Below are 57,671 nucleotides of genomic sequence, written 5' to 3'. Positions count from 1 at the left end.
AGATTGTATAATATTTGATGAATCTACTGCTATGTTAGATCCATCGGGCAGAAAGGAAGTAATGAAAACAATAAAAGAAATAAATAGTAAATATAATATGACAGTAATTTTAATTACACACTATATGGAAGAAGCAGTAGAGGCACATAGAATAATCGTTATGGATGAGGGAAAAATTATAATGGAGGGTACTCCTAAAGATATATTTAGTCAGGTACGTAGAATGAAAGACATTGGACTTGATGTACCTCAAATGACAGAACTGGCTTATGAACTTAAAGTCAATGGAGTAAATATTAAATCGGATATATTAACTATAGATGAGATGGTGAGTGAATTATGTCGATTAAAATAGAAAATTTAACTCATATATATATGAAAAATTCGCCTTTTGAGAATAAAGCATTGGATAACGTGAATATTGAAATTAGGGATGGAGAATTTGTTGCTCTTATAGGACACACAGGCTCTGGAAAGTCAACACTCATACAACATATAAATGGACTGTTGAAACCGCACTCAGGAAAAATAATAGTGGATGGGGTAGATATAACTGAAAAGAAGATTAATTTAAACTTTATAAGAAAAAAAATTGGACTTGTGTTTCAATATCCAGAATATCAATTATTTGAGGAAACTATAGAAAAAGACATTGCTTTTGGTCCCAGAAATTTGGGATTAAGTGATGATGATATAAATAAAAGAGTAAAAAGAGCCATGGACATAGTTGGCTTGAAATACGAGGAATATAAAGGTAGGTCTCCCTTTGAATTAAGTGGAGGGCAAAAGAGAAGAGTTGCCATAGCAGGAGTAGTTGCTATGGAACCTAAAGTTCTTATATTAGATGAACCTACGGCAGGTCTTGATCCTAAAGGTAGAGATGATATTTTGGGAAAAATAAAAGATTTACAGAAGGAATATAAATTAACTATAATATTGGTATCTCACAGTATGGAAGATGTAGCTAAACTTGCAGATAGGATAATTGTAATGCATGATGGAAAGTGTATACTTGATGGGGCTCCTTCAGAAATTTTCAAAAAAATCGATATCTTAGAAAGTGTAGGACTTGCAGTGCCTCAGGTAACTTACATGGTAAAAAAACTTAAGGATAAGGGAATAAATATATCAGAAGATATATTTACTATAGAACAGGCAAAACAAGAAATACTTAGACTATTAAATAAAGGTTAGGAGAGCTAGCAAATGATTAAGGATATTACAATAGGCCAATATGTACCTGGCGATTCTTTTATTCATAAATTAGATCCAAGAGCTAAGATACTAATATCTTTAATGTATATTGTGGATTTATTTATAGTAAATAGTTTCAAAGGGTATATATTTATAGTAGTATTTACATTAATTTCAATACTTGTATCTAAAGTGCAATTTACATATATATATAAAGGTCTTAAACCAATATTTGTATTGGTTCTTATAACTGCAGTATTGAATATATTTATGACTGGAGGAGCTAGTCCACCTTTATTTAAGTGGAAATTTTTAGTTGTACATAAAGAAGGACTTATTATGGCTGCATTTATGGCATTAAGACTTGTGTTTTTAATTATAGGCACATCACTATTAACCCTAACTACGTCTCCTATTGAATTGACAGATGGAATAGAAAAACTCTTGAATCCCTTAAGAAAAATAGGAGTACCTGCTCATGAGTTAGCTATGATGATGACCATAGCATTAAGATTTATACCTACTTTGATGGATGAAACAGATAAGATAATGAAAGCACAAATAGCAAGGGGAGCTGATTTAGAGTCTGGAAATCTCATACAAAAAGCTAAAGGTTTAGTTCCTATTTTAGTTCCACTTTTTATAAGTTCTTTCAGACGGGCAGATGAACTAGCCATGGCAATGGAAGCCAGGTGTTATAGGGGAGGAGAAGGAAGAACCAGAATGAAAGAACTGAAATTAAGCAGCAAAGATTTTATAGCGTCTCTATGCACCCTGATTTTAGTGGGTATTTCTATATTAAGTAGAATATGGTGGGGATAATGAAAAATGTAAAGCTGATTATAGAATATGATGGAACAAATTATTCTGGATGGCAGAGGCAGGATAATGCTATTACTATTCAACAAAAGCTAGAAGAGGCAATTGAAATAGTTACAGGTAATTTTTCAGGAGCCATTGGTTCCAGCAGGACAGACGCAGGAGTTCATGCTAGGGGATTTGTCTGTAACTTTTTTACTAATAGTAGGATACCTTCTTCGAATTTTAAAATGGTGTTAAATGCAGCATTGCCTGAGGATATAGTTATACTGGATTCCACAGAAGTAGATAGCAGTTTCCATGCTAGATTTGATAGTATAGGTAAAAAATATAGCTATACTATAATAACGGGGAACAATCCACCAGTTATTGGACGACAATATGTTTATTATTTTAGAAGAAAACTGAATGTAGAAAAAATGAGAGATTCGTGTAAGTATTTTATAGGAACTTACGATTTTTCTGCGTTTAAAAAGAAGGGAAGTTCAGCCAAATCTTCTGTTAGGACTATAAAGGAACTAACAGTTTCAAAGGAAGAAAATTTAGTTAGATTTAATGTAATGGGAGATGGCTTCTTGTATAATATGGTGAGAATAATAGTAGGTACTCTTTTGGAAGTGGGAGTAGAGAAATTCAAGCCAGAATATGTAAGTGATATTTTAGCATCTAAAGACAGAGCAAAAGCGGGAAAGCCCGTGCCAGCTAAAGGTCTCTGCCTGGAAAAAGTGTTTTATTAGATTGACACGCCAGGAGCATTGTATTATAATATAAATGTTTGTATTTTGAGTATAAAGGATTCATTAGCCCCGGATCTTTATATAGAGAATAAGTATATTCAAGTTTTATAAATCTCATTTTGTAGAATTAAAGATAAGAGAGGAGTTGAAAACCGTTAACTATGTAACGGGAAAGCCATGAAATCATATATAGCAAAAGCTGATCAAATTGAAAGAAAATGGTATGTTGTTGATGTTGCCGGAAAGCCCCTTGGAAGAGTGGCAAGTCAGGTTGCTTCAATATTAAGAGGTAAACATAAGCCTATATTTACACCACATGTAGATACAGGAGATTTTGTAATAGTAATAAATTCTGAAAAGGTACTTTTGACTGGTAAAAAATTAGATCAAAAAATGTTGAGACATCATTCATTGTATCCAGGTGGATTAAAAGAAACTCCATATAGAGAGGCATTAGCAAAAAAACCAGAGTTTGTATTTGAAGAAGCGGTAAGAAGAATGCTTCCAAAGGGAGTTTTGGGAAGAAAAATGTTGAAGAAATTAAAAGTATATAAAGGTGCTGAACATAGTAATGAAGCTCAAAAACCAGAAATATTAGAATTAAAATATTAGGTTAAAGCTGAAAGGAGGATAAAAAATGGCTAAAGTTCAATATTTGGGTACGGGAAGAAGAAAAAAATCAATAGCAAGAGTTAGACTTGTGCCAGGTGAAGGCAAGGTAACTGTAAATAAAAGGAATATAGAAGAGTATTTTGGATTAGAAACTTTAAGGGTTATAGTTAATCAACCATTAGTATTAACTTCAACTAATGGAAAATTTGATGTATTGGTAAATGTTCATGGAGGAGGATTTACCGGTCAGGCTGGAGCTATAAGACATGGAATATCAAGAGCTCTTTTAAAAGCAGATGAAAACTTAAGATTGGAACTTAAAAAGGCAGGATTCTTAACAAGAGATCCAAGGATGAAAGAAAGAAAGAAATATGGACTTAAAAAAGCAAGAAGGGCTCCACAGTTCTCAAAGAGATAATAAAAACATATTACGAAACTGGCAGCGTCCTATGGAAGGATAGTTTATCTAAGAAATTCAAGCTAAAACAATAAGAGAGATTGTAATTTAGATTTTGTTGATTTAAGTTATGGTCTCTATTTTTTTAGGTACATATAAAAATACATAAATTGTATTAATAACTTTTAAATGCTTAGGTAAAAATATATATTAAAGCTCAAATAATTATAAGGAGTGAGGTTTGTTGAATACAAAAAATATGAATTTCGTATTTGCTGTGTTGCTAACGTTAATATTTATTTTTACCTTAGATATTATATATATGCCTTTTGGAATAAGTAGTAATATTGTTAAAGCATCACAGAAGGATGATATTATAATACTTCTAGATCCCGGACATGGAGGCATAGATAGTGGAGCTGTATCAAAAGATGGAATAATGGAAAAAGAAATAAATTTAAAAATAAGTAATAAGCTCAAGGACAAGTTATCTAAAAGGGGATATAAGGTATTTATGACCCGTTATGAGGATCAGGGACTTTATACAGATGAAGGCAAAATAAGAAAGAAAAAAGTGGAAGATTTAAACAATAGATGCAAACTAAAAGAAGATTCTAAATGCCATATGTTTATAAGTATACATCTGAATATGTTCCCTCAATCTAAATACTATGGAGCTCAGGTGTGGTATTCTAAAAATGAAAATAGTAAAAAGTTAGCAGGTATTCTTCAGAAAAATTTAGTCAGCGATTTAGATAAGAATAATAACAGAAAAGAAAAGGCAGCGTTTGATTCCTATAAAGTACTTCGTTGTAAGGATAACATGCCTTCTATATTAGTGGAATGTGGATTTTTATCCAACACTGAAGAAAAAGACAAATTAATGAAAGATGAATATCAAGATAAAATAGCAGAATGTATAGTAAGGTCCATTAATGAATACTATTCTTCAAATTGAAATCTATAGATATTTAGTTATATTAAAGACTGCAGTACTTAAGCATAGGTAACTGCAGTTGTTAAATCATCTTCAAATAAATAGCTGGAGGCACACTGGTACATTAGGATAAAAAAATATTAATGATATTATTATATCTAAAACAATAGTTGAAATGAAATATTTGATTCAAAAACTCTTGAATTTCAACAGTATGGAAAGAATATTGATATTTGTATTGCACTATGCTAACATTTAGGTAAAGAAAAGGATTCGTATATTAGTTCGTTAGTTTTGAGGTGAGTAAGATAAATATAGACGTTAAAATAAATAAAGATAGTGACGTTCCACTGTATTTACAGGTTAAAAAGCAGATAATAGATTTATTAAAAAATAATATTTTAAAAGTTGGAGATAAAATGCCTACAGAAAGAGAATTATCTGAAAGATTGAGGGTAAGTAGAAATACTATAAGCACGGCTTATAATGAGTTAGAGCAGGATGGCATTTTAAGATCCTATCAGGGAAGGGGAACTTTTGTTGAGGGAGAAGTGAATCCGTGGAAAATCCAAAACATGAAGCAAAAAATAATGAAATTTATAGACCTTGGATTTGAAGAGGCTGTTGAAACAGGAATGGATGCAGAGGAGTTCTTGGAGATTGTAATTCAAAGAGTAAGAGAAAAAAAAGAATTTATGAGTAAGATAACTGCTGTATATGTAGAATGTAATATTGAACAAGCTAAAATATTTGCTGAACAACTTATGGAAAGTACAAATATGAATGTAATTCCTATTACCATTAAGGATATAGAAAATGGACATAATGAGATTAATGAGATTATAGAAAGGAGTCAGGTCATAATAACTACATTTAATCATGTTAATGAAGTAGTTATTATGACAAAGAGGTTTCAAAAAGAAATAATAGGTGTTGAAATAAATGTGGATTTGGAAACTATAGTTAAAATTGCAAGATACCCCAAAGCCACTAAATTTGCATTTATATGTATATCTAATGAATTTATGTTTAAAGCAAGAGGGGCATTGGAGAAGGCTGGACTTCATAATATAAACATACAATTTACTAATACCATGGATAATCAGGAACTTATAAAGATAATAAATGGTTCAGACGTATTAGTAGTATCACCGGGGAGATATGAAAATGTTGAATTGTATAATGTACATAAGAAGCAAATAATGAAATTTCTATATAATTTAGACAATAACTCCATAAAAGTTCTAAAATCTAAAATAGTTGAACTTAAATATAATAAATGATTAGTTATAATATGTTGTATTCCGATAACAAGGATAATGTAAATATTAGTTGTTTGAATTTAATATAAAGTGTAGTAAGTTGAAAATATAGAGGGGATATATATGGAACTTAGAAACAAAAAGTGGTCGGAAGAAGATTTTTTTAAAATTAGAAAACAAGTATTAAGTTATAAAACTGCAGATAAGAAAGTTGATTTTAAACATACTATAGAATTTTTGAAAAGAATACCGGAAAACAAGAATTTTTCTAACAAACTTATGATAGCAAAAGAACAGGGAATAACTTTAGTACAACTTGCAGTGTCAGATACGTCAGAGGAATATGTTAGTTTATTGAAAGATTTACAAGACCAAAGCAGTGAAGATTTAATCTTAACCAACATACATAACCATGGAATACAACATGAAATTAACAAAAAAGATAAATTTTCTGTATTAAATTATTCAGTTGAAGAATATAGAGAAATATATGAATCTATTAATTTGCCTCTTGAAGCTACGTATAGTACTCCTGATTCTAGGCTTTTAGTAGAAATGATTCATGCATGTGGATTCACTTCTAGCCAGGGGGGAGGAATATCTCATAATATACCCTATGCAAAAGATGCATCTATAGAGAAATCAATTTTAGATTGGCAATACTGTGATAGATTGATTGGATTTTATCAGGAGCAGGGTATATCCATAAATAGAGAACCTTTTTGTGAATTCACCTATCATACTTTGATTCCTCCAAGTACTTTAAATGCCATATCTATAATAGAAGGATTGCTTTCAGCAGAACAGGGGGTTAAAAATATAACCGTGGCAGTAAGACAATGTGGTAATTTAATTCAAGATATAGCATCTATAAAAGCCCTGGAAGAACAAACAAATGAATATATGAAGGAATATGGATATGATGATGTGTGCATAACTACAGCATTTCACCAGTGTATGGTAGAACCTTATGAAGATGAGGCAAAAACTTTTGGAGTTATATCTATAGGGACAGTTACAGCAGTTTTAGCGGGGGTTACAAAGATTATAGTAAAATCACCTAAATCAACTAAAAAACTTAATAGTGCCATAATACGTGCTACAAAGATGCCATTGGATATTTTGGGTGGACAAAGGCTTGCTATGTCAAAGGAACTGGAAACAGAGATAGTTATAATTAAGGCAGAGGTAAAGTGTATATTAGATAAGGTATTTGAATTGGGGGAAGGAGATTTAGCTATAGGAGCTGTAAGAGCATTTGAAACTGGAGTTATAGATATTCCTCTTGCCCCTAGTAAGTATAATGCAGGCAAAATGACCTCTGCAAGAGATGATGCAGGGGCAATTAGGTATGTGAAATTTGGCAATATACCTTTAACCCAAGAATTAAAAAACTTTAATCGAAGAAAAACAAAGAATGGAATATAGAAAAGAAATTTTAAAATAGTTTAAGCAGTGTATTAGGGGGAATAGTGTTAAATTATGAGGGAAATACATGTGTTTGATATAGTAAAAGCTGTAAAAAAACTCTGTATAGATGCTAATTATTATCTTTCACAGGATGTGAAAAATAAGATAGAGGAATGTGCAGAGGAAGAAAATTGGCCTATAGCCAAAGATATTTTATATAAAATACTTAAAAATGTGGATATATGCAATAACGAAAGTCTGCCTATGTGCCAAGATACAGGAATGGCTTGTATATTTATAAAAATTGGACAGGATGTTCATATAACAGGTGGAAATATAGAACAGGCTGTGAATGAGGGAGTTAGGCAAGGATATATAGAGGGATACCTAAGAAAGTCTATAGTTAAAGATCCTCTAGATAGAATAAATACCGGAGATAACACTCCAGCAGTAATATACTATGAAATAGTTTCGGGAGATAAATTGAATATAACAGTGGCTCCTAAGGGGTTTGGCTCAGAAAATATGAGCCAAATTAAAATGTTAAAACCAGCAGATGGACTAGAGGGAGTTAAGGAATTTGTAATAAAAGTAGTAAAAGATGCTGGACCTAACCCCTGTCCTCCCATGGTTGTAGGAGTAGGTATAGGAGGAACTTTTGATAAAGCTGCTAACCTTGCCAAAAGGGCACTCATAAGACCTTTATCTCAGAGAAATAAAAATAAATTTTACGAAGATTTGGAAAAAGAACTTTTATGTAGGATAAATTCTCTTGGAATAGGACCCCAGGGATTTGGAGGTAAAACTACAGCCTTGGCAGTAAATATAGAAACTTACCCTACACATATAGCGGGATTACCGGTGGCAGTAAATATAAATTGTCATGTTACAAGACATAAAGAAATAGAATTATAATAATTATAAATATATAATATAAATTTCAAATAGTAATGATAGGAGTTGAAAAATCGTTTATTTAACGGTGTTTATAATGGAAAAGAGTATAATGTCTCCTTTAACAGAAGAAAAAATTAAAAATCTAAAAGCAGGGGATAGTGTTTTAATATCGGGAATTATATATACCGCTAGAGATGCTGCCCATAAAAGATTAATAAAATTACTAGAGGAAGGCAAGGAACTTCCTCTAGATATAAAAAATTCAATAATATACTATGCAGGACCTACACCTGCCAAAGAAGGTAATGTTATAGGTTCAGTGGGACCGACTACCAGTTATAGAATGGATTCTTTTACGCCTATGTTATTAGATAGAGGATTAAGGGGAATGATAGGAAAAGGACTTCGTTCAAAGGAGGTTATAGAATCTATAAAGAAGAACAAAGCGGTCTACTTTGCTGCTATAGGAGGTGCCGCAGCAATTATAGCAAAATGTGTAAAAAAGGTAGAAATAGTGGCTTATGAGGATTTAGATTCAGAAGCTATAAGAAAATTAGAAGTAAAAGACTTACCTGTAATTGTAGCAATAGATTCAAAAGGTAACAATTTATATGAATTAGGACAGAAAAATTATTTAGATGCTAGTATGTCTACATTGTAAAATTTAAATATTTATAAAATAGATTATCCTGTATTCAACAGGATAATCTATTTTATAAATATTTTTCAAGAAATTACAGTGGAATCTTAAAAAAATTCTGCCTATTTACGACATAAAGCTTGTGGAGATTCACCGAAAAAAGTATAATTATGAGTATACTACTAAGTTAAACATAAGAAAATTTATAAAAATGAATGTCCTGGATATTATAGAAGTCATTTTTTAAAAAATATAAAAAGGAGGTTATAGATATATAAGAATTATTAATTCTTATTATTATATTATGGGTATTGATTTAACTGTAGATAATTTTAATGCTAAGGATGACATAAATAAGGAGCAAAATGATAATAATAAAAATAAAGATGAATTAACTAGCAATATGGAATGTGAACTGATTAAATCCATATATGTAAATTGTATTTCAGAGAATTATAATGGAATAGATGCAATTATAGATAAAAAATATACTAGAGAAGATATTATTAAAGATAAAAAGCAAAGGGAATGTAGGAGAAAATGGCTTATAAAAGATTATTTGGCGCCTCTTCTTTCCATGAAGGTTAATTATCCAGGAGTTTGTAAAAATAATTATGTAAGTTTTAGGATAATGAAAATATTTGGTATTTTGGTAATTAATGAATTTAAAGATAAAATAATGTATAAAGATTTACAGGTAACCAGTGAAGGACCTGTATTAACTTTGGTTATCAATGATGATGTTTGTCATATAAAAAAAAGAGTTATTGAAATAGAAGAAAGCCATGTTTTAGGAAAATGTATTGATATGGAAGTATACAACAGTAGTGGAATTAGGTTAAGTAGAAAAAAGCTTGGGTTTGAACCAAAAAAGTGTTATATGTGCCATGGAGAAGTATATAATTGTATAAAGAATAAAACACATGACATTAATGAAATGAAAAAATGTATAAAGGATGAGCTGGAAAAGTATTTAAAAGATAATAAGCTCAACAATTAAATTAATTTTTTAAACAAATAATTTAGTCTTTCAGGTAGATTTCTCTGAAGGACTAAATTTGCAGCTATTTTAGGAGGAAAATTAAATGGCTTTTAGAGATAAAAGAGGTATAAGTTCAAAGCTATTTAGTAAAATGAATTTAAAGACTAAAGGTATAGTGTTTTGTATTTTATGTATTTTTGCAGTAGCTTTAATAATAAAAATTGCTTATGATAATAAATATAAAAATACTGGGCGAAATTTACAAAGCACTAGGGTTGAGGATTCAGTTATAAAAAAACAAAATAGTAGTAAAATTCAAGATGAACATAATAAAGAATTGGAACAAAAATATAAAGAAGCTGAACAATTTTTTAGTAATAAACAGTATGCAAATACTATAGCTAAGGCAGATGAAATGATTAATGAAGACAGCACATTTTATAAAGCTTATAATATAAAAGGAATAGCATTATGTTATAGTAATAACTATGAAGAAGGAATGAATAACATAGATAAGTCTCTTAAATTAAATCCTGATTTTGGGTATGCAAGATTTAATAAAGCTCTTGCCTATGAGCTTTATGGGAAATATGAAGAAGCACTAAATTGGTACGATAAAGCTTTAGAAGTAGAAAATTACATATGGAGTTATTATGGTAAAGCAAGTATATATGGAAGACGTGGAGATGTTTCAAATACGGTAAAGTTTTTAAGGATAGCTATAAATATGTCGTCAGATATTAAAAATATAGCTAAAGAAGAAGCGGATTTTAATCCAGTAAAAAATTCAAAGGAATTTCAAGATTTAGTCAAATAGCATGTCTGTTTTTATTTAATTTGTGTAATTATTTTGTGATTTATAGTAAATATTTCATTAACAATCAAATCTACACACATATTTGAGAATTTTTTTATTATAAAAAATTATTTCTAAATTAATATATTAAAAATTGTTTGTTTTAAATCCTAGATAGAATTTTGTTAAAATAACATAATCTCAGGAGGAAAGTAAATGAAGAAAGGTATATCGGCTTCTAAAGGCTATGCAATAGGCAGGATAATTATAAAAGAAGAAAGTAAAGTAGACATTCAAAAAATATATGTGACCAATGTATTAGAAGAAAAAGTTAGATTTGAAAAAGCATTGAGGCTATCTAAAGACCAACTTGAACATGTAAAAATTAAGACTAAAAACCAATTGGGAGAAGATAAAGCAGAAGTATTTGAAAGTCATATTATGCTTTTAGAGGATATAGAATTTGCGGGTGCTATAAAATTGAAAATAGAGAAAGAGCATATAAATGCAGAAAAAGCTCTTTATGATATAGTAAATCGGTATGTTGAGGCATTTCAGGTTATGGAAGATGAGTATATAAGAGAGAGGGCAAATGATATAAAGGATGTAGGTAACAGGATACTTGTCAATCTTATGGGAAGTAGAGTATCTTTAGGTAACTTCCTAGATAATACAGTGATTGCTGCACATGATTTAACACCGTCAGATACAGCACAGTTGGATAAAAATAAGGTAGTAGCATTTATTACAGACCTTGGTGGAAAAACTTCACATAGTGTTATCATGGCTAAGGCTTTTGAAATACCGGCAGTAGTGGGTATGAAAGATATAACCAGTTCCGTTAAAAATGGAGATTTAGTTATTGTAGATGGAGTGGAAGGTATAGTTATAGTAAATCCAAGTGAACATTTGATAGAAGAGTATAAAATTAAAAGAGAAAATTATAATAGGGAAAGAGAAAAGCTTAAAAGTTTAATAAATTTAAAGATAGTTACAAAGTCAGGAAAACGAATAAAGATTCTTGGAAATATAGGGAAGCCTGAAGATATAGAACATGTTTTAAAAAATGGAGGCGAGGGTGTAGGCCTTTTTAGAACTGAATTTTTATACATGGATAGGGATAATATGCCTGGGGAAGATGAACAATTTGAAGCCTATAAACATGTGCTTGAGAAGATGAAAAATAAATCTGTAGTTATAAGAACGCTGGATATAGGGGGGGACAAAAAATTACCATATTTTCCTATGGAGGAGGAGATGAATCCTTCATTAGGTTATAGATCCATTAGGATGTGTCTTCATAGAAAAGATATATTTAAAGTCCAATTAAGAGCTCTTTTAAGGGCATCGGTTTTTGGACATTTGAAAATAATATTTCCTATGATAAGTTCTGTAGAAGAATTTTTACAGGCTAAGAAAGTATTACAAGAATGTATGGGGCAACTCACTAGAGAAAAAAAAGAATTTAATAAAGATTTACAAACTGGAATAATGGTAGAGGTACCTGCTGCTGCAATAAATGCAGAAGAAATGGCTAAATATGCAGATTTTTTTAGTATTGGAACCAATGATTTAATACAATATACTTTAGCTGTAGATAGAATGAATGAAAAAGTGGCTTATCTTTATGATCCAATGCACCCAGCGGTATTAAGTCTTATAAAGACTACTATAGAGGCTGCCCATAAAAATGGCAAATTATGTAGTATGTGCGGAGAAATGGCATCAGATGAAAATGCCATTAAGTGTCTAGTACAATATGGACTAGACGAGTTTTCTATGAGTCCTCAATCTATATTGAAAATAAAACAACTTATTAAAAACTACTGATATAAAATAAGAATATCAGTAGTTTTTAGTATATAACTATTATGATATAATCTAATTAAGGTATGGAATAGTAACAATACCATTTTATATAAAGGGAGGATTGTATAGTGAAATTAAAAAAATTAAATTATTTAACATGTTTACTGTTGGTTGTTTTGGCTCTAGGATTTACATCTTGTTCTTCTAATAAGGACAGTTCTTCTACTAAGGTAAATAATAATGATAATAATGGTTCTTATAATACGGATAAGGAAAAAGTAAGTTCAAATGCTGTAACTGTTGATAATAAAGAGGATGAGAAAAGCAGTGAAAATACACAGTCTTCTTCTAAGGTTACCCGAAATACGGGTGGAATAAAATTCACAAAAAAAGAACTAGACGGTAACACTAAGATAACTTTTAATACTCCATGGAAAGATTCTGATACTGGAAACTATAGTGCTTGTATAGAAGGAAAGGGCAGTGAAGCGTTAGAAGAGGGAGTAGGAAAAATAATAATAAAAAATGGACAAAATCTTTATAGTTATGAAATAGAAAATAATAATGAAATATCACCTAAATATTTAGAATGGGCTGACGGACAAAATCTGTTAGTAGTTATAGGAGCATCCCAGGGAACATTAGCAAAAGGTGGAGATTTGTACATGCTTAATGTAAATACGGGAGAAATTACACTTTTAATAAAAACTACAAGTAAAAAGCAGCAAATAATGTCCGCAGAAAAAAATGGTAACAATATAAATTTAAAAGTAAATGTCTATGATGATGATGTATATAATGAATCTCATGTGGAAAATTGGGTCATTAATTCTTTTAATACAAATTTAAATGGCAAAATAGAAGTTAAAAACTCTGATGGGAAAGTGGTATATGAAATAAATGAATAAATCTCAGAAAATATATAATAAAGCTTTAAATAAATATAATAATGGATATATAGATTATGCTATAAAATTATGTGAGGAAAGCATATCCCTAGATATAAAAAATAAAGCATCAATTAACCTTAAGGGGCTTTTATTATATTTAAAAGGTGATTTGGATAAGGCACAAAAGCTTTGGAAAATGAATTATCAAATTAACGAAGATGAAGTTGCCCAAAAATATCTTGAGAGTTTAAAGAAGGATCATGAAAAGATTAAATTTTATAAAGAAGCTTTAATATTAACTGAACAATTTAAGATAGATGAAGCTCTAGTATTATTGGAAAAATGTGCTGAAAGTGATTTTAATTATATTAATGTAAATAACTATAGTGCAGTATGTTATATAAAAAAAGGTCAATATGCTAGAGCTTTGGAGAGGATACAAAATGTACTTAAGGTGGATATTAAAAATATTGAAGCTAAAGAAAATATGAGACTACTTGAAAATATGAATATAATAGGTAAAAAAAGTAATATAAAGAAAATATGCTATATTTCTTTAACTGGGCTTTTGGTGGTGATTTTTATATTTCTTGTTTTCAATATTAGTCATAAAGGAACTGTAAGCATTAAAAGTTTTTTTAACGCAGAAAATATAAAAACTAAAGGTTTAAATTCTCAAAATACTAAGAAAAAAGCTGGAAATATTAATGAAAAAATCAATCAAAATAAGGAAAATTATGAAAAATTAAAAGAAACTTTTCCTTCTGCAGATATACAAAATTATATAAAAAATAAAGATTATGATTCCATATATGTACAAGTTATAAAATGGAGAAACAAAAAATTGGAGGCTAGTGAAGAAAGTTTATTATCACAAGCTTCCCAGTTGTTAAATGTAGAAGGATGTGCTTATTTTTATAAATTGGGATGTAACTATTTAAATAACAAGGATTATAATGATGCAAGAACTTATTTAACAAAAGCCTATGAGTTTGGAATGGAAAATGAATTATATCCTCATATAGTTTATATGTTAGGAGCTTCTTTTGATTTCTCAGGAGATTCAAAAAGCACTATAAAATATTATACAGAATATGACCAAAAATTTTCTAGCGGCAGTTACGAAGAAACAGTGCTGTATAGGCTTGCTCTTATATATAAAGATTTAGATATGACGGCATCTAAAAATTATGCTAAAAGACTAGTAGAAACTTATCCTGAATCTATTTACAATAATTCACAAATAAATAATTTAATGAATTAAGGACTAAAAAAAGTTGACGTGAGAAATAATATAATATAGAATATAATTATAAGATATACCCCTGTGGGGTATAAGGAGGGTGAAAAATGGTAGAAGAAATAAAAGATATGAATTTTTCGGAGTCTGTTAAAGAATCGTCAACTCCTGTAGTGGTGGATTTTTGGGCTTCATGGTGTGGACCTTGCAAAATGCTTTCACCTGTAATGGAAGAGGTTTCAGATGAATTACAGGGAAAGGCTAAATTTTTTAAGATAAATGTAGATGAAAATCCTGTTACAGCAGCACAATTTAAAATTGGAAGTATTCCAACCGTAATGGTGTTTAAAGATGGAAGTGTAGTAGAACAATTTGTTGGGTTTAGGCCTAAAGATACAATAAAAGATGTTTTACAAAAACACATATAAATTAAACTTATATGTTGTGTCATTTTAATTTGTTGTAGTTTTATGTAAAAAATGTAATAGGGGGGTGAGGATACTTGGAACATAGGTATGATATTGCCATAGTAGGCAGCGGACCTGCGGGAATTTCTGCAGCTATTAATGCTAAGATAAGAAATAAAGATATTATTGTTTTTGGAAGTGAAGAACTCAGTGATAAATTGGTAAAGGCGCCTAAAGTTAATAATTACCTTGGGCTGCCAGACATGACAGGGCTGGGGCTGAAGGATAGCTTTAAAAGGCATTTAGATAATATGGGCATAGATATAACCCTTGAAAGAATAAATTCTATATATGCAATGGGAAAATATTTTGCACTTGCGGTTAATGAAAAAATGTATGAAGCAAATGCAGTTGTGCTAGCTACAGGTATAGAGTATACAAAGCCATTAAAAGGAGAAGAGGAATTTCTGGGCAGAGGAGTAGGATACTGTGCAACCTGTGATGCACCTCTTTACAAGGGCAAAATTGTTACTGTTATTGGATATAACAAAGAAGCAGAAAAAGAAGCTAACTACGTAAGTGAACTTGCCCAAAAAGTATATTATATACCCATATATAAGGAAAAATCTAATCTAAAAGAAAATATAGAGGTAATACAGGATAAAATTTTAGAGATATATGGAGCAGATAAAGCAGAAAAAGTTATTTTAAAAAATAGAGAAGTAACCACAGATGGGGTGTTTGTATTGAAAAACAGTATTGCACCAGATCAGCTTATGCCAGGACTTGTTCTAGAAAATGGACATATAAAAGTAGATATAGATATGAAGACCAATATAGAAGGGTGTTTTGCGGCAGGAGATTGTACTGGGAAACCATATCAATACATGAAGGCTGCAGGACAAGGACAAATAGCAGCACTTAATGCTGTTTCATACCTTGATGAAAAATAATAAATAGTAATTAAAAATTAAAACCTCGCTCATAGCGAGGTTTTAATTTTTAATCTACCATGAAAAACACATGGTTACCTATATATTTAATATTTCTCTTATTAATGTTTTTCATCCATTGAGATGTAGCTATCTTGGGGTTATAAAAGAAAGTAGATTTACCAGTAGGATCCACTCCTTTTAGTGCCTGAGATACTGCAGTATAACTATTTTTATTTGGAGTTACATTTATAGCTCCATTTTGTACACATGAAAAGGCTCCCTTTTGTTTTATTACACCCTGAACTGTCTTTGGAAATTCAGGGTATTTCAGCCTATTTAATATTACAGAAGCTACTGCTACCTGACCTTCAAAAGGCTCAGAATTACTTTCGGCGTAAACAACCTTAGCCATTAACTCCACATCCTCCTGAGTTATGTATATCTTTTGATTGGAGTAATTAAATACTTGCACAACTTCCTCTTGCTGATTAAGCAAATTAGGATTAGAATTGTTAAAATCCCCTGCACTTACTTTGCCAGAAGGCATTAGTAATAACAAAGGAAAAACTATAAAACAAAAAAATTTTTTCAAAATATATCCTCCTTGTTACCGACGGGGTTAGCTGACGGGTTCGGAAAAGGTATAACCTACGTACGTAAAGTACGATTCACCCCAAATAATACTGGTTTCCCCGTGTTTTTTTATAAAACTTAGGCTAATGATATTGTACCCACTTAGTAAGATAAAATACTAGAAAAAATATACTTTATTAAAATTTTATTAAAATAATTTATCATAGGGATATAAACGATATCAAATAGTATATAATTATTATAGATATTATTAACAGGATGGTGAAATTAGTGGAGTTATTGCAGCTAACGGTTAATTCAATAAAAAATATAAGTATAACTTCTGTTATGGATATATTAGTAGTAGCATATATACTTTATAAGGCATATATGCTTATAAAAGAAACCAGGGCAGAACAGCTTTTAAAAGGAATTGTACTTATAATATTTCTTATACCTATAAGCAGTTTTTTTCATTTGATTATGCTTAACTGGATACTTACAAAAACTTTGACTATAGGAGTTCTTTCTATTGTGATTATATTTCAACCGGAAATTCGTAGGGCACTTGAGCATTTGGGAAGAACTGCTTTTAATGATAAACATATATTAGCAGATGAAGAAGTGATGGAAAAGGTGATAACGGAAATTGGAATTTGTGTAGAAAATTTATCTCAAAGTAAGACCGGAGCTATTATTGTAATAGAGCAGGTTACGGGACTTGGAGATGTGATAAATACGGGAACAAAGTTAGATGCACTAGTATCATCTGCACTTTTAGAAAATATATTTGTAGTAAATACTCCACTACACGATGGGGCGGCTATAATAAGAAACAATAGAATAGTATCAGCGGGATGTTTCTTACCACTTACAAATAATAATGAATTAAATAAAAAATTGGGTACACGACATAGAGCTGCAATCGGAATATCAGAAAATTCTGATGCTTTGGTTATAGTAGTTTCAGAGGAAACAGGTATTATTTCTTTTGTTGCCAATGGAAAACTTATGAGAAATTATACGAAAGATAGATTAAAGAAGGTTCTTGCTGCTATAATGAAAAAAAGGTTTCAAAAAAAGGCTACATGGAGGGAGAGGGTGATTGAGTGGAAGAAAAAATTAAAGGACATCAAGTTTTAATTAAAATATGTTGTATTATTGCGGCATTCATTTTATGGTTATATATATTTAACGTACAAAATCCTACAATAGAGAGGAAAATTGTAGTACCTGTAAATATAATTAACGAGGATGTACTTGCTCAATCAAAACTTGTACAAATTGGAGAAAAAGAATTTAACATATCCCTTTTGGTAAAAGGAAGTGCCTCCGATGTATACTCAATTAAATCTGCTGATTTCCAATTGCAATCAGACTTGAGTTCCTATAGTATGAAAAAGGGAGAAAACAATATACCGGTATCAGTAAAAAAAAGTCCTGATAATATACATATAGTTAACAATGATAACTTATGGGTAAAATTGCAACTAGATGAACTAAAGCAAAAAAATATATCTATAAGAGTAGTATTGCAGGGAAAATCAAAGGAAGGATATTATGCCTTAGAGCCTATCCTAAAAACAGAACAGGCAGAAATTAGTGGTGCGGAAGATGTAGTAAGTAAAGTAAAAAGTGTTGTGGCAAAGTATGATTTGAAATCTGCCGGGAAAGATATAAATACTTCAATGCTTCTTCAGGCACAGGATATATCGGGAAATATAGTAAAAGATGTTACTATTAATCCATCCTCTGTTAATGTTACTATACCTGTGGGTAAAATTAAAACTGTACCCATAAGTATTAAATTTCAGAATAATATTGAAGATGCCAGTAAATTAATAACTACTGCTGAACCAGATAAGATAGATATAGCAGGAGAGGAAAGTGTTATAAGAAACATAAATGAATTAGATACAGAAGCTATTGACTTAAGTAAAATTCAAAATGAAGACACTCTTGAAGTAAAGCTTATAGTTCCTCAGGGTATAAAACTGGTGAACAATAATGGTGTGGTAAAGTTAAAAATAAATTCAGCTGAATTAAATAATACTAATAAAACCTCTCAGAAAGAAATGAATTTAAATATACAGGTTAAAAATTTAAATGACAGTTATACAGCTCAATTAAGTTCCAGTAGTGTATCTGTGGTAATTTCTGGCTCTGAAAGTGTTATAAATAGTCTAACTGAAAATGGTGTATCCTGTTATGTAGATGCAAGTTCATTCACTGAAGGAGAGCAGACTGCAAATGTAGTGGTATCTCTTCCAGAAGGAGTATCTTTGGTATCACAAGATCCACAAAATATTAAATTACAAATCAGTAAAAAGGCAGTGGAGGAACAAAATGTCAATAATAATGAATAATTTAAGTATAAATATAGACGAAGATCTTGAAAAATTAAAAATTAAAGTGGTAAAGAGACTAAAAGTAAGTAATAAACATATTAAGGAATTCAAAATACTTAAAGAGTCTATAGATGCCAGAAAAAAAAATAATATAAAGCTCAACTATTCTGTGGAAGTGGTTTGTGACGATGAAAATAAGATAGTGTCAAGGGCAAAAAATAAAGATGTGAAAATAAAAGAAGAAAATTTAACAGAAGATTTAATTTGTGGCACGAAAAAAATGGAAACCAGACCAATAGTTGTTGGCATGGGACCTGCAGGTATGTTTGCAGGTCTTTTGCTGGCTAAAAAAGGATATAGGCCTTTAATAATAGAAAGAGGGGAAAAAATTGAGCAAAGGATAACAACTGTAAATAAGTTTTGGGATACGGGAAAGTTGGATTTGGAATCTAATGTACAGTTTGGTGAGGGGGGGGCAGGCACTTTTTCTGATGGAAAGTTGACCACTAGAATAAAAGATAGAAGGTGCCAGTTTATTTTAGATACTTTTGTAAAATGTGGAGCACCAAAAGAAATCATATATAGTGGTAAACCACATATAGGAACGGATAACTTAAAAGTAGTAGTTAAAAATATAAGAAATAAAATACTGGAATTAGGAGGAGAAATATTATTTAAAAGTAGATTGGAAGATTTAGTAATAGCACATGGAAAACTAAAGGCTATAGTGGTAAATGGTAGTGAAATCTGCTGTGATAATCTAATATTGGCCATAGGGCATAGTTCAAGAGATACATATGAAATGCTTTATGAAAGAAATGTATTTATGGAACCTAAAGCATTTTCTATAGGTGTCAGGGTAGAGCACTCACAGCACATGATAGATATAAATCAATATGGGAAGTTTGCAGGTCATCCTAAATTAAGGGCAGCAGATTATAGATTAGTCTATAACAGTAGTGATGGAAGGGGAGTATATAGTTTTTGTATGTGTCCTGGAGGAGAAGTGGTAGCGGCATCATCAGAAGAAGGCAGACTTGTAACTAATGGTATGAGTTATTATAATAGGGAACTGAATAATGCAAATTCAGCAATAGTTGTAACTGTGGGAGAAAATGATTTTTGGGGCGATTCGCCTCTTAAAGGTGTAGAATTTCAAAGATATTATGAAAGTTTGGCTTACAATATTGGAGGAGGCAATTACATTGCACCAGTGCAGTTAATCAAAGATTTTTTAAGAGATAAAATATCTGATAAATTGGGAGAAGTAGAACCTACCTACAGACCAGGCTATGAATTTAGGGATTTAAGCAAATGTCTTCCTGAGAAGGTGGCCTCGGCATTAAAGGAAGGTTTCGTTGATTTTGAGAGGAAAATAAAAGGGTTTTCAGAGGGACATGGAATTATGACAGGAATTGAAACCAGAACCTCGGCACCAGTTAAAATAACCAGAAATGACAATTTGGAGAGTATTTCATTAGGGGGATTATACCCTTGTGGAGAAGGGGCAGGATTTGCGGGAGGTATAGTATCTGCAGCGGTGGATGGATTAAAAACAGCTGAGAGTATAATCAAAACCCATAGTTGTTGTACTAAATAATATAAATATGTTTTTATTGAAAGAATATATAGTTAAAAATATAACAAATATAAGTTACTTAAATTAAAATTAAAAAAATTATTTTAATTTAATGCTATTTTATCTTTCATTTATGTATAAAACATGGTATACTAGAGAAAATAGATTGTCTACATATTAACAATGTGAATAATTGATGATAGGAAATAAGGGTATAGAATATTAGAAATTATGAAGCTTAGTTTATAAAAAAATGCAAATTAACTGAAATTCCAAGGGAAATTATTGAAGACATGATTAAAATTTCCTATATTTACAATGTTATATAAGTTATATTTTAAAACTAAGTGGTGTGTAATAAAAGTAGATTGTCTACATATTAACAAATTGTATAATTTTAATAATACAATTTATAAAGAATTTGTGTGTTTTATTTCACATGAATTATTAAAATTAATTAGCTGTCTATATAATAAAAATTTTAATAAATAAGTCTTGCATAAGAATCCCATCAAACTGTTTTATTTTGTTTTGCAACAATAATATAACAGTCTGATGGGATTTTTATATTTTGTTTTACAGTATCATAATTAATGGCGTCTAAATTACATTGTACAAATATTTTTAATATAATATAATATAATATGGATGTTTTAAATTAAAGAAAATTAACTTTTAATAAGCGAGGTATTAATATGCATAGAATGTTTGGGACCGATGGGGTAAGAGGAATTGCAAATAAGGAGTTGACTCCAGAATTAGCATATAAATTAGGAAAAGCAGGGGCATATGTATTAACAGCTAAATGCCATAAACCTAAAATACTTGTAGGGATGGATACTAGAATATCCGGGGATATGCTTGAAAATGCCTTAGTATCAGGTATACTCTCTATAGGAGCAGAAGCTATTTGTGTTGGTATAATACCTACCCCGGCAGTGGCTTATTTAACGAGAAAGTATGGTGCAGATGCAGGAGTGGTTATATCAGCATCTCATAATCCAGTAGAATATAATGGAATAAAATTTTTTAATGGAAAAGGGTATAAGCTATCTGATGATTTAGAAGATAAAATACAGCATGTAATTGAAAGTAATTTTGAAGGTATATCCATGCCTATAGGGGGAAAAGTGGGCAGAAAAATAGAAGAAACAGGAGAGGCATTAAGAAATTATGTAGAATTTGCTAAATCAACTATAGATACAGATTTAAAAAATTTAAAGGTAGTTTTAGATTGCGCAAATGGTGCGTCCTATGTAACTTCTGTAAAGGCTTTTGAGGAATTAGGGGCAAAAGTAAAAGTTATAAACAATAAACCTGATGGAATAAATATAAATAGCAATTGTGGTTCAACGCATCCAGAGAACCTTATGAAAACTGTAGTAGAAGAAGGGTATGATATGGGACTTGCCTTTGATGGGGATGCAGATAGATGTTTAGCAGTAGATGAAACAGGAAATCTTATAAATGGAGATTTTATTATGGCTATAATAGCAAAGCATCTAAAAGATCAGGGAAAGCTATATAAAAATGTAGTGGTATCTACTGTAATGAGTAATCTTGGATTTGATATAGCATTGAAAGAAGAGGGAATACTCACGGTAAAAACTCAGGTTGGAGATAGGTATGTACTTGAAGAAATGAAAAAGGAAGGATACAAATTAGGAGGAGAACAGTCCGGGCATATAATTATGTTGGATTATAATACCACGGGAGATGGATTGATTACTGCCCTTCAAATAGCTTCTATAGTTAAAGAGAGTGGCAAAAAGTTATCTGAGATTGCTTCAATGATGAAAAATTTCCCTCAAGTATTAGTAAATGCCAAAGTTCCAAATAGTAAAAAGAATATATATGAAGAAGATAAGGAAATAGTATTAAAAATTAAAGAAATAGAAAAAAAGTTAGATGGATGCGGAAGAGTACTAATAAGACCTTCGGGAACAGAGCCTTTAGTTAGAGTTATGTTAGAGGGAGAAGTGCAAAGTGAAATAGATAAAATTGCCCATAATCTGGCTAAATTAATTGAAATGAAAGTGAATTAATAATTTTTAAATATATAAATGCATTGTCATGAAATTTGACGATGTGTTTTTTTATTAAGGAATTAATTTTAATTCTTAATTTTTGATTAAATTTATATAATAAAAAAGGTTAATTGTAAATTTATTAATAATTTATCCGATCGCTACCATTGCTAACACCCCCATCGCACTCTGTGAAAGCGATTCACACAAAATTAAAAATTTTTGGTTCTCTGCTTTTCTGTCAAAGTGGGGGATAAGCACTGCTACGCGCCTGGATAAGTTCTTCTCCTAAAGGATAACGTATTCTAAGTGCTAAAGACACTAAGAATACTGTTAATAAGGTTCAGCTGAAGAGAGGCATCCTTATAAGTAAACTCCATCTGAACCTAAGAATCACTTGATATAATAAAAAGCTGAGAAAGAAAAATTATAATTCAAATGTATTAAGAATATAATGCAAAATATCAGAAAATATTACTAAATTAAAAACACTACGCTTTTCAAGTATTTGTAATAGTTATGTATGTTTTATGAATTAGATTACTCTATAAGTTAAAAATTGTTAGTTGACAAAAAATAAGCTCAAAGAATATAATGAGTTAAATAGGTTTAATACTGTCATATTTTTGAAGAGAAGGAGGTATATTTTTTATATAATGTAAATATAAAAAGCGCCAGAACTCAGGTAATTTAAAAAGTAGTATATATATAATTACTTTTAGTTGACGAGGATGGGGAGTATCGAATCTTCGGCGGGTGCCCCACGGTATCGCACTACCGTTAACAGCTGATAAAACCAGAAAGTGATTTCTGATACAACATTAGCTTGGTGTTAAAACCTTATATGGGGTCAGATACTTGGCTCTTAATAGCATAGTTGCCTGTTTAAAATTTTAATAATAATCAGGTTTTGTTTGGTTATGATTTTTTATAATTATAATGTTATTAAAAGACTATGCCTAAATTTATTATATTAAATATGAAAGGAAGATTAATATGTGCGGAATAGTTGGCTTTGTTGGAAAGAAAGATGCATCACCTATTTTAATTGAGGGGTTAAGTAAGCTTGAATATAGAGGATATGACTCTGCAGGTGTTGCTATAATTGATAATGAACACATCAATGTAATAAAATGTAAAGGAAGACTTAAAAATCTTGAAAATAAATTATCAGGACATCCTTTAAAAGGTATAGTTGGAATTGGTCACACCAGGTGGGCAACCCATGGAAAACCATCAGATCTAAATGCACATCCTCATAATAGTGAAAACGGAATGATAAGCGTAGTTCATAATGGAATAATAGAAAACTATGTACAACTTAAAGACTGGCTCATTTCTAAAGGATATAAATTTGTATCTGAAACAGATACTGAAGTTATACCTCAATTAGTAGACTATTTTTATAACGGAGACTTAGTTGAGGCAGTTATGAAAGCTGTATCTAAACTAAAAGGAAGCTATGCTCTAGGGGTCATTTGTTCAAAAGACCCAGGAAAATTAATTGCGGTAAGAAAGGACAGCCCTCTTATAGTGGGACTTGGAAAGGACGAATACTATATAGCATCAGATATACCCGCTATATTAAATCATACCAGAGAGATATATCTTTTAAATGATAATGAATTTGTAGTTATAACTGAGAGTGGTGTAAAACTTTTATCAGAAGATGGTAATGAAATAAAGAAAGATATATACCACGTTACATGGAATGCAAATGCTGCTGAAAAAGGTGGATTTGAACATTTCATGATGAAAGAAATTCATGAACAGCCAAAGTCCATTAAAGATACAATGACATCTAGAATTATGATGGATAAGCCTATAACTTTAGATGATATAAAGATAACAAAAGAGCAAATTAAAAATATAGATAAAATATATATAGTAGCATGTGGAACTGCTTATCATGCAGGAATGGTAGGAAAGTATGTAATTGAAAAATTAGTTGGAATGCCCGTAGAAGTAGATATTGCCTCAGAATTTAGATATAGGGATCCTATAATAAATGAAAGAACACTTATGATAATTATAAGTCAGTCTGGAGAGACTGCAGATACGTTGGCTGCTTTGAGGGAATCAAAAGCTCGTGGAGCCAGAGTAATAGCTATAACTAATGTGGTTGGAAGTTCTGTATCCAGAGAAGCAGATGATGTTTTATACACTTGGGCAGGACCTGAAATAGCAGTTGCCTCCACAAAGGCGTATGTAACTCAGCTTATTGCAATTTATATAATAGCTCTTTTCTTTGCCCAAAATAAAAATACTATTAGTGAAGAGCAAATAGAAGAAATAAAGAGAGAAATGCTTATGCTGCCTATAAAAGCGGAAAAGGTATTGGGAAATAAGGAAGTTATTCAAGAGTTCGCAGCAAAAATTTTTAAAGAGGAAGATTTGTTCTTTTTAGGAAGAGGTCTTGACTATGCAGTTGCTTTAGAAGGATCTTTAAAATTAAAGGAAATATCCTATATTCACTCTGAAGCTTATGCTGGCGGAGAATTAAAACATGGACCTATAGCTCTTATTGAAGAGGGAACTGTAGTTATTGCAGGGGCCACCCAGGAGAATCTAGTTGAAAAAATGATAAGTAATATTAAAGAAGTAACTACAAGAGGCGCTAAAGTTTTAGCCCTTACTTTAGAAGGAAATAAGGAAGTTGAAAAAGCAGTAGATTCTGTAATATATTTGCCAAAGGTAATGGATATATTTGCACCAGTGATTTCAGTAATTCCACTGCAGCTCTTGGCATACTATATATCTATACAAAAAGGCTGTGATGTAGACAAACCGAGAAATTTGGCCAAGTCAGTTACCGTAGAGTAATTGGGTTGTAATGATGATGTAGATTGTAGTTTTGAAATAAAGTTTAACCTTTTGAAAAAAAGTTGCACCGTTTGTAAAAAAGTTTAACCATTTGTAAAAAAGTTGAATCGAAATTTTTGAATTGGATATACTACTATACGAAAGAAGTATAGAGGGATTAACAGAATATAAATTTAGCAGCAAGAGCTATACATTCTTATATTTAAAAGAGTGTGTAGCTCTTTGCTTTTTTGGGGTGATTATATGGCGAAAAGAAAGAGAAGAATTAATATTGAGAAGATGCTTAAGGAAGGAAGAGGTCAAGGTATTGGACCAGAGTATAAACCCTGGATTAAAATTCAGGATGTGCCCTCTTTAGGTAGGGTTACAAGACTGAAAGGAATAAAGACAGAAAGGCAGCATGAATTTTTATCTGATATGGAAAGAAATTATTTTTATATTCTTGAGTATTCAGATAAGGTTGTAGACATTAGAGAGCAATTTCCATTATTACCGTTAGAAGAAACACTTAGTATTGCGGATGAACTTGGAATTGAACATCCTAAAAATCCGGAAACAGGTGAATATATTGTAATGACTACAGATTTTCTAGTAACAAAAGCAAATAGTAACAGGGTAATTGAAGTGGCTAGAACTATTAAAGCAAAGGATGAACTTATGAATAAAAGGATTCTTGAAAAATTTGAGATTGAACAAGTGTATTGGCAAAGAAAAAATATTAGCTGGGCAATAGTAACAGAAAATGAAATAGATAAAAATATAGCAAATAATATAAGTTTTGCTCATGGCTATAAAGATATAACGGAATTAGATTGTTTTAAAAATATAGAACAGTTAGAGTTTATAGATCTTATTTGTGAGTTTGTAAAAAGAATAGTTGAAAGTGATATGCCCATGAGAACAATATGTAGTAGATTCGATAATGATATGGTACTTGAAAAAGGAAGTGGGCTTAGTATATTTAAGCATTTAATTATAAATAAAGTTATTGAAATTGATATAACTAAAAAAATAAATGTTAATGAAGTAATACCTGTAATTAGTGTAAGTGAAAAGGCTATTAGTAATTTGGAGGTAATATGATTAATATAAATACCGTTTTAAAATATATAGATGATGAAATAAGAATCAGGATTATACATATTTCTAATGATAATGTTTACTATGTAAATATTGATTCAGTAACATCAATGCCTAAAATAGAATTATTAAATAAGCTGCAAGATGAATTAGATACTAATAGACTTCTTATTATTAAAGATCCTTTTGCAAGAATAGTTGATGAAGCAAAGCTTTCCAATATAGAAATAGAAAAAAGAGATAGAGACTGGGATTTTATATCAAAATATTGGATAGAAAGAATGTACGATATTTTAAATTATAATACGCGTAATAGAACCCTTCAGGAAATATCAGAAGCAAGTCATTTAAGTCTGACAAAAGTTAAAAAAATATTTAGTAGGTACTGGCAAAGAGGGTTAAATAAGAATGCATTACTTCCTGATTATATGAATTCAGGTGGAAAGGGAAAAGAAAAAAAGCTATCTGAAAATAAAATAGGAAGACCTAAAAAAGCTGATTATAAAGGTGATGTAATAGAGGGTATTAATATAACTGATGAGGTTAAAAAACATTTTAATTTTGCTATAACAAGATATTATAGAAATCCTAAAAAAGGATCACTAAAAGAAACCTATAATCTAATATTAAGAGATTTTTATTCTGATAAATATAAAGAAAATGGTGAAATAAAGCATAAGGTATGGGACAAAGCTAGAATTCCTACATACGACCAATTTTACTACTGGTTTAAGAAATACGAAGACCCAAAGTTAGATACAATTTTTAGAGAAAGTGAGAAAACTTTTAATTTAAAAGAAAGAGAAATATTAAGTAATTCTACAATTGAAACTGATGGACCAGGAACTAGATTTCAGGTTGATGCGACTGTTGCAGATGTGTATTTATTAAGTTCCGTAGATGATGATTTGGTTATTGGCCGACCTATTGTATATGCTATAATAGATGTTTTTTCTCGACTTGTAACAGGAATTTATGTAGGTTTTGAAGGACCATCTTGGCTTGGTGCAATGATGGCATTAGATAACATGGTAGCTGATAAAGTGGAGTTTTGTAAAAGCTATGGTATTGAAATAACTGAAGACCAATGGCCAGCTAAACATTTGCCAGATATTATAATAGCTGATAGAGGTGAGTTTGAAGGATATTCAGTAGAAAATTTAATAAATAATCTGAATATCAAGATTGAAAATACTTCACCATATAGAGGTGATTTAAAAGGAATAGTTGAAAGAAACTTTAGAATCACAAATGAAAAAATAAAGCATAAAACACCTGGTGCTATCCAAAAAGAATATAGAAAAAGAGGCGATAAGGATTATAGGTTGGATGCAACAATTACTCTTGAAGAGTTTACTAGACTTATTATTAAGCTAGTAATACGACATAATACTAAGACGAAAGTAAAATATCCAATGGAAATAGAAATGGTTAAGGATGAAGTAAAGCCAATTCCAGTACAGCTTTGGAATTGGGGAATAGAAAATAAAAAAGGAAGATTAAAGACAGTCGATAGAGAAATTTTAAGATTAAATGTGCTTCCTAGGGGAAAAGCTAGTGTCTCAAGAGCAGGAATTAAATTTAAGGGACTATTCTATGGTTCACAAAAGGCATTAGAAGAGCAATGGTTTATAAAAGCTAAAGTTAGAAGTGTAGAGATTTTATATGATCCAAGAAATATGAGTAATATATATATTCAAAATACTGATGGAAAAACCTTTGAAACTTGCTATCTTCTTGATGTAAGCAAACAATATAAGGATTGGTTTTTAGAAAAAATTATTTTCAATTTTGAACGAATTGCAGAATTAAAGGAGATTGAAAAAGATACTCAAAATCAGCTTGATATTGATTTAGAAGATGAAATAGATGAAATAATAAACAATGCAATAAAAAGAAAAGCAAAAAATATAGATCGTAGTATAAGTAATAATAAAAGAATTAAAGGAATTAGAGATAATAGAGCCTTTGAAAAGGAATTAAATAGGAAAAATGAAGCCTTTAAGCTTGGTGAAGCTCAAAATAAGAAAAGTGAAGCTGCGGAAATAATTCAATTACCTAAAAATAATGAAATTGAAGAAGAAACAGCAGGTAAGGATAGAATAATGGAAATGCTCAGAAGGAAAAGAGATGAGAAGCGTGAGAAATGAAGATAATATAATAATACTAAAAGGTGATATTGAGCTTGCAAACTATAAAAAACAAGAATTAGAAGAATATATGGATAACCCTTTTATTGAGGCACTTCCTCATATTTTTTGTGAAGAAGAAGTTGTTGATAGATTTTCTGTATCACCTGTTATAAGTGGTGAGGATAAAATAAAACCTACAAATATTCGATATCACATAATAAAAAGAATTAAAAATTTTATTCAACCACTACCTATTCATCTTACTATAGAAAGAAGATTTTCAACTCTTATTAGGCGTGGTTATTTAGCAAGAAATCCTATGGATAAAACCTTTCTTGAAAGACTTAGAATATTAAATGAGTTAAAAGATGAGGAATTTGATGACAAAGAATTAAATCAAAGAATGGGACATATAAGAACTACAGCAGATAATATGTCTATTATAGGAATTTCAGGAATGGGTAAAAGTACAGCAATAGAGAGAATTCTATTAATGTATCCTCAAATTATTAAACATGAAGAATATAGAGGAAAATATTTTAGCAGAACACAAATTGTTTGGTTAAAAATAGATTGCCCTTATGATGGAAGTTTATCTGCCTTGTCTAGAAGTTTCTTTAAAGCAATTGATGATTTACTTGGAACAAGATACCTAGATAAATTTGGTTATTTAAATAGAATTACTTCCACAATGATGCTTCATATGACAACCTTAGCAAGTATGTATGGAATAGGAGTATTAGTAATTGATGAAATTCAATATTTATTAAATGCTAAAAATAATACAGAGGAAGAAATGTTAAATTTCTTTGTAACCTTGAGTAACACAGTGGGTATCCCAACTGTATTGATTGGAACAAGTAAGGCACAAAAGTTATTTACTGACTTTAAAAAAGGAAGAAGAGCTGTAAGTGAAGGCGCAGTCATGTGGGATAGAATGGCAAAGGATAGCGTTGAATGGCAGTTTTTCTTGGAGACCTTATGGGATTTTCAAGGCTTAAAGAATATGAAAAATATTTCAGAAAAAATTAAAGATGTATTCTATAATGAATGTCAGGGTATAACTGCCATTGCTGTTACTTTATTTATACTTGCTCAAGAACGAGCATTAGCCGAGAGCAAAGAAGAGATTACCACCAGTATTTTGAGAGCTACAGCAAAGGAAGATTTGTATATAATTCAACCAATGATAAAAGCATTAAGAAACAATGATTACTTTGAAATCATGAAATATGAAGATATATCAATTAACTTGGATAAAATAATGCTTAATCATAGAAAGGATTTAGAGCTTAACGGTAAGGTTAAAGAGTTATTTAAGGAAAGAAAAAACACAATTGAATTTAAAAGAAGAGATACAGTTGAAAACTTAGTTATGGATTTAACGGCAATCGGTATATTTGATGCGCTAGATAATATTAGACTTAAAAAATTGATTGAAAAAATAGTAGAAAAGAAGCCTGTAGATGTAGAATATAATGCAATAAAAGCTATAGCAATAAAACGAGCTATGGAGCTTAATGAGAAGGTAAAAAATGATATAAATAAAGGTGAAAAGAAAATAAAAATAGCTGGACTAATAAGTGTATATGAAAAAGCTAGAGAGAAAAAGGAACATCCATATGAAAGCTTAAAAGCAAATGGATATATAAAAGATCCAATTGAGGAATTTTTAAATGTAAACTAAAAATAATTTAATGAGGGATGGGCGGTTTAAAAGTGTATAACAAAGGAGAAAACTGAAATGCTGTATTTTTTTACTGACCCTTACAAGGACGAATTAATATATTCAGCAATTGCAAGATATCACTACTATACAGGAAACATAGATTATAAAGATATTTTAGAGGAGCTATTTGGGAAAAGAACAATTATACCTAGTTTTGAAATAGGAAGCAATATAGAATCTTTGACTAAAAATTTAGGTGGCAAATATACATCCGATTACATTATTAATAAACACACTATGTTTCCATTTTATAGCCCATTTTTGCCTAGCAAAAGAAAGAAGCAAATATTGAAGGAAATAAAGCTTGAGGATGGAAATGGACTTTATACAAAGATTGGAATAATAGCTGGCAGCATATGTGTTAAGGAGGGCATTTATTATTGTCCGCTTTGCGCAAAAGGTGATACAGAAAAGTACGGTGAAGCATATATTCATAGAGAACATCAGCTTCAAGGGATAATGGAATGTCATAAGCATGAAGTTAAGCTAAAGAGGTATCCTATAAGCAAACTGGAGGTTAGCAGACTTCAATATATAAGGCTTGATGAAAATTTACTAGACTTGAATGAAAGAAAAACAGAAAAGGATAAGTATCAGGATAAATTATTGAAATTAGCTAAAGATGCGTATTACTTACTAAATCAAGATTTTAATAAGCTTTCTAAGGAAAATGTATATGAAAAGTATAAGAATTTATTATACGAAAGAGATTTAGCAAGCTCCAGCGGCAGAATTAGGCAAATGAAATTGAATGAAGAATTCATGAGCTTTTATGGTGAAGAATTTTTAGGTTTAATGGAATCAACTATAGATATTGACGATGAATTTAATTGGTTAAAGATAGCTACTAGAAAGGGAAGCAGAACAGTTCATCCAGTTAGACACTTGTTATTGATAAATTTCTTACAAACGGATATATCACAATTTTTTAAAGAAATAAACTACAAGTACAATCCTTTCGGAAAAGGCCCTTGGTTATGTTTAAACAAAGCTGCTGATCACTATGGAAAGAGGGTAGTTAGAGATTTAAAAATAACTGAAGATTACAAAACCAGAGTACCTGTCGGAACCTTCAATTGTTCATGTGGTTTTGTGTATTCAAGAAAAGGACCAGATAAAACAGAAAAGGATAAATATAAGATCGGAAGAGTTAAATGCTTCGGAGCTACGTGGGAAAATAAACTAAAAAGGTTACTTAGCAGTAGAAAATATGGAGTAAGGGAAATTAGTAACGTCATGGGATGTGATGCTAAAACGGCTATAAAGTATGCTAATAAGCTAGAATTGCTTTCTTCTATAAATACAGAAGCTGTGAACCGTGAACTAAAAGGAAGAATTGAGAAAACAAATACAAGATTTGAAGGTATTTATAAAAATGATGTTGACAATTTTATAAAAAATAATGAAGGCTGTACAAGACAGCAGATTAGAAACAATTTAAAGAAACAATATATTTGGTTATATAGGCATGATAAAGATTGGCTTTATAATAAGCTTCCTGAAGCTATACCTAGAGCTAAAAGAAATAAAAATAATAAGGAAAGAGTAGATTGGGATAAAAGGGATATTGAAATTAAAAGCTTAATATCAGCAAAGAAGAAAGAAATGCTAAGCGAAAAAAAGTCAATTAGAATAACAAAGTCAAGCATAGGAAAAGCAATAGGTTTACGTGCTATGTTAGATAAAAAAATAGATAAATTGCCTAAAACAAAGGAATATTTAGATGAAATAACTGAGAGTGTAGAGCAATTTCAGATTAGAAGATGCAAGCAAGTAATTGATAAAAAGCTTAAGGAAGAAGAGCCTATAAAGCTTTGGGAGGTTCAAAGGAAGGCAGCAATTAGAAATGAAGTCTTTAAAAAGTTAACGGGGAAATTACAGAAGTACATAAATATGGAGGATAGGAAATGAACAAAAGAGAAACAAAAATAAAAGGGTGGCCTTTTGAAAAGGGAGAACGTGTCAAATTAATTTGGATAGGAGAACCCTTTAAACAAAATAATAAATGGATGGTTAATGCATATTTTAAGGGTAGTAAATATACTAGAAAAATAATAGTTGATTGGGCTAGTATTCATTTTCTAGTTGCTGAAAAGTGTTATATAGATGGCGATTTAAGCAATGCAGAAGAAGCAGAAAATAGTGAGGTCGTAGATATAAACTTAAAGGCTAATAAGATAGAATATAGAGAAAGACCTTGGGAGGTTTGGGGTAGGGGCTTTAAAGATAGAACAAAATCAAAAACATTCAGCTTTTTTAGCAAGGGTGAATTATATACAATACCCATAATTGAAGTAATAAGGACTGTTTTAGCGCCAAGCAAGTTTTTGTTGTACAGAATACTAGAAATGGATAGCTTTGATAACTATTTTACATATGATTTGAATGGGAGAAATCTTGATGTACATTTCACTTATGAATATGAGCAAAGGCTCTTAAAGTCGGATAAGATAAATCATTTAGCCTGGCTGTTAACAAATATTAATGCATTAAAAATGTTTAATAAAATAGGACAAAATATGTGGCAGTTCGGAGAGCTAAAGTTTGATTTCTTATTGGAGAATTTTAATATAAGAGCGAGAGTAGAAAGAAAAAATAACTATACTAAGATACTGGAAATACTAGCTTTGAAAAGAAAAAGAATTAATGTTGAGGAAATAAACATATATCATCCAAGCTTGGAAGAAACTAAAGGTAGTAATCAGGTGAAGATAAGAAAATATGTCAATAAAAACTCCAATTCAAATAGAGAACTAACTTCAGAAGGTGATGGATCAACAAAAACTTCAGAGGAAATAGACACTTCATTAATAGAGCATGAATATGAAAAACTTCCTCAGATAAATAAAAAGAAAAAAGGTCTTAGAATAACAAGAAAAGTTGAAGATGAAAATACTAAGAAATATATCTTGGAGGATGACCATTTAAGAACAACAGCAGATGTCGGTGGAGAAGAAATAATTAGAGGATTAGAATTTACAAGTATAGATAAAGTTGAGGAAAAAGGTGAATTGGCAGAGTTTGTTGAGGTATTGAAGCTTTTAGAAAAGAGAAAGGACGTAAAAAAGGTTAATATAATTATTGGAGAACTACCAGAGGGTAAAAGAGGAAAGAGATTTTCTAGACTCAATGATGGAATTACTAGAAGAAAATATGCCATTGGACAAGCTATTAAGAGTGACGGAAGAGAGATTAGCTTAATTGATGTTGAGAGGGAAAATAGGGCATTATCAATGTTGATATTAAAGGCAAATTGTAGGGTTAATTGGGGGGCAATTTATAGTAGATTGCTGATGAAGTTGGTTAATGATAGTGGGACATGGAGCAATGAAGTTATACGTAATATTGAGATAAAGAATATTAAGATATATAGAAAAAGACATATAAAAATGTCTTATAAATATAGAGAAAAGGGTGTATATAGAAAATTGATGTTTTAAATATAAGTAATAATAGAATTAATCACTTAAAGAGGTTAAATGAGGTTTGAATTTTTTCAATGAATATTTAATAGCTGTTTCAAGTAAGTGTACAAGCTTATAATTATTGAGCTCAGAATAGGCTTTTAATTTGCTCCATAACTCGCTATTTATAGTTAAATTTATAGCTTTTCTGTTGGCACTTTTTTTTCTTGGACTAATTTTTTGTTTAAGAATATATCTTATCCCTTCTTCCACAATTCTACTTTTAGGGAAGTCAAGTGACTCAGAATAGAGCTGTAATTTATCTAGCAGCTTTTCATCTATATTTTCATTTATTCGAATTCTATTTCTAGCATTCATATGTAATCACCTCAATACATAAAGATTATACAATATCGGATCGGGTGTTTCAATAAAAATCTGTATTATATACAGAAAAAAATAGCAATATATACTGTACAATATACAGTAAAAATACCTAGAATAATCTGTACAATGTACAGAAAATGTGGTATAATATAATTAAAGTGGTAAGAATATTATTTTGAGATTGAATTTAAATAGAGTATAATTGATATTATTAAGGAGATTGATGAATCATGGTACAACCATTGTGGTATAGACCTGTTTGGAAGCTTAAAAATAGAAGATGGGGACATTCATTGCATGGAATGTGTTCATACTTAGCTATGTTTCCTCCCTCATTACCGCATTATTTTATAAAGCAATTTACAGAAGTTGGAGATGTTGTTTTTGACCCATTCTGTGGGAGAGGAACCACTCCACTAGAAGCATGTTTAAATAAAAGAATAGGAATTGGAAATGATTTAAACCCGTTAGCACAAGTTTTAACTGGAGCAAAGATTGATATTCCGACATATGGGAGGGTTGTAAGAAGAATAGATAAATTACAAGAAAATTATAAAAAAACAAGTATATTTAATGTAGATCCTAATATTAGGATGTTATATGATGAAGAAGTGACACTACCTATGCTCGTATATTTAAAAAACACTTTAAATATACAAAATAGTACAGATAGATTTATCATGGCTATGCTTTTGGGAATAATGCATGGTAAACATAGAAAGGATGGAACGTCAATATATCTATCAATAGATATGCCTAATACATTTTCTATGTCACCAAATTATGTGAGAAATTTTATAAGAGAGCATAAATTACAAAAATTGAGGCAAAACGTGTTTCAATTATTAAAAAGTAGGGTGTTAACATTGTATAAAAATAAATCTTTACCTGTAAAAGGTAAAGTATACAAAAGAAATGCAAGAACAGTTTGTAATGCTAGAGGATTAATAAGAGATGAATCAGTAGACTTAATAGTTACAAGTCCTCCGTATTTAAAACTTATTAATTATGGTAAATATAATTGGATTAGGCTATGGATGTTAGATAAAGAAAGTCATGAGGTTGATGATGAGTTAAGGATAAAAAATGCATATGCATCTAGTGAAAATATAAAGTTAAGTGATGATTTAAAAAAAGAGGAATATTTGGAGTTTATGTCGGATACAATTATTAGCTGGGAAAGGGTATTAAAAAACAATTCTCTAGCGGTAATAGTGATTGGAGATGTATTTGAATATGGTGGTAAATATATAAATCTTGCTGAAGAGGTTTGGAAATACACTCAAGAAAAGGGAACTATTTTGAATTGTCGAGCAATAATTGAGGATAAGATTAAAGGTAATTCAAAGGTTACTAAAATATGGGGAAAGCAAAGAAAGGGTCAAGCAACTAAGATTGATAGGATTTTAGTACTTTCAAAAGGTGAGGCGAGAGAACCTAAATACACAAAGCGAAAAGATTTTGAAAAAATTTTTTGCTATGAAGATTAAGAGGTATAGTGACTTCTTAATCTTTTTTATTATAAAAGTAAGAAATTTAAGAATGTATGAAGAAAATATGAAGAAAATGTGTTATTTATTTGATATTTTGTTAAATAAAATATAAAATAAATGTATCGAAATATACAAAGAAGGTTTTTTTATGGGAGATGCTTTATTAAGTTATGATAAAGAGAAAATAATAAAAATATTGAAAGCACAAACATGTGATTTTAAATATGATTTACAAACAGATTCTAATTGGTATGGATTTTTTGATTATGCCAAGCAAGATTTAGGAAGATTAATGATGAATAATGATAAATATTGTTTAGTAGAAGATATTAGTCATGGTATACAGTTATTTAAAGATGAGAAAAATAATTTTTCCACTAAAATAAAGTTATATGATATTGATAATTTTACTGTTACAGTGTCTTTGAAGGCATATTCTTTGTCAAAAATTCATAGAAACAAAGGTGATATGGCATTATTTATACCTCCTATAATATTTTCATATCCACTGCTACTTTCGTATCACATAATAATAAATCATATAATGAATAATTTAGTTAAAAGTGATTTAGTTAAGATTGAACATGAAAAAGGTATATTAATAGTAAGTGATAATAAAGAACTATTGTCACATATATGGAGTCTTCAAGTCAATAAAGTTAATTTGAGAAACTTTATTCCAATATATACACTTGAAGCAGGAAAGTTTAAAAAAGTTATATTAGAGAAGGATAAGAGACAAAGTAATTATGAAGATGGTACTTTACCTTGGATCTGTATATATAAAGCTTTTCGAAGTAATTTTCCAAATAAATTAGAAAAAAGTCCGGAAATTGTGGTTTTAGATTTATTGCCCTTAAAACATAGGAATAAAGCTTCAGAATTAATTGAATGGGCAAAAAATCTTGCAAAACATGTAATTATTATTGCACCATTATATGAATATAAATTATACAACAAAATTTCAGAAAAAATAAATAATTTAATACCATTAGATTTTTATAATCTACAAAGTCTAAATAGATTAATTAATGTAAATAAGATGGAGCAGAAAAAGTCATTAACCACGTCATGGAGTTTAAGCTCTTCACTCAAGTATTTTTTAATGAAAGATAATTTTGAGATTGTAAATATTAAGGGAGTTAAGATAATTGATAAACAATTGTTAGATATATATTCAATATTTAAATATTTTAATTTTAAAGGCAATAGTCATTTTATTAAGCTATATAATCTAGTCAAACTTATAACAGGTTTGGTAATTCCTATACATTGGTATGAGAAAGCCTGCTTACTCCAAGGAAGATATACAATAGAACAACAAATAAATTTTTGTGAAAAATATGCGTTTATAAATGAAGAATATAATGTTCAAGTTTTACGCTCATTATTATTTCAGATAAGGCGATTATATCAAATACTAAAACAAAATACAGTTATGCCAAAGTATGAAGCTATTATTTCAATTTTAAAAACAGAATTAATCGAAAAAAATAGGAGAATATTAATTCTATTGACAGATGAAATTTGCTGTAAGGAATTCAAAATCTGGTTGAAATTTAATTTTAAATTAGACACAGAATATCTAAAAAAAGTTGAAGCTATAACGCAAAAGGAATGGGTAAACAATCAAGTAAGAATATTAAATGATAATTTACCAAATAAATTCCATATAGTTATATTACCTAATCCAATTCAAAAAAAATATTTCAGTTATTTTTATTTTAATAGAAATGTAAATATTAAATTTATTTCAATGGAATATGAATTAAGATTAGTTGAGTATCAAATACAACAAATAACTAATATTAATGCCACTTATATAAGAGATTTTAAACAATCAATGGACAAGTTCTTTGAAATTGGAGATTTACGTCCGATATATCAAAGTGATAAGAAAGTAAAAAAAGTAGATTTTTTTACAAAATACTCAAATGTGAAAATAGATAAAAAAACGAATGAATCAAATCCAGATTTAGATTTTATTATAAGCAATGATAGTCTACTTAGAATGTTTGATAAAGAGAAAACACATGCATTGGGAAAAAAACTAAATTATAGTTCAAATAGAAATGATTCAATTATAGACCCTGTGGAAAAAATAAAATGTGTTAAAGTTGAGACCGTTGATATTAGAACCAAAGAAAAGAGTATTTTCTTAATACCTATGTATAATGAATTGAATATAAAAGAGAAGACAGGTAATGAGATGCATAAATTAAATATAATGGAGATTAGGAAAGGTGATATTTGGATTAGGTTAAGAAAGGACAAGAAAAGAGAACTATTTAGTGAAATACTAGATTTATCAACAGATGCTTTAGTTATTAAATTTATAAAGATAAATTCAAATGAATGGAAACAAATGGTGACGATGCTTTGGCATAAATTTTGTTTGGGAGAAAGATATAAAAATGCTGTGTATGAAAAGATCTTATATGAAATTAATCAAAATGGTGGAGATATTAAAACGATTATTAGTATATCAAACTGGATTAATGGAACAGTTACTTTGATAAAAAACAAGAAAAATATTTTTGCTGTAGCAAAAATATTAGGAGAAAAAGAATATTTAGATAAAGTAAATATAATTTATAAATCAATGAGAATTTTATGGAGTATTCATATAAAGTTAGGCAAGGAAATTATTAAAATTATCAATAAATACATTGCTGAAAAGCATGTGGAGGGCGGTGGGAAATGGGTGAAATTAGGTCATGGAATTATAATAAATACATCTGAAATTTCTAAGTCAATAGACTTGTTTGAAATTGAAAATATTGATCAAGAAAAGGTATTTTGGGTTGATCAATATATAAGTGATAAGAAACTTAATTATAAAAATTTTTCGATATTTTATTCGCGAGGGGGAATTACAATTGAATAAAAATGATGACACTGTTCAAGATGAGATAACATTGGTTAATTATTTAAGTAATATTGTATCTGAAGGACTATTAGGAAGAAAAGAAAGCGTGGTTTTGGGTGAAGAACCTTCAAAAAAGTTTTTTGCAGGAGTTTTATTTCCATATAATGAAGATTACGTAAAAAATTTATCTAAGAATTATAGTATGGGATTAGAATATTTAGTAAAACCAAAAGGAGAAAAAGTCAATATAGAAATATCTGGTTCATTCAATATTTACGTACGAGTTTTTCCGGAATTTAAAGAACAAATTGGTTACTTAACATTTTTAAAGGATAATAATTACAAAAATGAAGATAATGGTGAAGTAGAAGATTATAGTAAGGATAATATAGAAAACTGTAAAAAGAAAAAAGCTAAAGAATTTTCTAAAGATAAAGGAATAAAGTTATTACAAAAATATCAGGTTGTTAAGGTGAATTTTGAAGGGATTAATATTAAATTTGATTTAGAAGCAGGACACAAAGAATTAAAAATTTCTTTTAGCGATTTAATTAATGAGAAAATAAGTTGTGCAAAAAGGTGGAAAAGTATATTTTCTGTCAAGCCATCGAAAATAACAAGACTAGGAGCAGTCGAAATAAAGGAATTAAGTGAGAATGATGAGCAATATAAAAAGTGGATAGAAAGTATAGGGGATACGGAAGTAAATATTCCTGTATGGAATGCATATTTAAATGTAAATGCTCGTTCATATAAAACTTTAGAAGGTGAAGAATGTTATAGAATTATTACTACACTTGTAAATAATACAGCTATACCCCAAAATGATGGAAATGTGAAATTGAATGGACATGCATTAGAGTTTTATGATTGTAATTTCTCGATAAGTATTAGTGATGGAAAAATCATTCCTTTTGAGTTTGAAGGAGCTCCAAGGGATTACAAATATGATAAAAGTTATGAGGTTAAAGGAATAAATTGTGTTGGATTAAGAGATAAAAATGCTAATAATAGTATAAGAACGGAAGTAATACCAAGATTTTTTCAAAGTTTATATAGGACAAGAACAGATCTATCAATAAGTTTTAAGGAATTAACACAAAAAGGTAGTATAAATAAAAGCTTAAACGAACTGTGTATTCAAATGAAAAGGTACTTAATGTGTTGGGAAAGTTATATTGCGAAAAAGGGAGATAGTAATCATACCTTAAATGCTGGGGAGATAAAGCAGTGTATAAAGGAAAAAAATGAATTTGAAGATGAAATAAAGTCTTTTGAATTGGGATTATATGCTTTGAACCAAGATAAAAGACTTATGGATGCATTTATAAATATGAATAAGGTATTTATGAACGCAGGAGAAGGAAAATATACAGAGTGGAGATTATTTCAGATAGTATTTATCATTAGAATTATACCAAGTTTATACGCTAGAGAAGTTTCTAAAAGTGATCTTAAAAGGAATGAGATTATTGAATCTTTAAATTATGCAGATGTACTTTGGTTTCCTACGGGTGGAGGAAAAACAGAGGCCTATTTGGGATTAATCGTATGTAATCTTTTTTATGATAGATTAAGAGGGAAAAAAACAGGATGTAGTGCATGGATTAGATTTCCTTTAAGGATGTTATCAAAACAACAACTTGATAGATTAGCAAGAATTTTAATTTTTGCAGAAGAGTATAGAGAAAATGATGAGATTTTGTCCAAGTTAGGTAGAGCATTCTCTATAGGCTTCTTTGCGGGTTCTTCTAATACAGCTAATTTTATTAGTAAGGACAGGTATAAAAAATATTTGATGAGTTCAAGGTCTAAAAAGAAAGCTATGTTAATTCACAAATGTCCTAAATGTGGTTCCAACTTAGAATTAGATTTTGATCAAGGAAGTTGGAGGTTAGTGCATAAATGTACCAATGCTAAGTGTTTTGTTTCTAAAAGTAAAATATTAAAAGGAATGTTGCCAATTTACATAACAGATTCAGAAGTATATAGGTTTGTACCTAGTGTTTTATGTGGAACTGTTGATAAACTTGCTATCTTATCAAGGTATAGAGAATTTTCTCATATATTTGGCCAGGTTACTGGATATTGTTCTAAACATGGATATTTATCAGATAGATGCATAGTAGGGAGTTATGATAGATATGGAGATCAAGATGGTTGCACGGAAAAGATTGTTAAGTTAAAAAAGTCAGCTATATTAGAACAATTTTATGATCCAAATCCTACTTTATTTATACAGGATGAATTGCATTTATTAAAAGAAGATTTGGGTGTATTAAACGGTCACTATGAAGGTGCATTAAGTGAATTTGCTAGGACGTTTGGAAGAGAAAACTACCATTTACCTAAAATAATTGCTGCAACTGCCACAATAGAATCATATGAAAGACATATAAATCATCTGTATTTAAGGCAGCCAAGAAAATATCCTTCTATGGGTTATAAAAAAGGTGAATCTTTTTATGCTACAAGTATGCCTAAAATTGATAGAAGACTCTATATAGGAATATTACCACATACAAGATCTCAAGATGAGATAGTTGGTAGATGTCTATACTTGTATAATAAAGAGATTCAAAATTTATACTTAAAATCCAAGGATATTTGGAAAAAGTTTAATTTTAAGAGCATTGATAGTCAGGAAAAGTTCATAAAATTACTCTCAATGTATGATTTATCTGTAATATATGTAAACCAAAAAACAACTGCATATGATGTTCAACGTAGAATTAATGAAAATGTAAATATTGATTTAAAAAGAAATTTGAATCAGTCTCTAGATCTAGATGTTCAACTATTAACTGGGGATAATGACATGGATAAGATAGTTGATACAATAGATAGAATTGAATCTGAGAATTATAAGATTAATTATAATGACAAACTTCATGTTCTAATAGCTACAAGCCTTATTAGTCATGGGGTGGATCTAGAAAGGATTAATTGTTTATTTATGGCGGGTATGCCGTCTAAGCAAGCAGAATATATTCAGGCGAGTAGTAGATCGGCGCGAACTCATGCTGGTATAGTTTTTGCAATATTTAAATCCAGCGAACTCCGGGAACGCTCTCAATATCAATATTTCATTCAAAATCATGAGTTTATGGATAGATTAGTGGATCCAGTACCAATCAATAGACTTTCGGTGAAGGCTATTGAAAAAAGTATTCCAGGATTACTATCAGGTTTACTTATGTGTGTTCATTCGCAAAAGCATAAAAGAACTATTTACAATTGTAAAGAATTTAAAGATTATATTTCAAATGAAATAGCTAAAGGAAATAATATACGAGAGGAAATAAAAGATCAACTTAAAAGAATAATTGGAACAGATAATCCGTATTTTTCATTAATAGCAACGGAAAAAGCAAATGAGGCTATTGATTATATTTTTGATGAAAAGGAATATATAATTAATGCTTCACAAGAGAATTTGAAACTAAAAGATTATAATGTACTTAATCCAATAACAAGTTTTCGTGATATTGAAGAAGGAATAGAGATTGAACCTAATACTAAAACGTCTATTATAATGAGTGCTGTAAATAAAAACAAAGCTTAGGAGGTAAATTAATGGGTGTAAATTTAAGAATGAAAAGAGCTAAAAGTCAAATTTTTTTCAAGTATTTACCAGGTGCTACTTTTTTAGAGGAAGGATATTGGTTTAAAATTCACGACTTAGTTTTATCACCAGTAGAGGTGAGTGAAGATTTACTTAATGAGGTTAAGAAGTTTGTTGCTTCATGGGATATAAATAGGGATTTAGAGTATAATTTATATCCTCAAAGAGACAATATGTATTATTTAGCAGAGATAAAGGGTGTTATGTGTGAGTTATTTCCTTTAGTTTTTTATTGTAATAATAGTGAATGTGGTAATATCCATTCTTATGAAAGTATAGATATGATAAAATCTAGAAACCCAGAACTTAAATGTGAATATTGTGGAAAGGGTCAGCTAAAGCAGTATCCTTATGTATTAGTACATGAAAATGGGGATATACAACAATTAAAAGTACCGACAAATAAATCTAATACATGGAAGGGAAAATATGATGGTATTAGGATGCTAGATACGAGACGATTTACTACAGCAAGCTGGTATAATTATAAAAATGATCAAATAAAAGGGGAGTTAGGGTTCAAAATAACAAGATTACCTATAGCTAAAGGCATGAATAGATTAATAGGAGGAAAACATATGGCCCAAGGGGATATATATTATCCTCATATGTTAACATTTGTGAATTTAAAAAATGATACATTAACTACACGAAAGAAAAATGAAGATTTTCCGTATATACAATTAGCAGGTTTGTTTCGCTTGAAAAGCATTAATTTAAGTGATTTTTCTAAGAATTATAATGGAACTAAAGATTCTGATGTAATTCATGAAATGTTAAGTAAAGCCACAAATGATGAAGAAAAGAAAATCATATTAAAATTAGGAGGGGCATCATTTAATAATACTAATGCTGTAAAGAAAGAAATAGACATTTTATGTAATAATTTAGTTAATACCCGAAATGTTATAGAGGATAGAGCCTTACATGAATTTATTTTTGCTTGGTATGAAAATCATGGAGAAATGGTTGAAGATAAAATAGAGGAGGCTAAAAATAAAAAAAACAGTTTATTAATAACTAGCTATTCAGAAACTAGTTATCGACTCAAAAAGATGGGAATAGAAACAGCAATGATATTAGAAAAATTGCCCATTTTAACCATGGCCATAGGGTATACAAGAAAATTTTATGATAAAACCAAGGCAATTTTAAATCCTTTTAAGCAGAGGATAAATGAAAGAGATCATGTAGTAATACCTGTATTAAAAAGTGAAAATGAAGCAATTATTTTTAAATTGGATCCTATTAGAGTGTTTGCATGGCTGAAGGTAAATAATTTTATTGATTTTCAAAAAGATAAGTGCAGTACAGTGGAGGAAGCTCATGCTATAATATATAGTAGCACTAAGTTTGGAATTGATGAAAAAATTATTGTAGATGAAAAGGCGAAAGATTTTAAGAATGATAAAAAAATGTTATCAACTATAATGATTTTTAGGTTAATCCATTCTTATGTTCATACATTACTACAATCAGGGAAAACTATATTAGGGCTGGATATTGATAGTATATCTGAATATCTATTCCCTTCGGCTTTAAGCTTTGCGATTTATGTTTCCAAACTTCAAGGTGGAATGGGATGTTTGGTTTCAGCTTTTGAAAATGACTTAGAAAAATGGTTAAGAATAAATTATGATAAAATGCAAAGTTGCTTATATGATCCTGTGTGTCATGAACATAAAGGAGCCTGCCATGCATGTATGTATGTTAAATTTTCATGCAAATATTTCAACTATGCTATTAGTAGAAATATTTTAATTGGTGGGGTAATTGAAGATTATGATGAAAATAAGTACATATATGGATATTTCTCAAAGGAAGTAGATGTTCTAATGTACAGGTGGAAAAATGAAGTATAGTAATAAATTTGAAGAATTATATGAGTTTATTAACAATAGACTAATTGATAAGTATATTATTGAATGGGCAGGAATTTTTAGATACTTATATGCTATTAAAAACCAGGGATTTAGTAAAGAAGAATGGAAAGAACTATGTAGTGTATCTATTGATAAAAATATTATTGATACATTATTTAGATTATTAACAGAATGTGATTTGATTGAATCAAGGAAACAGAAATATTTAATTAGAGATGAGTTGGAATTACAAAGAGTTTTTGAAGTATTGAAGGTTATGAGTAGCATTAATAGAGATAGAATATGTTCTTATGAACAGAAATTATTGTGGACAAAGCCACGAAAACTAGATATTCCATTTAGTATTGCAAAAGAGTTTAGGTATTTAAATAACTACATATTGGATTTAATTTGTAGTACAAAAACGAGAATAATACTTTGCTTTCCATACTATTCAAGTAAGGGAGTTGAACAGTTGATGGCAAGCTTTAAATCCCTCCTAAAAGAGAAGAGTAATGTTAGAATTGATATTATTGTTGATAATGTTCAGACTAAAATTAATAAGAATGCTATGAATACTTTTGTGAAGAATTTGAAATGTACTAGTAAAAATAACAATATTAGAATTTTTGAAGCTAGTTCAAGTTATGAAAACTCACAATTATTTTTTCATGCAAAAATTCTATTGGCAGATGGTGAAAGGGGATATATGGGATCTGCTAATTTTAGTAAAAGAGGTTTTACGGACCAATTAGAAGTAGGTCTAGAATTAAGCAAACAAAATGCTAGGATTCTAGAAGTTCTCATAGATTACTTAATAAGACAAGGCTTTTTTAACATAATAAAAATTTAAATATAAAAATTATAAGAGTGAATTTTACAAATGAGGGATGTGAAACTTTGAAGATTAGAAATGAAATATTAGAAGGAGTATTTCTTGAGGAAAAGAAGAACAGATTCTTATGTAGTGTGTTAATTGATAATAGAATAGAAGAATGTTATATTCCGAGTGCATCAAAACTTGAAAATTATATAAAGTTAAAGCATAAAAGGGTGCTTTTAACAAAAAATAAAGGCAATGAAAATAAAACTGAATATAGCGTTTTTGCAGTTAAATATTATGGTAGATTTATTATTTTAAATTTATCTATTGTTAATAAAATATTAGAGGAATATATTTGTCTTAATTACAAGTACGATTACCTTCAAAAGGAAAAGTTTATAGGGAAATACAAGGCAGATTTTCTAATATTAAATAATAATAAAACTTTAGTTGAGGCTAAAGGAATAATAGCAGCAAATAAGAAAGTTTTATTTCCAACAATATATTCTCAAAGAGCAATAGAACAGCTTAAGTCAATTTTGGAATTGTTAAATAGAGGTTGGAAAGCCGAATATTATTTTATTTCTTTAAGTCCTATTATAAACAGGATTACTATTAATAGGGATTTTATGTATATGGGGTATCGTAATTTGTTAAAAAAGTGCGTGGATTGTGGAATGCTTATAAAAGCATTTAATATATATTATGAAGATGGCTCTTTAATGGTGAAAAATAAAATTAAGGTTTTTATATAAACGAAATGTAGAATTAAGAGTATTTTTACAGGGATTAGATAATGATTCCAGCAGTCATTATATGAATTAGATAAGAAAGTTAATGAAATATATGATTTAGAATTTATTACAAAAGAATGTATGTCAAGATATGATGTTGCTTCTCTGTATAGAAAAATAATAAAAGAAGATATTATAAAAAATTAAAGGTTTAAAATTTAATAAAGTTATATCAACAACAAATAAAATTGTCTCTTATTTGGAATGAGGAATATCTAAATTTTGCTCAAACTTTATTTCAAAAACCCATTTAAGTCTCAATGAATTCAAGCTATTTTCAAAGAATATTTTGATCAATCTTTGTTTCAAACCAACGTCAGGCCCTAAAAAGCTTACCAATACACGTGTAGCTTGCTCTAAAAATAATAACCTATATGATAAACGAAAAATTATTATTGTATTAATTACATTTTTAGTAGCTTTCACGGCTTTTGGTAGTAGAGCGTTTGTTTTATATAATAAAATAAGTAATATTGATGGAATTGCTGTTGCTGCGATAGGAGAAGTTTTTTAGTTACTTGGTTTGGTTATTATTGAGTTAGTGATAAAAAAAGCTAAAAATGAAAAACTTTATAAGTACTTTTTAGTAGTTATTTTAACACTATGGTTCATAGTATTTATATACTACTTCTTGAAGAATATTGTTTTATTTTTAATTTCATCAGTAATTATTTTTTAGCAATACTATATAAAGTGTTTGATTATAGGTATACAATAAAAAATTATTCAATGTAAGCTATATATTAATATGTTATGTATATGTAAGATAAGTATGATTAACTAAGGAATATCATTAATAAGAAAGTTAAGGTGGATATATGAAGACATATAGAGATACAGCAATTATAATGAGTATAATATCTGTAGTAAGCCTAATTTTTGCAGTAATATGTGAATTTAATCAAATGGGTGGACAAGAACATTACGGATTCTATGTTAATATATTGTTGGGACTTTTTTCAAGTGCAACATTAACTATATTAATATCTGCTGTTAGCTATATTCATGAAAAAAAGCTTTTTTATATTAAGTTTTATCAAGAATCTATAACTGTAATTATAAGTGCTCAAAATTTAATTGAAGCTATGAAAAAGAGAGCAAAAGATGATTCTTTGGCAGCTATAGAGGAAACTAAAAAGTATGTAGATTACTTAATACCTATGATTGAGGAATACTGCTACTTTATTAAAAGAGATAAACATGCAAAGCTATTAGAAACTACAGTAAGTGAGGTTGGCAAGATGTTACTTACGGTTACGAAATTGATTGAATATACGAAGCAACTTAGAATAGGAGCAATAAGTAACAGTAAATATGAGGAAATATATAGCTGTTTTTCTAATGAAATAGATAAAAAATATACTGCAGATTTAAATAAGTGTTTGGGTTTAATAGAAAAATATAATAATGATATAATTAAAAATAGAAAGATGAAAGAGTTTATTTAGCAGGATTGTAAAGAAAGATAAATTTAAAGTAGTAAAGAGCAAATAATTAAAAAATGGCAAGTTGAATTAAAGTGGGCCTCTTTGTCAAGACAATTTTTTAGTGTACTTACAGTTAGGTCAAAGCAGTATCCTGATAAAATATATCAATATACTTTCCCTCAAATTCATCCTACTTTCAGATAGATATTGTGCCAAGGACTTGCCATCGTTAGATGGTGCGTAAGCATCCTTGATATAATATTTATCTGAAAGTATAATTTTGACATAGGAAAGTAAATAACCTAGCTTTTAAAATATATTTTAGAGGAGTATTATACTTAAGACTTTGGTGGGGCCTTTCGTAATTATAATACTTTAAATAACTTCGGATTCCAATAAGTGCTTCCCTTGGATTTTCATAACCCTGCAAATAAATATTTTCATATTTAAGGCTGCACCATAATCTCTCAATAAAGATATTATTATAGGCACGTCCATGGTGATCTATACTAATCTTAGAACCAGCATTAAGAAACAGACTTGTATACTTGGGGCTTATAAAGGGCTACCCTGATTACCATTCATAATTTCAGAATATGCCTACTTTAGGGCGTCTTTACATGCCTCCAATTGTTGCTTTAGAATAAAGTTGTATCGTTTATAATAAACTTGTGTCATTTCAAACAAAGTTTTCAATATTTTTTACAAAATCAATATAATTTTCAATTAAGCTTCCTAAGTATATGTTAGTAATGTTTTTTAATATTTCATTTGAAACTTGTATAATTTCTGAATTTATAAAATTTCTCTCCTTTTAGAATATTGGTATATATTTCTTTATATCTTCTATTATAGAATATATGTAAGTATATCCCCTGTAATTTTTATTATCAAATTTGTCTATTTTAATTTCTAAATGTTTAATAATATTTTCATTATTGGTTAACTTTTGTATATAATTTAAAAATAATTCTTTGTTTGACGTACTAATCTTAAAGTTTTCATTTGATGAAGCATTCAAATCAAGACATGCCAAAAGATTGGAAATTTGAAAATAAATAAGTTCTTTTTCATTCAATACACTTGGTAATTCTTTTATGAGGTCTTCAATATTCCTACAGCTCATATATAATGATGTACTTTCTAAATTAACGGCAGTCATATCAAAATTGTTTAATTCGTGTAGTAATGATTCAATACACCAATTATACCTTTCTAATAAGTTAATATTTCTAGAAAAATATATTTTACTATTGTAAAGATAACTTAAAATTGTATTGCAAGGTACTTCGTCTAATAGTACTAGACAATGATTAGATAGGTTTGAATACCAGAATACAAGTTCAATTAGTATATATGGGTTTGATGGGGAAGGTGATAAATAATTATAATATCTATAAAAAATATCGTTATTACTAAGTATTATTGGAATAAAGTGTTCCCAAAAAACTACTTCTACTGGACACTCATTTTTTTTTGCTCTTTCTGCATTTAAAGTAAGAATATAATTCTGTATATTATTATCTGTAGGTGCAGTTGTAGCAAATATATACCTGGTTATTTTTATTGTATTTTCAATTGGAATATTCTTAAACTTTGCCAATTCTGATCCAATTATTTTAATTGATATTTTTGAAAAAAAGTTTTTACATTGTACAACAATTATTTCTTCAGGTGTTATAGGAGCAAATAAATCAATACCGTATTGATTTTGACCACTTCTTCCATAAGGTTGAAAGTTCAATTTTAATTCTGTTCCTAAAACTTCTTGGCACATATTCTCAAATAGCTTCCAATTTGCAGGAATTGGCAAGTACATTAAGTTAGTTATGTAACTATTATTTACATTATTCATTTTCATCCTCCCAAATTTTAAATATAAAGTACTGACGTGTACTCCAATTGATGAACAATATATGATTAGTATATCTAACTTATGTATGTTCATCAATTCGAGTACACGTCAAAGCTTAATTTGCTTTTAACTAAATTTTATTACAAATATATAGATAAGATTAAAAAGTAATGATATTTTGATCAAACTTTATTCCAAAAATAAAACTGTCTTAAAATGAAGATAACTAACTTTTGATCAAATTTTGTTTCAAAATTAAAATCAAACTTTAACGAATTTAAGCCATTCATGAGTATTATTTTGATCAAACTTTTTTACAAACCTACAAGATTATAGGCATATAAAAAAGGTTTAGTATTTTGAAAAAAGTTTGATTAAACTTTTTTTCAAAGTTATGAATATAGAGGATGTAGGCTGTTAGCTTACATCCTCTTATATTGTCTAAAAAATTATTAAATTCTTATTTTTAAGAGTTGAAAAAATAGGTAGCCTGTTATATGATTATAATTGAATATGTTCATATAAGGGAGATGCAAAAAGTGGATTTAATACAAATGCTAAAAGCATTAGCAGATGAAACACGCGTGAGAATATTAAATATACTTAAAGATGGAGAACTGTGTGTTTGCGAAATAGAAACCGTTCTTAATATTAGTCAATCCAACGCTTCGAGGCATTTAACAAAACTTACAAATGCCAAAATTATTGACTACTATAAAGTAAATAAATATGTGTACTATAAAGTAAATGAAGATACCATTAAAGGATTTTCATTTATAAATGAAATCATAAGAAAACATGCAGTTAACTTAGAAAAATGTAAGAAAGATTTACAAAGATTAAAAAAGTATAAAGAAAGTGGCCTTAATTGTGACGACTTAAAAGAAGGCAAAGTATGCTTTAATAATAATTGCATAGATTAGGGGTGATTAAATTGAGTAATAAGACATCAAGATTATCATGGCTTGACCGTTATCTGACATTATGGATTTTTCTTGCCATGGCAGTAGGTATTCTATTAGGTTGGGGAGTTCCCGGTTTATCAGAGGGATTGTCTAAATTATCTGTTGGTACTACATCTGTACCAATAGCAATTGGGCTTATTGTAATGATGTATCCCCCACTTGCGAAAGTAAACTACAAGGAGATTGGAAAGGTATTTAGAAATCCAAAGGTTTTGGGATTATCACTTGTCCAGAACTGGCTCATAGGACCAATACTAATGTTCATACTTGCAGTAATTTTTTTGAAATCATATCCTGCATTTATGACAGGACTTATATTAATTGGCCTTGCAAGATGTATTGCTATGGTTATTGTATGGAATAGTTTAGCTGACGGTGATACAGAATATGCGGCCGCTCTTGTAGCGTTTAATTCCATATTTCAAGTTATATTTTATTCTATATACTCTTATATTTTCATTACAGTCCTACCCACCTGGATGGGTCTTACAGGTTATAAAGTAAATATATCAATGGGAGCAGTTGCTTCATCCGTAGCAGTTTATCTGGGAATACCATTTGCGTTAGGTATATTAACAAGACTTTTATTAGAACCTAAGATGGGTACTGAATGGTACACAAAAAAGTTTGTTCCTAAAATAAGTCCATTGGCATTAATTGCTTTATTATTTACTATAATAATTATGTTTACTTATAAGGGGAAATATATAGTGGAGTTACCTATGGATGTGATAAGAATAGCTATACCACTTATAGTTTATTTTGCTATTATGTTTACAGTTTCCTTCTTTATTAGCTTTAAAGCCGGTATTGATTATAAAAAAACGACTACTCTTGCATTTACGGCTGCAAGTAATAACTTTGAACTTGCTATTGCCGTAGCAGTGGCGGTGTTTGGTGTAGAATCTAAAGAGGCATTTACAGCAGTAATAGGACCACTTGTTGAAGTTCCAATTATGATAGGACTTGTGAATGTAGCTCTTCATTGGGGAAGAAAGTATTTTGGTTTAAAACAAGAATAATTATATTTATTATGTGTTGTGAATTTAATTAAGAAATAATAATAAAGTACATGAGAGGAGAAAATTTATGAAAGTTGTTATAATAGGTGCTGTAGCTGGTGGAACATCTGCGGCCGCGAAAGCAAGAAGAAATGATGAAAATACAGAAATAAAAATATTTGATATGGATTACGATATATCTTATTCAGGATGCGGATTACCTTACTATATAGGAGAAGAAATACAGGATAGAGGCGATTTAGTTCCAAGAAATGCTGAATTCTTTAAGAAAAAATATAATGTAAATGTATTTAGAAGACATGAAGTTTTAAAAATAATTACATCGTATAAAGTTTTGATAGTAAAGAACTTAGAGACTAATGAGATATTTACTGAAAACTATGATAAATTAGTGATTGCCACAGGAGCAAAACCTATAGTACCTAATATACCAGGAGCAGAGAAGAGTAATGTGTTTTATTTAAGAAATGTACTTCAAGCAGATAAGATAAAGGAATACATATTAGCTCACAAACCTAAGTCAGCAGTAATAGTTGGAACTGGTTTTATAGGATTAGAAGTGACGGAGAACTTAAAGAATCTTGGGATTGAAGTTACACTGGTAGAACGTCTAAATCAGGTTACTCCTGGATTGGATAGTGATATGGCTGCATATGTAGAAAAGTACTTAAAAGGCAAAAATATTAATGTGATTTTAGATGATTCAGTAGTTGAATTAAATGGATATGGATTAATAAATCAAGTAGTCCTGCAGAGTGGTAAAGTATTAAATACAGACTTTGTAATTATGTCCATAGGGGTAAAACCAAATGTAGAGATTGCAAAAGAAGCTGGAATTGAACTTGGAGCCAAAGGTGCCATAAAGGTAAATACAAAAATGATGACCAATATAGAAAATGTATATGCTTGTGGGGATTGTGCTGAAAGTTATTCTATCATTACAAAAAAGCCTTTTTATAGACCATTAGGTTCAACAGCAAATAAAATGGGTAGGATAGCAGGAGATCAGCTTTCAGGAGGCAATCTTGAATTTAGGGGCATACTTGGTACGGGCATTTTTAAAATTTTTGATATGACCGTTGCTCAAACTGGACTTACAGAAAGAGAAGTTCTTAATGAAGGTTTTGAATTAGTTGTTTGCCATAATATCAAACCAGATAAACCAACATATTATAATGGAAAAGAAATGGTTATTAAGGCTGTTGCAGATAAAAAAACTAGAAAGCTTCTTGGAGTTCAGATAGTAGGATATACTGGTGTTGATAAAAGAATAGATGTATTTGTTACTGCAATAACCTTTGGAGCTAAGGTGGAAGATTTATTTCATTTAGACTTGGCATATGCTCCACCGTTTTCAACAACGAAAGATCCTGTCATGTACACAGGAATGATTTTAGATAATGCAATAAATAGAGATAGAAAACTTATAACACCTAATGAGCTTCATAAGCTTATAGAAAGTAGAAATGATGTTACAGTTATTGATGCAAGAGTTTGTAGACAGTTTGAAGAATCTCACGTAGACAATGCTATAAATATACCACATGATGAAGTAAGAGGAAAGGTCGACCAATTGGATAAGGAAAAACCAATTGTAGCTTACTGCAATAAAGGCGTAACAGGAAATGCAGTGCAGAATATATTAATAAATAATGGATGTAAGAAAGTTTATAATATTTCTGGCGGTCATGAGAATTATAAAACACAAAATAAGTAACTAAAAGTTATTCATTCATAGAGAGGAAATTTTAAGGAAATGGAGGTGGCACGAAAGTGATTAGGAATATTTCAGTGAATGCACTAACATTATCACGGGTGCCGCTTTCCCTTATGTTCTGCGCTGTGGTGCTGTTTGATGCCAGTCCATTTTTACCCTGTGCTGTATTATTTGTATTGATAGCGGCATCAGATTATCTGGATGGAAAGCTGGCTCGGAAGTTTGGTGTCCAGACCAGCGCTGGAGCAATAATGGATGTAATGGTTGATTTTTTCTTTATTGTTATGGCCTGCTTATCATTGTCTTTCCGCAGTCTGTTCCCCCGCTGGATGCTGACGGTGATTATATGCAAGTTTTTAGAATTTTTGATTACCTCTATTATCTTTAATATTGATAGAGATGATAAAAATACAATCGTATTTCTATTTGACCCTTTGGGGCGAATGGTGGTGGTATTGTTCTATCTGTTACCTATATTGATGTTGCTGCTGCCTCTATGTTTATCTGATGTTGCACATCAAAGTGCTCTTATAGTAGTTTGCACAGGAATAGCAGGATTGGCCGCCCTATCTTCAATTTGGAGAATCTCATTGGTTGTAAATTTTCAGTAAGATATTTATTGGAAATTTTATAAATAAGTTAACTTTCAATATTTGAATATATGACACTATGTCAAAACACACTTAATTTATAAATGGCAAAAAGATAAAAATTCTACCACTTACTTTATACAATAAGCTAAGCACCTGAAAAATCTTCCTATATTTTTAAAAGAAACTATATTGCATAGTAATTCTGTCAGCTTTCCAAACTTCCTATAGAAAAAGTTAAATGCCAGAAATGGAATCCATTGCTTTTTAGATTTTGGTAGTCTTTTTATTATATTTTTAAACGTGTATACTTCTTTATATATCCATAGATAGCCACTATACAATTCCTCTGCTGTTATATTCTTTGGTTTATATACCACATGCGCAGTATTATAATTTGACAAATTAAAATCTACAATTCTATTTTGCTCTATTAATGATGAATATAACCTTGTACCAGGATATGGGGTGAGGATATGTGAGGTTACCGTTTCTATCTTATTTTTAACTATCCATTCTAATGTATTCTTAAATACAGAGATATCATCTTCATCTAATCCGAAAACAAAACTTGCGTTTATCATTATTCCCCTTTTATGAATTTCATCTACAAGTTTTTCATATCTATTTACACTATTTTGCACCTTGTGGACACTATCTATTGACTTGCTATTTATACTTTCAAAACCTATAAATAGACTTTGACAACCAGCCGCCCTCATTTGATTTAATAGTTCTGGCATGTCCACTATATTAGAAGTAACCGCCGCATTCCACTTTAGTTTAAGGGGTTTTATTTCTTCTAATAATTTTTTTGTCCATTTGGGATTTCCGATAAAATTATCATCAATAAACATTATATGTTTAGTTTTTAACGCATTTATATCTTTAATTACATGGTCTATGGGTCTATTAACATAAGTTTTAAGTACATTTTTGCAACTATTGTAGCAGAAATCACATTCAAAAGGACATCCTCGGCTTGTACTAATTATATTAGTATATAAATATTTTTTATTATCAATAATGTAATAGTTAGGTGATACTATTTCCTGACCAGAAATATTTCTCATATCATAATATATCTTTTTAAGTGAATTACTTTCTTTATCCTTAAGGATTTTTTCCCAGACTCTCTCAGCCATTCCCACACATATTGCGTCAAAACTATTAACAGCACTCTCTGGATCTGCTGTGATATGTATACCTCCTGCAATTACTGTAACGTTGCGATTTTTAAACTCATTTGATATTTCCACTGCTCTATTCATGACATCTACAGTAACAGTTATTGCTACTAAATCTACAGGTTCATCAAAATCTATCTTTTCAACATTTTCATTCTCAATAATAACCTCATGCTCTTTCGGCGTAAGATTTGCTATTGTGAGTAATGCTAATGAAGGAGACATTCTTGTTTTTAGCTTTGTATCCATAGGTCTTTGCAGCATTGCAGGTTGGATTAATTTAATCTTCATACAGCACCTCCTGAAATAAACTTTACGCAGCATTTAACTAACCTACTTCCAGTATTTAGTTTCCCATTTATGTATCATTTCTATATTCTAAAATATCACCTGGCTGGCATTCCAAAGCCTTGCATATTGCCTCTAAAGTTGAAAATCTAATAGCTTTTGCTTTTCCGTTCTTTAGTATAGATATGTTTGCCATGGTTATTCCGACTTTCTCTGTAAGTTCTGTTACGCTCATTTTTCTTTTGGCCAGCATTACATCAATATTAATTATAATAGCCATTTTATCACCTCAAACTGTTAAATCATTTTCTGATTTTATATCTATGGCCTCTTTTAGAAGTTTTTGAAGAACAGCAGCAAAGACTGCAATCACAGAGGAAGCAAAAATAAAAATCACTGGGAATCCCATGAGACCTGGGGCATCGTCCGCATCCGCTATAGGAATTACGAATGGTATTAGTACTACATATATAATACTAATTGTAATGGCACAGTATTTTATATGCTTTAGAGCATTTATAGATAATTCCGAGAAAGCCTTATTCTTGTCAATATAGCTTACAAGCTTTAAGGATTGATATAGAGCAAAGAAAAAAGAAATTGCTGCTACATACATACCGATTAAAATAGGATAGTGTAAATAATCTGCAGCTGAAGGCAACCAAAATATACACAGGGCAAGAACTGGAATTCCTATAAGAATAATAGCTACTTTTAAGAAAATTGTTGAATATTGTTTCATAAAAATGCACCTCATTTTTAATTTATACGTATAGGGTAACATGTCTTTTGTTGTTTATCAACAAAAATTTATTGATTGTTGCTATAAATTTATTAGTTTATTTTACATAAATAGTATATGTATCAATAATTTCACAATAAACAAGAGTAGTTCTGAGCAGAATAATAACTTTTGTGGTTAAGGATAACATAATGGTATTAAAGTGAAACTATGATATAATTTAGAAAATAATATTTAGCAAATTTATATAATTATATGTGGGGGATTAGTATGAATAAGGAATATTATATTGGATGGGGAACATTAGCATTAATTAATGCTGGATTAGCCCAGGGAAAAAATAGATCAGGTCTTAACTGGTTTCTTATTTCTTTATTACTTGGACCTATGGCTACGTTTTTTCTCGTAATATCAGAAAAAAAGTAGTTTATTATTTAGGAGTGGAGGTCATTGATGAATATAATAGAAATAATGATTGGTCAAGAACTACAGATGAACAAGCTGCAAGATCTTGTGTTTTTTACAACAAATTGCAGAAAAAATAAGGGAATTAGATTAAGGATAAATCGATAAAATTACTTAATCATCCTTACCACGAACATATTCTACATCTGGAAGTGTTTTTAACTTAATATCTTAAACATTTTATTACTGCAGCAATAGTCCTAAACTTAATTAACATATAATAGTTAACCTAAGTTTCGGATACATGTATGATGAAGCCGCATGTATCCAAATTCTTAAAAAGATTTTAGTTACTACAATTTTTATAGAGTTTTATATTTTTTTATTTGCCGCAGCATTTCTTGTATTTTTTACCACTACCACAAGGGCAAGGCTCATTTCTTCCTACCTTAGGCTCTTCTCTTACATAAGTATCTTGAGATTCCGGCCAAAAATCATAATTTTCTCCATCTCCTACATTGTTAAATCCACTAAAAAAATTTCCTGCCCCCATACTTTCAAGAGTCATTTTAAGCATACTTTTGTTGCTTTCTAAGTATTTTTCATGTTCTTTAATCAATTTATTTCTCTCTCTATTATTAAGTGCTTTTTCAAAAAAATCTTTTAGCTCCCCATATAAATTAAAATATTTTTTTGAAAGTAATATAACATATTTTCTATACTTGTTTATATGTAGTAAAAACTCGTGTTCTGCCATACGAATATAAAGATCTGGACCTAGTGACTCTTCAGGCAATATTTTACTAGCTATAAAATTCACAAAATCCTTATGAAAATCTTCATCTTTTTCTAAACTTAAAAATTCTTCTTCAAATTTATAGAATCTATCTACTTTGGCTTTAAGTTCTTTTATTTTCTGATTATCCGGTGCAATTTTTTCTGCCTTTTCTAAGATTTCTTTAGCAGGTTCAAATATTTTTGCTTCAACCATTCGTCTGGAAATCATAAGTAATATCCATGTTATATGTTCTTTTTCATCTTCTTGTTTAGCCACTTCATTAGATAACATTTCAAGATTTTTTTTCATGCTTTCAAAATTACCTTCTTTTAAATCTGTAATGAAAATGGCAAGGTAAATACTTATAATAAAATATCCATTTTCTTTTTCCTCAATAAAGTTATAAAGAACTTCTTTAGCTTTTTTCATGTTGTCTCCTGCAACGTATGACTCGCTGAGGCCCATCCATAAAGAAATATTATCTTCGTCTAGTTCTATGGCTCTTTCAAAGCCTTTAACTGCTTTTTTATGCCATCCTCTCATCAAATATGCATTAGCTAGGTATCCAGCAAAACTTGCATTATCGGGATCTGCTTCAACAAGTTTTTCAAAAATCTTTATAGCCTTACCATTATTATTATTTTTAATACAGATCTCTCCAAGGACACTTTGTATTACCAATATATCCGGAAATTCTTTATTTAATTCTTCTAAAATTTTAATAGCCTTCTCATTTTGGCCTTCCCTGAATAGTTCATTTGCAGCATCAAATCTTCCTTTGGCAATGCCAGGTATATTAGCAAAATTATCATATTCTTCTCTAGTTTTTTCATTACTTAATATTTCATAAGCCTTTCTAATTTCTGTAAACTTTTCTGAAAATCTTTCTGGTGGATATTTTCTAACCATGTTGAAATAAGCCTTTTTTATTTGTGTAGAATTGGCTTCCTGACTTATTTCTAAAATATCATAATAGGTACTCATTTCGTTTATCTCCTCAATTTTTAATGCTTCCTTCCAGGCTCTAATTGCCTTATTTTTATTTCCTACAGCAATTTATTGCTTTTATTATAAACTTTTTTATCTATAAAAAATAGTATATTTTCTATTTTATTATGTTTTAACAAGTTGAAGGTACTTTAGTGCCTGAAACTAAAAACCGCCTGCTATGCGGGTGAGATTA

The 57,671-nt window shown here is 29.6% G+C and carries 47 protein-coding genes, 2 pseudogenes and 1 riboswitch (1 of these 50 running past the window's edge); of the genes and pseudogenes, 40 read left to right on the top strand and 9 right to left on the bottom strand.

Annotated elements, in window-relative coordinates; translation table 11 throughout:
* From ACJDU8_RS11270 to ACJDU8_RS11185, 18 genes are all read left to right on the top strand, one after another.
* Positions 1-355, top strand: partial view of an energy-coupling factor transporter ATPase gene (locus tag ACJDU8_RS11270; RefSeq protein WP_406792256.1) — the final stretch only. The gene continues 491 nt to the left of window position 1, outside the view; only the last 355 of its 846 coding nucleotides appear in the window; its start codon lies beyond the left edge, outside the window; it ends in the stop codon at positions 353-355.
* Positions 340-1,194, top strand: a complete 855-nt coding sequence (locus tag ACJDU8_RS11265; RefSeq protein WP_406792255.1) for an energy-coupling factor transporter ATPase — start codon at positions 340-342, stop codon at positions 1,192-1,194. The genes ACJDU8_RS11270 and ACJDU8_RS11265 overlap by 16 nt, the downstream gene beginning before the upstream one ends.
* Before the next feature lie 12 nt (positions 1,195-1,206).
* Positions 1,207-2,016, top strand: a complete 810-nt coding sequence (locus ACJDU8_RS11260; protein ID WP_406792254.1) for an energy-coupling factor transporter transmembrane component T family protein — start codon at positions 1,207-1,209, stop codon at positions 2,014-2,016.
* Positions 2,016-2,750: a tRNA pseudouridine(38-40) synthase TruA gene (gene truA, locus ACJDU8_RS11255; RefSeq protein WP_406792253.1), complete on the top strand. Its 735-nt coding sequence runs from the start codon at positions 2,016-2,018 to the stop codon at positions 2,748-2,750. Before ACJDU8_RS11260 ends, truA begins: the two co-directional genes overlap by 1 nt.
* Before the next feature lie 177 nt (positions 2,751-2,927).
* The gene (gene rplM, locus ACJDU8_RS11250; protein ID WP_406792252.1) at positions 2,928-3,362 is read left to right on the top strand and encodes a 50S ribosomal protein L13; all 435 of its coding nucleotides are present in this window, start codon (positions 2,928-2,930) and stop codon (positions 3,360-3,362) included.
* A gap of 25 nt (positions 3,363-3,387) precedes the next feature.
* On the top strand, positions 3,388-3,780 hold the full coding sequence (gene rpsI, locus ACJDU8_RS11245) for a 30S ribosomal protein S9 (protein ID WP_406792251.1): 393 nt from the start codon (positions 3,388-3,390) through the stop codon (positions 3,778-3,780).
* A 238-nt stretch (positions 3,781-4,018) separates the two neighbouring features.
* Positions 4,019-4,717, top strand: coding sequence for an N-acetylmuramoyl-L-alanine amidase CwlD (cwlD, locus tag ACJDU8_RS11240; RefSeq protein WP_406792316.1), 699 nt, complete (start codon positions 4,019-4,021; stop codon positions 4,715-4,717).
* A 278-nt stretch (positions 4,718-4,995) separates the two neighbouring features.
* Positions 4,996-5,979, top strand: coding sequence for a GntR family transcriptional regulator (locus ACJDU8_RS11235; RefSeq protein ID WP_406792250.1), 984 nt, complete (start codon positions 4,996-4,998; stop codon positions 5,977-5,979).
* A 102-nt stretch (positions 5,980-6,081) separates the two neighbouring features.
* Positions 6,082-7,386 carry a methylaspartate mutase subunit E gene (locus ACJDU8_RS11230; protein ID WP_406792249.1) on the top strand — a complete coding sequence of 435 codons (1,305 nt, stop codon included), beginning with the start codon at positions 6,082-6,084 and terminating at the stop codon, positions 7,384-7,386.
* Positions 7,387-7,440: 54 nt separating this feature from the next.
* Positions 7,441-8,283, top strand: coding sequence for a fumarate hydratase (locus ACJDU8_RS11225; RefSeq protein ID WP_406792248.1), 843 nt, complete (start codon positions 7,441-7,443; stop codon positions 8,281-8,283).
* 76 nt (positions 8,284-8,359) lie between these two features.
* Positions 8,360-8,926: a Fe-S-containing hydro-lyase gene (locus tag ACJDU8_RS11220; protein ID WP_406792247.1), complete on the top strand. Its 567-nt coding sequence runs from the start codon at positions 8,360-8,362 to the stop codon at positions 8,924-8,926.
* 283 nt (positions 8,927-9,209) lie between these two features.
* Positions 9,210-9,905, top strand: coding sequence for a citrate lyase holo-[acyl-carrier protein] synthase (citX, locus tag ACJDU8_RS11215; RefSeq protein ID WP_406792246.1), 696 nt, complete (start codon positions 9,210-9,212; stop codon positions 9,903-9,905).
* A gap of 85 nt (positions 9,906-9,990) precedes the next feature.
* The gene (locus tag ACJDU8_RS11210) at positions 9,991-10,704 is read left to right on the top strand and encodes a tetratricopeptide repeat protein (RefSeq protein WP_406792245.1); all 714 of its coding nucleotides are present in this window, start codon (positions 9,991-9,993) and stop codon (positions 10,702-10,704) included.
* Positions 10,705-10,899: 195 nt separating this feature from the next.
* Positions 10,900-12,513 carry a phosphoenolpyruvate--protein phosphotransferase gene (gene ptsP / locus ACJDU8_RS11205; protein WP_406792244.1) on the top strand — a complete coding sequence of 538 codons (1,614 nt, stop codon included), beginning with the start codon at positions 10,900-10,902 and terminating at the stop codon, positions 12,511-12,513.
* A 107-nt stretch (positions 12,514-12,620) separates the two neighbouring features.
* Positions 12,621-13,400, top strand: a complete 780-nt coding sequence (locus ACJDU8_RS11200; RefSeq protein ID WP_406792243.1) for a DUF4652 domain-containing protein — start codon at positions 12,621-12,623, stop codon at positions 13,398-13,400.
* Positions 13,393-14,646 (top strand): tetratricopeptide repeat protein, encoded by a 1,254-nt coding sequence (locus ACJDU8_RS11195; RefSeq protein WP_406792242.1) that lies wholly within the window; start codon positions 13,393-13,395, stop codon positions 14,644-14,646. Before ACJDU8_RS11200 ends, ACJDU8_RS11195 begins: the two co-directional genes overlap by 8 nt.
* 86 nt (positions 14,647-14,732) lie before the next feature.
* On the top strand, positions 14,733-15,050 hold the full coding sequence (trxA, locus tag ACJDU8_RS11190) for a thioredoxin (RefSeq protein WP_406792241.1): 318 nt from the start codon (positions 14,733-14,735) through the stop codon (positions 15,048-15,050).
* Between the two features lie 74 nt (positions 15,051-15,124).
* A complete protein-coding gene (locus tag ACJDU8_RS11185; protein ID WP_406792240.1) occupies positions 15,125-15,982 on the top strand; it encodes an NAD(P)/FAD-dependent oxidoreductase in 858 nt (285 codons plus the stop codon).
* 49 nt (positions 15,983-16,031) lie between these two features.
* Here the strand turns inward: ACJDU8_RS11185 and ACJDU8_RS11180 are convergent, their stop codons facing one another.
* A complete protein-coding gene (locus ACJDU8_RS11180) occupies positions 16,032-16,556 on the bottom strand; it encodes a cell wall hydrolase (RefSeq protein ID WP_406792239.1) in 525 nt (174 codons plus the stop codon).
* A gap of 1 nt (position 16,557) precedes the next feature.
* A riboswitch (cyclic di-AMP (ydaO/yuaA leader) is annotated at positions 16,558-16,692 on the bottom strand.
* A 136-nt stretch (positions 16,693-16,828) separates the two neighbouring features.
* Between ACJDU8_RS11180 and cdaA the strand changes: the two genes are divergently transcribed.
* The 10 genes from cdaA (at position 16,829) to ACJDU8_RS11130 (ending at position 33,695) form a co-directional block, all read left to right on the top strand.
* Positions 16,829-17,680, top strand: a complete 852-nt coding sequence (gene cdaA, locus ACJDU8_RS11175) for a diadenylate cyclase CdaA (protein ID WP_406792238.1) — start codon at positions 16,829-16,831, stop codon at positions 17,678-17,680.
* Complete coding sequence (locus tag ACJDU8_RS11170; protein ID WP_406792237.1) at positions 17,647-18,903, top strand: CdaR family protein; 1,257 nt, start codon at positions 17,647-17,649, stop codon at positions 18,901-18,903. The genes cdaA and ACJDU8_RS11170 overlap by 34 nt, the downstream gene beginning before the upstream one ends.
* Entirely contained in the window at positions 18,884-20,485 is a 1,602-nt protein-coding gene (locus tag ACJDU8_RS11165; protein ID WP_406792236.1) for an NAD(P)/FAD-dependent oxidoreductase, read from the top strand. The genes ACJDU8_RS11170 and ACJDU8_RS11165 overlap by 20 nt, the downstream gene beginning before the upstream one ends.
* Positions 20,486-21,159: 674 nt before the next feature.
* Entirely contained in the window at positions 21,160-22,509 is a 1,350-nt protein-coding gene (glmM, locus tag ACJDU8_RS11160) for a phosphoglucosamine mutase (protein WP_406792235.1), read from the top strand.
* 978 nt (positions 22,510-23,487) lie between these two features.
* The gene (gene glmS, locus ACJDU8_RS11155) at positions 23,488-25,314 is read left to right on the top strand and encodes a glutamine--fructose-6-phosphate transaminase (isomerizing) (RefSeq protein ID WP_406792234.1); all 1,827 of its coding nucleotides are present in this window, start codon (positions 23,488-23,490) and stop codon (positions 25,312-25,314) included.
* A gap of 243 nt (positions 25,315-25,557) precedes the next feature.
* Positions 25,558-26,397, top strand: coding sequence for a TnsA endonuclease N-terminal domain-containing protein (locus ACJDU8_RS11150; protein ID WP_406792233.1), 840 nt, complete (start codon positions 25,558-25,560; stop codon positions 26,395-26,397).
* Positions 26,394-28,544, top strand: a complete 2,151-nt coding sequence (locus tag ACJDU8_RS11145; protein ID WP_406792232.1) for a Mu transposase C-terminal domain-containing protein — start codon at positions 26,394-26,396, stop codon at positions 28,542-28,544. The genes ACJDU8_RS11150 and ACJDU8_RS11145 overlap by 4 nt, the downstream gene beginning before the upstream one ends.
* On the top strand, positions 28,525-30,213 hold the full coding sequence (locus ACJDU8_RS11140; RefSeq protein WP_406792231.1) for an ATP-binding protein: 1,689 nt from the start codon (positions 28,525-28,527) through the stop codon (positions 30,211-30,213). The genes ACJDU8_RS11145 and ACJDU8_RS11140 overlap by 20 nt, the downstream gene beginning before the upstream one ends.
* Positions 30,214-30,270: 57 nt before the next feature.
* Positions 30,271-32,166: a TnsD family Tn7-like transposition protein gene (locus ACJDU8_RS11135; protein ID WP_406792230.1), complete on the top strand. Its 1,896-nt coding sequence runs from the start codon at positions 30,271-30,273 to the stop codon at positions 32,164-32,166.
* Positions 32,163-33,695 (top strand): Tn7-like element transposition protein TnsE, encoded by a 1,533-nt coding sequence (locus ACJDU8_RS11130; RefSeq protein WP_406792229.1) that lies wholly within the window; start codon positions 32,163-32,165, stop codon positions 33,693-33,695. The genes ACJDU8_RS11135 and ACJDU8_RS11130 overlap by 4 nt, the downstream gene beginning before the upstream one ends.
* A gap of 18 nt (positions 33,696-33,713) precedes the next feature.
* Here ACJDU8_RS11130 and ACJDU8_RS11125 read toward each other — a convergent pair whose 3' ends face one another.
* The gene (locus tag ACJDU8_RS11125) at positions 33,714-34,037 is read right to left on the bottom strand and encodes a ribbon-helix-helix domain-containing protein (protein WP_406792228.1); all 324 of its coding nucleotides are present in this window, start codon (positions 34,035-34,037) and stop codon (positions 33,714-33,716) included.
* Between the two features lie 239 nt (positions 34,038-34,276).
* On the opposite strand from ACJDU8_RS11125, the gene ACJDU8_RS11120 reads away from it, so the two are divergent.
* From ACJDU8_RS11120 to ACJDU8_RS11090, 7 genes are all read left to right on the top strand, one after another.
* Positions 34,277-35,536, top strand: coding sequence for a DNA methyltransferase (locus tag ACJDU8_RS11120; protein ID WP_406792227.1), 1,260 nt, complete (start codon positions 34,277-34,279; stop codon positions 35,534-35,536).
* A 151-nt stretch (positions 35,537-35,687) separates the two neighbouring features.
* Positions 35,688-38,426 carry a DrmE family protein gene (locus tag ACJDU8_RS11115; protein WP_406792226.1) on the top strand — a complete coding sequence of 913 codons (2,739 nt, stop codon included), beginning with the start codon at positions 35,688-35,690 and terminating at the stop codon, positions 38,424-38,426.
* A complete protein-coding gene (locus ACJDU8_RS11110; protein ID WP_406792225.1) occupies positions 38,419-41,973 on the top strand; it encodes a DEAD/DEAH box helicase in 3,555 nt (1,184 codons plus the stop codon). The genes ACJDU8_RS11115 and ACJDU8_RS11110 overlap by 8 nt, the downstream gene beginning before the upstream one ends.
* Positions 41,974-41,984: 11 nt before the next feature.
* Entirely contained in the window at positions 41,985-43,895 is a 1,911-nt protein-coding gene (locus tag ACJDU8_RS11105) for a hypothetical protein (RefSeq protein WP_406792224.1), read from the top strand.
* On the top strand, positions 43,885-44,748 hold the full coding sequence (locus tag ACJDU8_RS11100; RefSeq protein WP_406792223.1) for a phospholipase D-like domain-containing protein: 864 nt from the start codon (positions 43,885-43,887) through the stop codon (positions 44,746-44,748). The genes ACJDU8_RS11105 and ACJDU8_RS11100 overlap by 11 nt, the downstream gene beginning before the upstream one ends.
* A gap of 47 nt (positions 44,749-44,795) precedes the next feature.
* Positions 44,796-45,473 (top strand): DNA/RNA nuclease SfsA, encoded by a 678-nt coding sequence (locus ACJDU8_RS11095; RefSeq protein ID WP_406792222.1) that lies wholly within the window; start codon positions 44,796-44,798, stop codon positions 45,471-45,473.
* Between the two features lie 857 nt (positions 45,474-46,330).
* The gene (locus ACJDU8_RS11090; RefSeq protein ID WP_406792221.1) at positions 46,331-46,960 is read left to right on the top strand and encodes a hypothetical protein; all 630 of its coding nucleotides are present in this window, start codon (positions 46,331-46,333) and stop codon (positions 46,958-46,960) included.
* A gap of 241 nt (positions 46,961-47,201) precedes the next feature.
* Here the strand turns inward: ACJDU8_RS11090 and ACJDU8_RS11085 are convergent, their stop codons facing one another.
* Entirely contained in the window at positions 47,202-47,453 is a 252-nt protein-coding gene (locus ACJDU8_RS11085; protein ID WP_406792315.1) for an integrase core domain-containing protein, read from the bottom strand.
* A gap of 300 nt (positions 47,454-47,753) precedes the next feature.
* Positions 47,754-48,794, bottom strand: a complete 1,041-nt coding sequence (locus ACJDU8_RS11080) for a hypothetical protein (RefSeq protein WP_406792220.1) — start codon at positions 48,792-48,794, stop codon at positions 47,754-47,756.
* Between the two features lie 539 nt (positions 48,795-49,333).
* Here ACJDU8_RS11080 and ACJDU8_RS11075 point away from each other — a divergent pair.
* The 4 genes from ACJDU8_RS11075 (at position 49,334) to ACJDU8_RS11060 (ending at position 53,109) form a co-directional block, all read left to right on the top strand.
* Entirely contained in the window at positions 49,334-49,717 is a 384-nt protein-coding gene (locus ACJDU8_RS11075) for an ArsR/SmtB family transcription factor (protein WP_406792219.1), read from the top strand.
* 11 nt (positions 49,718-49,728) lie between these two features.
* Positions 49,729-50,781: an ACR3 family arsenite efflux transporter gene (gene arsB, locus ACJDU8_RS11070; RefSeq protein WP_406792218.1), complete on the top strand. Its 1,053-nt coding sequence runs from the start codon at positions 49,729-49,731 to the stop codon at positions 50,779-50,781.
* A gap of 67 nt (positions 50,782-50,848) precedes the next feature.
* The gene (locus ACJDU8_RS11065; protein ID WP_406792217.1) at positions 50,849-52,498 is read left to right on the top strand and encodes an FAD-dependent oxidoreductase; all 1,650 of its coding nucleotides are present in this window, start codon (positions 50,849-50,851) and stop codon (positions 52,496-52,498) included.
* Positions 52,499-52,554: 56 nt separating this feature from the next.
* On the top strand, positions 52,555-53,109 hold the full coding sequence (locus tag ACJDU8_RS11060; RefSeq protein ID WP_406792216.1) for a CDP-alcohol phosphatidyltransferase family protein: 555 nt from the start codon (positions 52,555-52,557) through the stop codon (positions 53,107-53,109).
* A 110-nt stretch (positions 53,110-53,219) separates the two neighbouring features.
* Here ACJDU8_RS11060 and ACJDU8_RS11055 read toward each other — a convergent pair whose 3' ends face one another.
* The 3 genes from ACJDU8_RS11055 to ACJDU8_RS11045 form a co-directional block, all read right to left on the bottom strand.
* The gene (locus ACJDU8_RS11055; RefSeq protein ID WP_406792215.1) at positions 53,220-54,566 is read right to left on the bottom strand and encodes a B12-binding domain-containing radical SAM protein; all 1,347 of its coding nucleotides are present in this window, start codon (positions 54,564-54,566) and stop codon (positions 53,220-53,222) included.
* Between the two features lie 67 nt (positions 54,567-54,633).
* The gene (locus ACJDU8_RS11050) at positions 54,634-54,843 is read right to left on the bottom strand and encodes a helix-turn-helix domain-containing protein (RefSeq protein ID WP_368488493.1); all 210 of its coding nucleotides are present in this window, start codon (positions 54,841-54,843) and stop codon (positions 54,634-54,636) included.
* 9 nt (positions 54,844-54,852) lie between these two features.
* The gene (locus ACJDU8_RS11045) at positions 54,853-55,305 is read right to left on the bottom strand and encodes a DUF2975 domain-containing protein (protein WP_406792214.1); all 453 of its coding nucleotides are present in this window, start codon (positions 55,303-55,305) and stop codon (positions 54,853-54,855) included.
* A 270-nt stretch (positions 55,306-55,575) separates the two neighbouring features.
* On the opposite strand from ACJDU8_RS11045, the gene ACJDU8_RS11040 reads away from it, so the two are divergent.
* Complete coding sequence (locus tag ACJDU8_RS11040) at positions 55,576-55,731, top strand: hypothetical protein (RefSeq protein ID WP_406792213.1); 156 nt, start codon at positions 55,576-55,578, stop codon at positions 55,729-55,731.
* Between the two features lie 361 nt (positions 55,732-56,092).
* Here the strand turns inward: ACJDU8_RS11040 and ACJDU8_RS11035 are convergent.
* Both ACJDU8_RS11035 and ACJDU8_RS11030 read right to left on the bottom strand, forming a co-directional pair.
* Positions 56,093-56,182 (bottom strand): annotated as a pseudogene (locus ACJDU8_RS11035) (SEC-C metal-binding domain-containing protein); the annotation flags it as partial.
* A 723-nt stretch (positions 56,183-56,905) separates the two neighbouring features.
* A pseudogene (locus tag ACJDU8_RS11030) lies at positions 56,906-57,472 on the bottom strand (tetratricopeptide repeat protein); the annotation flags it as partial.
* Between the last annotated feature and the right edge of the window lie 199 nt (positions 57,473-57,671).

The organism is Candidatus Clostridium eludens (genome assembly GCF_045310515.1).
GTDB lineage: Bacteria > Bacillota > Clostridia > Clostridiales > Clostridiaceae > Clostridium_B > Clostridium_B eludens.
This window is presented reverse-complemented; position numbering and strand designations above follow the sequence as displayed.

Excerpts from the sequence above, each read along its gene's own strand:
- ACJDU8_RS11265 (WP_406792255.1), top strand. The coding sequence starts at position 340 with ATGTCGATTAAAATAGAAAATTTAACTCATATATATATGAAAAATTCG.
- ACJDU8_RS11260 (WP_406792254.1), top strand. The coding sequence starts at position 1,207 with ATGATTAAGGATATTACAATAGGCCAATATGTACCTGGCGATTCTTTT.
- truA (WP_406792253.1), top strand. The coding sequence starts at position 2,016 with ATGAAAAATGTAAAGCTGATTATAGAATATGATGGAACAAATTATTCT.
- rplM (WP_406792252.1), top strand. The coding sequence starts at position 2,928 with ATGAAATCATATATAGCAAAAGCTGATCAAATTGAAAGAAAATGGTAT.
- rpsI (WP_406792251.1), top strand. The coding sequence starts at position 3,388 with ATGGCTAAAGTTCAATATTTGGGTACGGGAAGAAGAAAAAAATCAATA.
- cwlD (WP_406792316.1), top strand. The coding sequence starts at position 4,019 with ATGAATTTCGTATTTGCTGTGTTGCTAACGTTAATATTTATTTTTACC.
- ACJDU8_RS11230 (WP_406792249.1), top strand. The coding sequence starts at position 6,082 with ATGGAACTTAGAAACAAAAAGTGGTCGGAAGAAGATTTTTTTAAAATT.
- ACJDU8_RS11225 (WP_406792248.1), top strand. The coding sequence starts at position 7,441 with ATGAGGGAAATACATGTGTTTGATATAGTAAAAGCTGTAAAAAAACTC.
- ACJDU8_RS11220 (WP_406792247.1), top strand. The coding sequence starts at position 8,360 with ATGGAAAAGAGTATAATGTCTCCTTTAACAGAAGAAAAAATTAAAAAT.
- citX (WP_406792246.1), top strand. The coding sequence starts at position 9,210 with ATGGGTATTGATTTAACTGTAGATAATTTTAATGCTAAGGATGACATA.
- ACJDU8_RS11210 (WP_406792245.1), top strand. The coding sequence starts at position 9,991 with ATGGCTTTTAGAGATAAAAGAGGTATAAGTTCAAAGCTATTTAGTAAA.
- ptsP (WP_406792244.1), top strand. The coding sequence starts at position 10,900 with ATGAAGAAAGGTATATCGGCTTCTAAAGGCTATGCAATAGGCAGGATA.
- ACJDU8_RS11195 (WP_406792242.1), top strand. The coding sequence starts at position 13,393 with ATGAATAAATCTCAGAAAATATATAATAAAGCTTTAAATAAATATAAT.
- trxA (WP_406792241.1), top strand. The coding sequence starts at position 14,733 with ATGGTAGAAGAAATAAAAGATATGAATTTTTCGGAGTCTGTTAAAGAA.
- ACJDU8_RS11165 (WP_406792236.1), top strand. The coding sequence starts at position 18,884 with ATGTCAATAATAATGAATAATTTAAGTATAAATATAGACGAAGATCTT.
- glmM (WP_406792235.1), top strand. The coding sequence starts at position 21,160 with ATGCATAGAATGTTTGGGACCGATGGGGTAAGAGGAATTGCAAATAAG.
- glmS (WP_406792234.1), top strand. The coding sequence starts at position 23,488 with ATGTGCGGAATAGTTGGCTTTGTTGGAAAGAAAGATGCATCACCTATT.
- ACJDU8_RS11150 (WP_406792233.1), top strand. The coding sequence starts at position 25,558 with ATGGCGAAAAGAAAGAGAAGAATTAATATTGAGAAGATGCTTAAGGAA.
- ACJDU8_RS11145 (WP_406792232.1), top strand. The coding sequence starts at position 26,394 with ATGATTAATATAAATACCGTTTTAAAATATATAGATGATGAAATAAGA.
- ACJDU8_RS11140 (WP_406792231.1), top strand. The coding sequence starts at position 28,525 with ATGAGAAGCGTGAGAAATGAAGATAATATAATAATACTAAAAGGTGAT.
- ACJDU8_RS11135 (WP_406792230.1), top strand. The coding sequence starts at position 30,271 with ATGCTGTATTTTTTTACTGACCCTTACAAGGACGAATTAATATATTCA.
- ACJDU8_RS11130 (WP_406792229.1), top strand. The coding sequence starts at position 32,163 with ATGAACAAAAGAGAAACAAAAATAAAAGGGTGGCCTTTTGAAAAGGGA.
- ACJDU8_RS11125 (WP_406792228.1), bottom strand. The coding sequence starts at position 34,037 with ATGAATGCTAGAAATAGAATTCGAATAAATGAAAATATAGATGAAAAG.
- ACJDU8_RS11120 (WP_406792227.1), top strand. The coding sequence starts at position 34,277 with ATGGTACAACCATTGTGGTATAGACCTGTTTGGAAGCTTAAAAATAGA.
- ACJDU8_RS11115 (WP_406792226.1), top strand. The coding sequence starts at position 35,688 with ATGGGAGATGCTTTATTAAGTTATGATAAAGAGAAAATAATAAAAATA.
- ACJDU8_RS11105 (WP_406792224.1), top strand. The coding sequence starts at position 41,985 with ATGGGTGTAAATTTAAGAATGAAAAGAGCTAAAAGTCAAATTTTTTTC.
- ACJDU8_RS11100 (WP_406792223.1), top strand. The coding sequence starts at position 43,885 with ATGAAGTATAGTAATAAATTTGAAGAATTATATGAGTTTATTAACAAT.
- ACJDU8_RS11090 (WP_406792221.1), top strand. The coding sequence starts at position 46,331 with ATGAAGACATATAGAGATACAGCAATTATAATGAGTATAATATCTGTA.
- ACJDU8_RS11080 (WP_406792220.1), bottom strand. The coding sequence starts at position 48,794 with ATGAATAATGTAAATAATAGTTACATAACTAACTTAATGTACTTGCCA.
- ACJDU8_RS11065 (WP_406792217.1), top strand. The coding sequence starts at position 50,849 with ATGAAAGTTGTTATAATAGGTGCTGTAGCTGGTGGAACATCTGCGGCC.
- ACJDU8_RS11055 (WP_406792215.1), bottom strand. The coding sequence starts at position 54,566 with ATGAAGATTAAATTAATCCAACCTGCAATGCTGCAAAGACCTATGGAT.
- ACJDU8_RS11050 (WP_368488493.1), bottom strand. The coding sequence starts at position 54,843 with ATGGCTATTATAATTAATATTGATGTAATGCTGGCCAAAAGAAAAATG.
- ACJDU8_RS11045 (WP_406792214.1), bottom strand. The coding sequence starts at position 55,305 with ATGAAACAATATTCAACAATTTTCTTAAAAGTAGCTATTATTCTTATA.
- ACJDU8_RS11040 (WP_406792213.1), top strand. The coding sequence starts at position 55,576 with ATGAATAAGGAATATTATATTGGATGGGGAACATTAGCATTAATTAAT.